Annotated in this window: 37 protein-coding genes and 1 pseudogene; 15 read left to right on the plus strand and 23 right to left on the minus strand. The window is 70.1% G+C overall.

Annotated elements, in window-relative coordinates; genetic code table 11:
• Window positions 1-74 precede the first annotated feature (74 nt).
• Entirely contained in the window at window positions 75-1,325 is a 1,251-nt protein-coding gene (locus tag MFF55_RS21325) for a glycoside hydrolase family 5 protein (RefSeq protein WP_238246125.1), read from the minus strand.
• On the minus strand, window positions 1,322-2,494 hold the full coding sequence (locus MFF55_RS21330) for a DUF1972 domain-containing protein (RefSeq protein WP_238246126.1): 1,173 nt from the start codon (window positions 2,492-2,494) through the stop codon (window positions 1,322-1,324). The genes MFF55_RS21325 and MFF55_RS21330 overlap by 4 nt, the downstream gene beginning before the upstream one ends.
• A 196-nt stretch (window positions 2,495-2,690) precedes the next feature.
• On the opposite strand from MFF55_RS21330, the gene MFF55_RS21335 reads away from it, so the two are divergent.
• The 3 genes from MFF55_RS21335 to MFF55_RS21345 all read left to right on the plus strand — a co-directional run bounded on the left by MFF55_RS21335 (window position 2,691) and on the right by MFF55_RS21345 (window position 6,393).
• Entirely contained in the window at window positions 2,691-3,851 is a 1,161-nt protein-coding gene (locus MFF55_RS21335) for a glycosyltransferase (RefSeq protein ID WP_238246157.1), read from the plus strand.
• Window positions 3,848-5,185: a lipopolysaccharide biosynthesis protein gene (locus tag MFF55_RS21340; protein WP_238246127.1), complete on the plus strand. Its 1,338-nt coding sequence runs from the start codon at window positions 3,848-3,850 to the stop codon at window positions 5,183-5,185. Before MFF55_RS21335 ends, MFF55_RS21340 begins: the two co-directional genes overlap by 4 nt.
• A gap of 224 nt (window positions 5,186-5,409) precedes the next feature.
• The gene (locus MFF55_RS21345) at window positions 5,410-6,393 is read left to right on the plus strand and encodes a GNAT family N-acetyltransferase (protein ID WP_238246128.1); all 984 of its coding nucleotides are present in this window, start codon (window positions 5,410-5,412) and stop codon (window positions 6,391-6,393) included.
• A 161-nt stretch (window positions 6,394-6,554) separates the two neighbouring features.
• Here the strand turns inward: MFF55_RS21345 and MFF55_RS21350 are convergent, their stop codons facing one another.
• The 7 genes from MFF55_RS21350 to MFF55_RS21380 form a co-directional block, all read right to left on the minus strand.
• Window positions 6,555-7,676: a branched-chain amino acid ABC transporter substrate-binding protein gene (locus tag MFF55_RS21350; protein ID WP_238246129.1), complete on the minus strand. Its 1,122-nt coding sequence runs from the start codon at window positions 7,674-7,676 to the stop codon at window positions 6,555-6,557.
• A 43-nt stretch (window positions 7,677-7,719) separates the two neighbouring features.
• A complete protein-coding gene (locus MFF55_RS21355; RefSeq protein ID WP_238246130.1) occupies window positions 7,720-8,082 on the minus strand; it encodes a DUF6867 family protein in 363 nt (120 codons plus the stop codon).
• A gap of 10 nt (window positions 8,083-8,092) precedes the next feature.
• Window positions 8,093-8,875, minus strand: coding sequence for an ABC transporter ATP-binding protein (locus MFF55_RS21360; protein WP_238246131.1), 783 nt, complete (start codon window positions 8,873-8,875; stop codon window positions 8,093-8,095).
• 214 nt (window positions 8,876-9,089) lie between these two features.
• A complete protein-coding gene (locus tag MFF55_RS21365) occupies window positions 9,090-9,902 on the minus strand; it encodes an ABC transporter ATP-binding protein (RefSeq protein WP_238246158.1) in 813 nt (270 codons plus the stop codon).
• A 104-nt stretch (window positions 9,903-10,006) separates the two neighbouring features.
• Window positions 10,007-11,347 (minus strand): high-affinity branched-chain amino acid ABC transporter permease LivM, encoded by a 1,341-nt coding sequence (gene livM, locus MFF55_RS21370; RefSeq protein ID WP_238246132.1) that lies wholly within the window; start codon window positions 11,345-11,347, stop codon window positions 10,007-10,009.
• Window positions 11,348-11,364: 17 nt separating this feature from the next.
• A complete protein-coding gene (locus tag MFF55_RS21375; RefSeq protein WP_238246133.1) occupies window positions 11,365-12,282 on the minus strand; it encodes a branched-chain amino acid ABC transporter permease in 918 nt (305 codons plus the stop codon).
• A gap of 154 nt (window positions 12,283-12,436) precedes the next feature.
• Window positions 12,437-13,000: a TetR/AcrR family transcriptional regulator gene (locus tag MFF55_RS21380; protein ID WP_238246134.1), complete on the minus strand. Its 564-nt coding sequence runs from the start codon at window positions 12,998-13,000 to the stop codon at window positions 12,437-12,439.
• Window positions 13,001-13,086: 86 nt separating this feature from the next.
• Here MFF55_RS21380 and MFF55_RS21385 point away from each other — a divergent pair, with 86 nt between their 5' ends.
• The 3 genes from MFF55_RS21385 to MFF55_RS21395 all read left to right on the plus strand — a co-directional run bounded on the left by MFF55_RS21385 (window position 13,087) and on the right by MFF55_RS21395 (window position 18,469).
• Entirely contained in the window at window positions 13,087-14,199 is a 1,113-nt protein-coding gene (locus tag MFF55_RS21385) for an efflux RND transporter periplasmic adaptor subunit (RefSeq protein ID WP_238246135.1), read from the plus strand.
• The gene (locus MFF55_RS21390; protein ID WP_238246136.1) at window positions 14,196-15,272 is read left to right on the plus strand and encodes an efflux RND transporter periplasmic adaptor subunit; all 1,077 of its coding nucleotides are present in this window, start codon (window positions 14,196-14,198) and stop codon (window positions 15,270-15,272) included. Before MFF55_RS21385 ends, MFF55_RS21390 begins: the two co-directional genes overlap by 4 nt.
• Window positions 15,273-15,367: 95 nt before the next feature.
• Window positions 15,368-18,469, plus strand: coding sequence for an efflux RND transporter permease subunit (locus tag MFF55_RS21395; RefSeq protein ID WP_283206781.1), 3,102 nt, complete (start codon window positions 15,368-15,370; stop codon window positions 18,467-18,469).
• 21 nt (window positions 18,470-18,490) lie between these two features.
• Here MFF55_RS21395 and MFF55_RS21400 read toward each other — a convergent pair whose 3' ends face one another.
• From MFF55_RS21400 to tsaA, 3 genes are all read right to left on the minus strand, one after another.
• The gene (locus tag MFF55_RS21400; RefSeq protein ID WP_238246137.1) at window positions 18,491-18,670 is read right to left on the minus strand and encodes a hypothetical protein; all 180 of its coding nucleotides are present in this window, start codon (window positions 18,668-18,670) and stop codon (window positions 18,491-18,493) included.
• 84 nt (window positions 18,671-18,754) lie between these two features.
• Window positions 18,755-19,477, minus strand: coding sequence for an SGNH/GDSL hydrolase family protein (locus MFF55_RS21405; RefSeq protein ID WP_238246138.1), 723 nt, complete (start codon window positions 19,475-19,477; stop codon window positions 18,755-18,757).
• Complete coding sequence (tsaA, locus tag MFF55_RS21410) at window positions 19,474-19,965, minus strand: tRNA (N6-threonylcarbamoyladenosine(37)-N6)-methyltransferase TrmO (RefSeq protein ID WP_238246160.1); 492 nt, start codon at window positions 19,963-19,965, stop codon at window positions 19,474-19,476. Before tsaA ends, MFF55_RS21405 begins: the two co-directional genes overlap by 4 nt.
• A gap of 504 nt (window positions 19,966-20,469) precedes the next feature.
• On the opposite strand from tsaA, the gene MFF55_RS21415 reads away from it, so the two are divergent.
• A complete protein-coding gene (locus MFF55_RS21415; protein WP_238246139.1) occupies window positions 20,470-21,513 on the plus strand; it encodes a sensor histidine kinase in 1,044 nt (347 codons plus the stop codon).
• Window positions 21,514-21,601: 88 nt separating this feature from the next.
• The gene (locus MFF55_RS21420) at window positions 21,602-22,024 is read left to right on the plus strand and encodes a SufE family protein (RefSeq protein WP_238246140.1); all 423 of its coding nucleotides are present in this window, start codon (window positions 21,602-21,604) and stop codon (window positions 22,022-22,024) included.
• Between the two features lie 14 nt (window positions 22,025-22,038).
• On the opposite strand, the gene MFF55_RS21425 is transcribed toward MFF55_RS21420, so the two are convergent.
• Complete coding sequence (locus tag MFF55_RS21425; protein WP_238246141.1) at window positions 22,039-22,887, minus strand: DUF6456 domain-containing protein; 849 nt, start codon at window positions 22,885-22,887, stop codon at window positions 22,039-22,041.
• Between the two features lie 190 nt (window positions 22,888-23,077).
• Window positions 23,078-23,512: a Ros/MucR family transcriptional regulator gene (locus MFF55_RS21430; protein WP_238246142.1), complete on the minus strand. Its 435-nt coding sequence runs from the start codon at window positions 23,510-23,512 to the stop codon at window positions 23,078-23,080.
• A gap of 468 nt (window positions 23,513-23,980) precedes the next feature.
• Between MFF55_RS21430 and MFF55_RS21435 the strand changes: the two genes are divergently transcribed.
• On the plus strand, window positions 23,981-26,134 hold the full coding sequence (locus tag MFF55_RS21435) for a S9 family peptidase (RefSeq protein WP_238246143.1): 2,154 nt from the start codon (window positions 23,981-23,983) through the stop codon (window positions 26,132-26,134).
• Window positions 26,135-26,543: 409 nt separating this feature from the next.
• Here the strand turns inward: MFF55_RS21435 and MFF55_RS21440 are convergent, their stop codons facing one another.
• Window positions 26,544-30,164 (minus strand): AsmA family protein, encoded by a 3,621-nt coding sequence (locus MFF55_RS21440; protein WP_238246144.1) that lies wholly within the window; start codon window positions 30,162-30,164, stop codon window positions 26,544-26,546.
• A 130-nt stretch (window positions 30,165-30,294) separates the two neighbouring features.
• Window positions 30,295-30,525: a hypothetical protein gene (locus MFF55_RS21445; protein ID WP_238246145.1), complete on the minus strand. Its 231-nt coding sequence runs from the start codon at window positions 30,523-30,525 to the stop codon at window positions 30,295-30,297.
• A 138-nt stretch (window positions 30,526-30,663) separates the two neighbouring features.
• Here MFF55_RS21445 and MFF55_RS21450 point away from each other — a divergent pair, with 138 nt between their 5' ends.
• The 3 genes from MFF55_RS21450 (at window position 30,664) to MFF55_RS21460 (ending at window position 34,518) form a co-directional block, all read left to right on the plus strand.
• Window positions 30,664-33,033: an ATP-dependent helicase gene (locus tag MFF55_RS21450; protein ID WP_238246146.1), complete on the plus strand. Its 2,370-nt coding sequence runs from the start codon at window positions 30,664-30,666 to the stop codon at window positions 33,031-33,033.
• A 393-nt stretch (window positions 33,034-33,426) separates the two neighbouring features.
• Entirely contained in the window at window positions 33,427-34,143 is a 717-nt protein-coding gene (locus MFF55_RS21455; RefSeq protein WP_238246147.1) for a PhoH family protein, read from the plus strand.
• Between the two features lie 132 nt (window positions 34,144-34,275).
• Window positions 34,276-34,518: a hypothetical protein gene (locus MFF55_RS21460; RefSeq protein ID WP_238246148.1), complete on the plus strand. Its 243-nt coding sequence runs from the start codon at window positions 34,276-34,278 to the stop codon at window positions 34,516-34,518.
• 246 nt (window positions 34,519-34,764) lie between these two features.
• On the opposite strand, the pseudogene MFF55_RS21465 reads toward MFF55_RS21460, so the two are convergent.
• From MFF55_RS21465 to MFF55_RS21480, 4 genes and pseudogenes are all read right to left on the minus strand, one after another.
• Window positions 34,765-35,061 (minus strand): annotated as a pseudogene (locus tag MFF55_RS21465) (endonuclease domain-containing protein); the annotation flags it as partial.
• A 205-nt stretch (window positions 35,062-35,266) separates the two neighbouring features.
• Complete coding sequence (locus tag MFF55_RS21470; RefSeq protein ID WP_238246149.1) at window positions 35,267-36,769, minus strand: L,D-transpeptidase family protein; 1,503 nt, start codon at window positions 36,767-36,769, stop codon at window positions 35,267-35,269.
• 124 nt (window positions 36,770-36,893) lie between these two features.
• A complete protein-coding gene (locus MFF55_RS21475; RefSeq protein ID WP_238246150.1) occupies window positions 36,894-37,613 on the minus strand; it encodes a DUF1796 family putative cysteine peptidase in 720 nt (239 codons plus the stop codon).
• Window positions 37,614-37,618: 5 nt separating this feature from the next.
• Window positions 37,619-38,572 carry an acetyl-CoA carboxylase carboxyltransferase subunit alpha gene (locus tag MFF55_RS21480; protein ID WP_238246161.1) on the minus strand — a complete coding sequence of 318 codons (954 nt, stop codon included), beginning with the start codon at window positions 38,570-38,572 and terminating at the stop codon, window positions 37,619-37,621.
• Window positions 38,573-38,818: 246 nt separating this feature from the next.
• Here MFF55_RS21480 and MFF55_RS21485 point away from each other — a divergent pair, with 246 nt between their 5' ends.
• Window positions 38,819-39,604: a 3-hydroxybutyrate dehydrogenase gene (locus MFF55_RS21485; protein WP_238246151.1), complete on the plus strand. Its 786-nt coding sequence runs from the start codon at window positions 38,819-38,821 to the stop codon at window positions 39,602-39,604.
• Between the two features lie 56 nt (window positions 39,605-39,660).
• On the opposite strand, the gene MFF55_RS21490 is transcribed toward MFF55_RS21485, so the two are convergent.
• On the minus strand, window positions 39,661-40,017 hold the full coding sequence (locus MFF55_RS21490; RefSeq protein ID WP_238246152.1) for a CsbD family protein: 357 nt from the start codon (window positions 40,015-40,017) through the stop codon (window positions 39,661-39,663).
• A 158-nt stretch (window positions 40,018-40,175) separates the two neighbouring features.
• On the minus strand, window positions 40,176-41,366 hold the full coding sequence (locus tag MFF55_RS21495; RefSeq protein WP_238246153.1) for an SMP-30/gluconolactonase/LRE family protein: 1,191 nt from the start codon (window positions 41,364-41,366) through the stop codon (window positions 40,176-40,178).
• Between the two features lie 586 nt (window positions 41,367-41,952).
• Between MFF55_RS21495 and MFF55_RS21500 the strand changes: the two genes are divergently transcribed.
• Window positions 41,953-43,038, plus strand: coding sequence for an HD-GYP domain-containing protein (locus MFF55_RS21500; RefSeq protein ID WP_238246154.1), 1,086 nt, complete (start codon window positions 41,953-41,955; stop codon window positions 43,036-43,038).
• A 47-nt stretch (window positions 43,039-43,085) separates the two neighbouring features.
• Here the strand turns inward: MFF55_RS21500 and MFF55_RS21505 are convergent, their stop codons facing one another.
• Window positions 43,086-43,490, minus strand: a complete 405-nt coding sequence (locus MFF55_RS21505; RefSeq protein WP_238246155.1) for a hypothetical protein — start codon at window positions 43,488-43,490, stop codon at window positions 43,086-43,088.
• A gap of 183 nt (window positions 43,491-43,673) precedes the next feature.
• Between MFF55_RS21505 and ahcY the strand changes: the two genes are divergently transcribed.
• Entirely contained in the window at window positions 43,674-45,089 is a 1,416-nt protein-coding gene (gene ahcY, locus MFF55_RS21510; protein ID WP_238246156.1) for an adenosylhomocysteinase, read from the plus strand.
• Window positions 45,090-45,385 lie beyond the last annotated feature (296 nt).

A 45,385-nucleotide genomic window follows, 5' to 3' on the forward strand; every position in this document is an offset into this window, starting at 1 on the left:
CCCGGAATGACAGTGGTTGGTCTTCGTTCCCTTGTCGAACTCGACGTCGACCTGGATTTAGAGCCCTTCAGGGATCATGGCATTGGCGTCAGGCCGAGCGCCGCCAGGATCGCCGGGTCGAAGGCGCGGGTGTCGTCGTTCATCAGCCCCATGCCGTCGAAGAGGTTCCAGAAGGCCCAGGGGAGGCCGTGGGCCTCGGCGCTGAGGCGGACGTCGCGGATGTAGCGGGCGCGGTCGGGGGCGGGTGCGGCGACGTAGCGGGCGTCGCTGCGCAGCGCCCCGAACTCCCCGAGCAGGATCTGGCCCTGCGCGATGGCGTGGCGCTCGGCATAGGCCTTCACCCGCGAAAAGGCCTGGTCGACGAAGGGCCGGTCCGGCTGCGCATCGAAATAGACCTTCAGGACCTCCTCGGTCTCACGATAGGCGGCGGCCTTCGCCCCCGCGGTTCGTTCGGTATCGGTCGCCATGCGGCGACGGACGGCGGCGAGCGTCGCCTCGAGTGAGCCCGCCGAGGCCGGCCAGGGCACCGCGTTGAGGGCGCGGTAGACCGGCTCGCTCATCCAGGGTGCGCCCTGGTGGCTGAACAGGTAGGGCTCGTAATAGTGGACGGTGAGCAGGACCGGCGCCAGGGAGAGGACGGGTGCCGGGTCCAGCGCCTCCAGGCCGGCGATAATGCTGCCGCAGGAACCCGTTGCGACGAGGGTGAGTGCCGGGGCGGCCGCCCGCGCGGCCCTCAGCAACTCCATCTGCACCGCGTTCCACACCTCCGAGCCGCAGGCCTGGGACGGCTCGTTGATGGGCTCCAGGGCGACGCGGCCGGCCCCGAGCTTGCCGAGGCCGGCGGCCACGTCCGCGACCAGGGCGCGATAGGCGGGGAAGTCCGGTGCGCGGGTGCTCGCGACCATCCGGCGGGAATTCCAATAGTGGGTGGCCTCGTTGATCTGCAGGTTCACGACGACCGCGAGGTCCGCCTCCAGGGCCTGCGAGACGGCATCGAACAGGATCGTCAGCAGGGCGACGCGCTGCGGCCCGGCGAAGGCGAGGTACGGGCCCGGATCGACCGGAAGGCGGATGAAGTCGAACCCGACCCGTCGCAGGCGGCGCAGGTCCTCGCCCCGCGGCACCGGACGCTGGTCCTGGAACGGCGGGAAGGCATAATCCGTTCGTGGGGCGGGATATTCCTTGGTCAGCGAGAACCAGGGCCAGGCGTTGACGCCGCGGCGCAGGCGGATCGGGGCTGCCGCCGCGATGGCGCCGCCCGGCAGGGCGAGGCTGGCGGCACCGGCCAGCGCGGCCCGCCGCGTCAGGGCCGGAACCGGCCTCATGCCGCCTCCGTCACCGTGCCCGCCCTCGCGACCTCGGAGGAGCGGGTCTCGTAGCCGCCCAGCGCCACCAATTCGCTCTCGTAGGCGAGGAGGACGTCGGTCCATTCGAAGCGCTCCGCCGCCTGCCGCCGGGCCGCCGCGCGGGCTCGGGTCACCGCGATCTCGTCGGTCAGCACCGCCGTGAGTGCCGTCTCGAGGCTGGTGCGATCCGAGAAGAAGAACTGCTCCGGTCCCGCCGTCCAGGCGTTGTAGACGTTCCGATGCGCGATCACCGCGTTGCCGGCCCAGAGCGCCTCGACGAGAGAGGGATTGGTGCCGCCGACTGTATGCCCGTGCAGATAGGCGCGGGCGTGGAAGCGCAGGGCCCGGAGGGTGGCGGCGTCGTAGATCGCGCCGGGGAACAGGACCTCCTCACTCGCCGCCGCACGGATCGCCCGGTGGTAGGTGTTGCCCTCGTCGAGGCGCCCCAGCACCACGAGCCGGACGCCGCGGTGGCGGCGCGAGAAGGTCCTGACGATGTCGAGGATGCTGTTGTCGGGCTCGATCCGCGCGATCGAGACGAGGTAGCGGTCGGGCTCCAGCCCCATCGCCGTGACCGGCTCGGTCGGCGCCTCGTAGACGGGATCGCCGCCGTAGGGGATCGTCACGATGGCGGGCCGCGGCCGGCGCGTCGCGACGTGATCCGCGATGGCGGGATGGTCCGCGACGAGGCGCTGCGAGGACCAGGCCGCGATCCATTCGTTCATCCAGAACCAGGCGCGCACGGCCCAGCCCCACTTCGCCCGGCGCCACTCGATGCCGTCCATGTTGGTGATCAGCTTGGCACCTCGCAGGCGCAGGTAGGGCAGCACGATCGCCCCGTTGTACCCCAGCACCAGGCAAACGCCGTCCCGCTTCGCCGCGTGGCGGGCGCAATAGGCGTCGAACTCGAGCGTGCCGGCGGGACCGGTCGAGGTGACCTCGACGTCGATGAGCTCGATGCCCCGCCACATCCGGCTCGCGAAGCGGTTGCGGACCTCCCAGACCTCGGATTGGCAGTAGACGCCGACGTTCCAGCCGCGCTCGACCAGGAAAAGGGCCAGGCGCTCGGCGAAGGTCTCGAAGCCGCCGTGGGACGCCGGGATGCCCCGAGTCCCGAGAATGAGCAGCGAGGGGCGTCGTGAAGTCATCGGAGGTCCCATCCAGGTACGCAACCGTCCTGGGACGGTACGAGGACTATGTTTCCTCTGCACATCCGGCAACCGCCGAGCCACTATGACGTCGGACCATTCGGAAGGTCCGCCTCTTGCTGTGGTAGGAGAGACGCAAGGACCTCTGTGCCTGCGCGGGACAGGTCGGGCGGGAAAGGTCGGGGTCGTGCGGGGAATGCGGATCGCCTGCGTCCATCAGGGCTACGAGCTCTACGGCTCGGACCGCTGCTTCGTTGAGACGGTGCGGGCGATCCGGGCCGCGCAGCCGGCCGCCGAGATCACGGTGGTGCTGCCGCGCCGCGGCCCCATTGTCGCTCTCCTCGAGGGCGTCGCGACGCGGATCGTCTTCGAGCCGCTCTGGATCCTGCGCCGGCGCGGCTTCGCGCGCCTGATGACGCTGGGCCTGCTGCGCCTGCCCGGCGCGCTCCTGCGCGCGGCGCGGCGCTTCGCGACCCACGACCTCGTCTACATCAACACCACGGTCGTGGCCGACCACCTCGTCGTCGCGCGGTTCTTCCCGGGCCGCGCCATCCTGCATGCCCACGAGATCCCGGAAGGGCTCGTGCGCGCCGTGCTGCGGACGCTCCTGCGCTTCAGCCGCGCGGAGATCGTCTTCAACTCGCGCGCGACCCGCGCCGCCTTCGCCCTGCCGCCCGCGCAGCAGACCCACGTGATCTACAACGGCATCGCCGGTCCGGCCGAGGCCGCGCCCACCACCTATGACGGGAGCCGCCCGCTGCGCCTGCTGATGCTCGGCCGGGTCAGCCGGATCAAGGGCCAGGACGTGCTCCTCGACGCGATCGACGCGCTGCCGGAGCCCGTCCGGTCGCGCCTCGAACTTCGGATCGTCGGCAGCGCCTTCGAGGACGAGGCGCGGGAGCGGGCGCTCGCCGAGCGGATCGCCGGACCCTCCCTCCGTGGCCGGGTCGCCTGGATGCCCTTCGATCCCGACCCGGGGCATCACTACCGCTGGGCCGACATCGTCGTGGTGCCCTCCCGCCTGCCGGAATCCCTCGGCCGGGTCGCGATCGAGGCGATGGCCCACGGTCGCCCCGCCCTGGTCTCGGCGATCGGCGGGCTCGTCGAGGTCATCGAGGACGGGCGCAGCGGCTGGGCCGTTCCGCCGGACCGCCCGGAGGCGCTGGCCGACACTCTGAGCCGCATCCTGGCCGACCCGGCCGCCTGGCGCGGGTTCGGCGCCGCCGGCCGCGCCCGCTACGAGGCCGTGTTCAGCGAGGCGGCCGCCGCCGAGGCCATCGCCGCGCTGGTCGCGCCGCGAGCCGGCACCGTGCTGGACGCCGCCGGATCGAGCGCCCGCAGCCCGGTCTATCCGTGACGCGATCGGACCTGACCCGGCTCGCGCGCCGCTTCGTCCTCATGCTCGGGGGCGAGGTGACGCAGAGCGTCTTCCATCTCGCCCTGAACCTCGTCCTGGTCCGCCACCTCTCCGCCCACGAATACGGCGTCTTCGCCATTGTCTTCCTGGTGGGCGGGATTGCGCTCACCTTCGTGCGGGCGGTCGCGGGCGTGCCGGCAAGCATCTTCATCCCCCAGGCCCGCAACAAGCGGGCGGTAGGCGCCTACGGGGTCACCTTCGGCTCGGGCGCGCTCGCCCTCTCCCTCCTGCTCGGAGGCGGGACTGGCGCCGTGCTCGCGCTTGCGATCGGGCCGGCGACGGCGCTCGCGGGAGGCGCCTTCGTCGGGCTCTGGTCCTTGCGCAGCTACCTTCGCAACATGTTGTTCGCCCGGCGCCTGGCAGGGATATCGGGAGCGGGCGACCTCGCCTTCACCCTGTCCGGCGTGGGTCTTCTCGCGGCGCTCCTCGCCCAGGGTGCCGACCGTGCGATCCTTCCGGGCAGCCTCGCGGTCCTGGCGGTCGCCCACGGCATCGGCATCGCCGTGGTCCTCGCCGCCTTGCGCGAACCCGTGCGGATTGATCTGCGGACCCACACCGTGCGGCGCTACCGCTCGCTCCGGCGCTCGCTCGCCTGGTCGGTCGCCGGCGTGGCCACCGCCAACATCCAGGCCCAGGGGCAGACGCTCCTCGTCGCGCTGCTGGCCGGGCCGGCCGCCTATGCGCCGATCGCGGCGGTCTTCGTGCTGTTCTCGCCGCTGCGGCTCTCGGGCTCGGTCGTGGTCAACCTGACCCAGCCGGAGATGGCCTCCGCGCTGGCGGCGGGCGACAGCAGGCGCCTCCGGCAGCTCATGGCGATGGCGACGATCCTGCTCGTCCTCGGGTGCCTGGCCTATGGCGGCATCCTCGCGGCCACCCTCCCGCTCATCGAGAGCCACCTCTTCGCCGGCCGCTTCGCCGGCGAGCCCATCGGACTGATCACCGCCGTGATCTGGGCCATCGTCACGACGACGATGCTCTACGTCGGGCCCAAGACCCTGCTCGAGACGCGCCGCGCCTTCCGGGCGCTCGCCTTCGTAGCCTTGGCCAGCGCCGTCGTCGGCCTCACCCTCGTCGCGCTCCTGCTCCGCTACGCCTCGCCGGCCTGGTCTCTGCTCGGCGTGGTCGCGTCCGAGGCCGTGATCCTTGTTTACTGTTGGCGTGCGATACTCGACTCCACGTCTGCGATGCCTGAAGCTAGGCCGTTACGTGCGCCGCTCCCGCCTGATCCGCCATCCGCGCGGTCGAGCGATCTCTGCGGGGGGCGCAGCCGATAAGGAGCCTTGCCATCGACGTCCCGATCGCCCGGCGTGACCTCGCCGCTGAGGGACTCGCCGCATCCGCCCTCGCCGTTCCATCCGATCCGACGCTCCGGGCCCTGATCGGGATCGACGCGGACCAGGGATTCTCGGCGCGGCGCCTCACGCTGACGGAGGCCGCGGAGACGTGGCGCGCGCTGCAGCGCGAGGGCGCCTGCACGGCCTATCAGCGCCTGGATTGGGTGGAGAGCCTGGAGGCCTCCCTGCTCGGGCCCTCCGATGCGATCCCGCTCGTCGTCGAACTGGCGCAGGCGGGGCGTCCCCTGATGCTGCTGCCGCTGGCGCTTCGGCAGCGCCGCGGCCACCGCATCGTGGAATGGCTCGACCTCGGCGTCTGCGACTACGCCGCGCCGGTCCTGAGCGCCGGCGTCGCGCTCTCCGTCGTCGAAATGGAGCGCGCCTGGGCCGCGATCCTCGCCGCGCTCCCGACCGCCGACCTCGTGCGAATCACCCGCATCCCCGGCGAGGTCTTCGGCCGGCTCAATCCCCTGGCGCTCCTGCCGGGCGCCAAGCCGATCGCGCTGCACAGCTCCGGCTTCGCCCTGGAGGGGGATCCCGCGACGCTGCTCAAGCGCATCTGCCAGGGCTCCACCTACAGCGAGGTCGCGCGGCGCTCGCGGCGCCTGCAGAAGGCCGGTGCGGTCCGCTTCGTCGTGGCCGAGACGGTGGCGGAGGTGGACGCGATCTTCGACGCCCTCGTGCGGCAGCGTCGCGCGCGCTTCCGCGAGATGGGCCGCTTCGACCTGCTCGGTCGGCCGGAGGTCGCCGCGTTCTATCGCGATGCCGCCAAGCGCAACCTCGCGAACGGCTTCGTGCGCGTGTTCGGCCTCTCGGTCGACGGGGAATGGATCGCGACCGCCTACGGGCTCGTCCATGGCGGCGCCTTCCACGGCATCCTGATCGCCATGGCGGGAGAGCAGTGGCGCTCGCACGCGCCCGGGATCCTGGTGGCCACCGAGATCATGGTCTGGGCCCGGAGCGAGGGCCTCGACTATTTCGACTTCACGATCGGCGACCTGCCCTACAAGCACGGCTTCCGTCCGGTCCAGCGCACGCTCTACGAGATCGTGACCCCGCGCACCCTGCGCGGCCGCGTCGTCATGATCGCTGCGCGGGTCGAGGAGCGGCACCAAGGCCTGGCTGCAGCGGTATCCGGCGGCATTTGAACGGCTGCGCGCGCTGCGCCGCCGATGGCGGCGCTTGAGCAAGGTCCTTCAAGCCCGATGGAGCCCGGGCCGGTAGAGCGCTGTTCGGCCCACCGCCCCGCTGTCAGCCCCGGATGGATCGAGGCGGGGGCGGCTGGGAGAGCCGCCCCCGCCGTCGAGCCTTACTGCACCTCGTTGCCGGCGTAGTTGATCGACCCGTCGGCGCCCTTCTTCCAGACATACATCACGTAGTCCGGCCGGGTGATGTCGCCCTTCTTGTCGTAGGAAATCTCGCCGATCACGGTGTCGAAGGGTTTGCCGCCGCGGATGTGGTCGGCGATCTTCTTGCCGTCGGAGGATTTCACCGCCTCGGCCGCCTGCTTCAGGATCTGGACGGCGGCGTAGGAATAGAGGGTGTAGGCCTCCGGATCGATGTTCTTGGCCTTGAACGCGTCGACGATGGCCTTCGCCTTCGGGTTCTTGCGCGCGTCGGGCGAGAAGGTCATGTAGGTGCCCTCCGAGCCGGGACCTGCGATCTGCACGAACTCCTTGTCGGTGATGCCGTCGCCGCCCATGAGCGGGGCCTTGAGGCCCTGGTCGCGCATCTGGCGGATGAGCAGGCCGGCTTCCGTGTAGAGGCCGCCGAAATAGATCACGTCGACATTGGCCTGTTTCAGCTTCGAGACGAGGGCCGACATGTCCTTCTCGCCCGGGTTGATGCCCTCGTAGATCACGCTGTTGCCGCCCTTGGCCTTGAGCGCCTTCAGGGTCTCGTCGGCCAGTCCCTTGCCGTAGGGGCTCTTGTCGTGGACGAAGCCGACGCGCTTGCCCTTGAACTTGTCGGCGAGGAAGTCGCCGGCGACGGCGCCCTGCTGGTCGTCGCGGCCGCAGGTGCGGAAGGTGTTCCAGTTGCCGCGCTCGGTGAACTTGATTGCCGTGGACGCCGGGCTGATCTGGACGATGCCCGCCTCCTGCAGCGCGTCGGAGGTCGGGATCGAGACGCCCGAGTTGAAGGCGCCGACCACCATCTTCACGCCCTCGGAGGCGAACTTGTTGGCGACCGAGACGCCCTGCTTCGGGTCCGAGGCGTCGTCGCCCACCGAAATGACGACCTTCTCGCCGTTGATGCCGCCGGCCTTGTTGATGTCCTCCACGGCCTGGGCCGCGCCGTTCCGGATCTGCGCACCGAAGGCCGCGTTCGGGCCGGTGATCGGCGCGACGATCCCGAGCTTGATGTCGGCGCGCGCGCCGCCCGTTCCGAGCAGAAGTCCGAGCGCTACGCCGGCCGAAAGTACTCTCATCATCGTGGTCTTCCCTCTCGAAGCGTTGCGGCGTCGCCGCGGGACATCATGGTTGCGATGTGATCTCACGCGAGCGCCAGGTCAGCGGACCGGTGCGCTCGTAGAGCCAGCGATATTGCGTGGTCATCTGCCGGACCCGCGTGACACGGTAGCCGAGCCCGCCGATCAGGAGGATGACGGCCGCGTCGAGCAGGTAGGCGGGAAGCGACAGGAGCGGCTGCTCGAACAGCGCGTAGTGGAGGAAGCGCGCGGCTGCCGCGATGAGCAGCAGTGCCAGGGCGCAGTGCCAGAACGGGCGCCACCCCCGGGCCATGCCGCTGCCGGCCATCCAGCCCGCGCCGCCGCCGAGGAGCACGGTGATCAGGAGGAAGATCCCGAGGGTGCGCAGATCGTGGGGCAGGTCGGTCATCGCGGCGGCCTCAATGGTTTCCCCCTTCGAGATACGCCGCCTTCACCTGCGGATCGTCGAGGAGGGCCTGGCCGGTACCGCTCATGGTGATGCTTCCCGTGACCATGACGTAGCCGCGATGGGCGAGCTTGAGGGCATGGTAGGCGTTCTGCTCGACGATGAACACGGTCAGGCCGTCGCGCTGGTTGAGCTCCTTCACGGTCGAGAAGATCTGCTTCACGATGAGGGGCGCCAGGCCGAGCGAGGGCTCGTCGAGGAGGAGGAGGCGCGGGCGGCTCATCAGGGCGCGGGCGATGGCGAGCATCTGCTGCTCGCCCCCCGACATGGTGCCGCCGCGCTGGTCGAGGCGCTCCTTGAGGCGGGGGAAAAGGGTGCAGACCCGCTCCAGGTCCTCCGCGAAGTGGCGCCCGCCGTTGACGGCCGCGCCCATCTGCAGGTTCTCGCGCACGCTCATCCGCGAGAAGATGCGCCGCCCCTCGGGCGATTGGGCGAGGTTCAGCCGAGCGATCTCGTGGGTGGGGAGCCGGGTGATGTCGCGGCCCGCATAGTTGATGGTGCCCTCCCGCGCCCGCGGATCGCCGAAGATCGTCATCATCAGGGTCGACTTGCCGGCCCCGTTGGCGCCGATCAGCGCGACGATCTCGCCCTCGTTCACGTCGAGGTCGACGCCCTTGAGCGCGCGGATGTTGCCGTAATAGGTCGAGACGCCGCGGATGCTCAGGAGCGGCGTCGCGGCCCGCGCCTGGGCCGCCCGCGTCTCCTCCACGAGGACGTTGATGCCGGCGACGCTCACGCGGGTCTCCTTTCCCGGACGCCTGGAGCGAAGCGGAAGGCGATCCGGGATCCAGCACGAGGACTGGCCGCGTCAGCGGCACGACCCCGGCGGCACAAGGGGTTTGGACGCTGCGCGACTCCTCGTGCTGGGCCCCGGATCGGGTTCCGCTGACGCTCCACCCGTCCGGGGAAGGGCGGGCGAGGGCAATCGAGATTGTCCGTCGGTATCGGTCTCATGCCTGCGTCCCCGTCAGCCCGACTTCCGCCTCCACCGCCTCGACCTCGGAATCGTCGACGCCGAGATAGGCGGCGATCACCCGCGTGTCGGTGCGGATGGCGTCGGGCGTGCCGTCGGCGATCTTGAGGCCGTAATCGAGGACGACGATCCGATCGGAGATCTGCATGACCACGGACATGTCGTGCTCGATCAGGAGCACCGTGGTGCCGTGCTCGTCCCGGATTTGGCGCAGCAGCCGGTTGAGCTCGGAGGATTCCTTCGGGTTGAGGCCGGCCGCGGGCTCGTCGAGGCAGAGGAGGACCGGGTCGGTGCACATGGCCCGGGCGATCTCCAGCCGACGCTGGTCGCCGTAGGGCAGGTCGCCCGCGTCGTCGTCGGCACGCGCGGTCAGGTCGATCCGGTCGAGCCAGGCGCGGGCCTTCTCGATGGCGGCGGCTTGCGCGTTCCGGTACCCCGCGAGGCCCAGGATGCCGGCGAGGCTGAAGCCCGAGGCCTGCATCAGCGGCTTGTGCATGGCGACCAGCAGGTTCTCGAGCACGGTCATGCGCGGGAACAGGCGGATGTTCTGGAAGGTGCGCGCCACCCGCGCGATCCGGTTGACGTCGTGGCCGGGCAGCCGCTCCAGGAGGTAGGTCTCGCCGCCGGCTTGGCAGAGACGGATCATGCCCTCGCTCGGCTTGTAGAAGCCGGTGATGCAGTTGAAGACCGTGGTCTTGCCGGCCCCGTTCGGGCCGATCAGCGCGGTGATATCGCCGCGCCCGACCTTGAAGGAGAGGTCGTTGACGGCGGTGAGCCCGCCGAAGCGCATGGTCAGGTGGTCGACGATGAGGATCGGGTCGTCCGGCGGCCCGGAGGCGGCGGGGGGCGGTCCGCCCTCCACGATTGCGAGGCGGCCGGCGGCGGTGGCGAGGCTCATCGGGCCGCCCCGAGACGCACGGAGGGCTCCCGCTCGGCGATGAGGCCGCGGGGGCGAAACACCATCATGGCGACCATGGCGAGGCCGAAGAGCAGCAGGCGGTACTCGTTGGGATCGAAATGCTCGCCGAAGACCGCCTTGAGGAAGCCGAGGTTGCGCAGGAGCTCGGGGCCGCCGACCATCGCGATGGCCGCGATGGCGACGCCGATCTGGCTGCCCATGCCGCCGAGCACCACGATCGCCAGGATGATCGCGCTCTCCAGGAAGTTGAAGCTCTCCGGGCTCACGAAGCCCTGGCGCACGGCGAAGAAGGAGCCCGCGAAGCCCGCGAACATCGCGCCGAGCGCGAAGGCGGTGAGCTTGGTCATGGTGGTGTTGATGCCGAGCGACCGGCAGGCGATCTCGTCCTCTCGCAACGCCTCCCAGGCGCGGCCCAGCGGCAGGCGGCGCATGCGCAGGGTCACGAGGTTGGTGATCAGCGCCAGCGCCAGGATCAGGTAGTAGAGGAAGACGACCCGGTGCATCGGGTTGAAATCGAGCCCGAAGGTCGCCGCGAAGCCGCCTTCTCCGGCCGTGAAGGGGATGCCGAAGAAGCTTGCCCGCGGGATCGAGGACAGGCCCGCCGCGCCGCCCGAGAAATCGACCCAGTTGATCAGGACGAGGCGGATGATCTCGCCGAAGGCCAGGGTCACGATGGCGAGGTAGTCGCCGCGCAGGCGCAGCACGGGGAAGCCGAGGAGCACGCCGAAGGCGGCGGCGAACAGGCCGGCGAGCGGCAGGCAGATCCAGAAGGACAGGCCGAACACGGTGGAGAGCAGGGCGTAGGAATAGGCCCCGACGGCGTAGAAGGCGACGTAGCCGAGGTCGAGCAGCCCCGCGAGGCCGACCACGATGTTCAGCCCCCAGCCCAGCATCACGTAGGTCAGGATCAGGATGCCGAGGTCGATCCAGTAGCGGGATTCCGAGAGGCCGCCGGTGGCGAGCGCGGCCAGTGCGGGCAGCGTGAGAGCGATGCCGAGGGTGAACGGCGCGATGAGCGCCGAGGCCCGCGAGACCGCGGCGGGGGCCGAGGGATCGGCCTTCGCTCGATGGCGCGACCGCCCGGCGAGGAAGAGCTGCTGCGCCAGCCGAAGCCCGAAGACCGCCGCGCAGAGGATCGCCACCTCGCCCCAGCGGCTCGTCAGCACGAGCCCGGTGCCCTGGCCGGCATCCGTGCGGTAGCTGACGATCGGGATGCTGAGGCCCAGCGTCACCAGGGCGTGGAGCAGGGCGTCCTTCACGATCGCCGCGGCCTCGCCGCCCGCGCCGGTCCGCGCCATGGTTGCGGTCCCGGCCATGTCAGACCTTCTCCATTTCAGACTTTCTCGACGTCGGGCCGGCCGAGGATGCCCGAGGGCTTGAAGATGAGAACCACGATCAGGATCAGGAAGGCGGCCACGTCCTTGTACTCGATGGAGAAATAGGCCGACCAGAAGGTCTCGATGAGCCCGATGATCAGCCCGCCGATGACGGCGCCCGGCAGCGAGCCGATGCCGCCGAGCACGGCCGCCGTGAAGGCCTTCACGCCCGGCACGAAGCCGTCGGAGAACGAGACCACGCCGTAATAGAGGAGGTAGAGGGTGCCGGCGACGGCCGCGAGCGCCGCGCCGAGCACGAAGGTTAGCGAGATCGTGCGGTCGACGTTGATGCCCAGCAGCGCGGCCATGCGCCGGTCCTGCTCGCAGGCGCGCTGGGCGCGGCCGAAGGACGTCTTCTGGACAAGGTACCAGAAGCCGGCGAGCAGCAGGGCCGTCGTCGCCATGATGATCGCCTGCTTGTAGGACAGGGTCACGACGTAATCCTCGTGCCGGTAGAGCACGAAGGCGTCGTTCACGAGCGGCGGCACCGGCTTGTTGCGGGCGCCCTGCACGACCTGCACGAAGTTCGACAGGAAGATCGAGACGCCGATCGCCGAGATCAGCGGCGCGAGCCGGAAGGAGCCTCGCAGGGGGCGGTAGGCGACGCGCTCGACCGCCCAGCCCCAGAGGGAGGTGAGCACCATCGCCAGGACGAGGACGATCAGGAAGACGAGGGCGACGGAGGTCATCCCGAGCCAGGTCGTCAGGATGAGGAAGAAGATCAGCGCGATGAAGGCCGAGAGCATGAAGACGTCGCCGTGGGCAAAGTTCACCATGCCGATGATGCCGAAGACCATGGTGTAGCCGATGGCGATCAACCCGTAGATCGATCCGAGCGTCAGGCCGTTGATGAACTGCTGGGCGAAAAATTCCATCCGACGGCCTTCGCACTCCTCGTGGAGCCTGGAATGTCCCGAACGGCCGCCCGAGGTCAATTCGCAAACGGCCACGCTCGCCCGGATGCATGTCGGATGCCGCGCAGGGCGACCGGCCGACGGCGTGCGCGAGAAAGATCGCCCGCGGGCGCCCTCACTCCTCCGGCAGAGCCCGCGCCGCCGCCTCCAGCGCCGCGAAGGTCCGGGCGAGCGGCTCGCCTTCGAGCTGATGGAAGCCGAGCATGCGCGACAGCAGCAGCCCGAGCGTCGCGAAGGACAGGACCGCGCCGGCACCCGGGCGGCGGGCGATCCGCTCCATCGTGTCCAGCTCCTCCATCAGGAGGTCGCGGAAACCCGCCGAGGCCTCCGGATTGTCCGCCGAGGCGAGGCAGAGCGCGCGCGGGAAGCCGTCCTCGTCGGCATAGACCGCGCGGACATGGTCGATGAGGGCGAGCGGGATCGCGGCCGGGCCGGGCGGCTGCGCCGCCTCCCGCGCGACGATGTCGGCCCGGATCTCCTTGAGCTTGCGCGCGGCGAGCGCCGAGATCAGCGCATCCTTCGAGGCGTAGTGATGGAGAACGCCGCCCTTGCTGAGCGCGGCCTCCGCGGCGACGGCATCAATGGTCAGCGTGGGCAGGCCGGAGCGGCGGATCAGGCGCTCCGCGGCATCCAGGATGATCTCCGGCCGGTCTTCCCGCCGGGTGCGCGCCTTGGTCATCACCCCTCCATTAAAAACCGTCTGGACGGTAGGTAAGATAGCGGATATGGATGCGCCCCGATAGAACCTATGGAGGCGAGGGCACCATGCTCGGTTCCATTTCAATCCCTTCGCGGCCGCTTGCCGGCGCCGTCGCGCTGCTCGCCGTCCTGGCCGCGCCGGCCCTCGCCGCCGATGCCGCGAAGCCCGAGGCCAAGCCGGCCACGGCCCAGGTCCGCACCATGGTCGTCGAGCGCGGCGCGATCGCCAACGACCTCGTGTTCACGGGGGACATCCAGGCGCAGTCCCAGGTCAATGTCGCGTTCCGGACGAACGGAAAGATCGCGAGCCGCCTCGTCGAGGTCGGCGACCACGTCCGGGCCGACCAGGTGCTCGCCCGCCTCGATCCCCAGGAGCAGCGGGCGAACCTGAACAACGCCGAGGCCGCGCTTACCTCGGCGGAGGCGCTTCTCACTCAGGCCAAGGTCACCTTCAAGCGCCAGGAGAGCCTGCTGTCGAGCGGGTTCACCACGCGCCCGACCTACGACGACGCCGAGCAGCAGCTCCGCACCACGCAGGCCTCGGTGGATTCGGCCAGGGCTGCCCTCGGCACGGCCCGCGAGCAGTTCTCCTACACCGAGCTCAGGGCCGGGGTCGACGGCATCGTTCTCAGCCGCAGCTTCGAGGTGGGCCAGGTCGTGCAGTCCGGTCAGGCGGTGCTGGTCCTGGCTCAGGACGGGCCGCGCGACGCGGTCTTCAACGTGTTCGAGGCGCTGCTCGCGGCACCGCCGGACAGCCGGGACGTGGACGTCGTCCTGCAGGCCGACCCGAAGGTCCGGACCGTCGGCAGCGTGCGCGAGATCTCGCCGAGCGTGGACCCCGCCTCCGGCACGGTCCGGGTCAAGGTCGGGCTCGCGCGGACACCGCCCGCCATGGGCCTGGGCGCCGTGGTGATCGGCACCGGGAAGTTCCGGCTTCGCACGGCGGTCACCCTGCCCTGGTCCGCGCTCTATCGCTGGGAGAACGGTCCGGCCGTGTGGGTCCGCGACCCCGCGACGGGCACCGTCGCGCCCCGGAGCGTCACCATCGATCATTACGGCACCAACACGATCGCCGTCGCGAAGGGGCTGGAGGCTGGCGAGGAGGTCGTCGTGGCGGGCATCCAGCTGCTTCGGCCCGGCCAGGGCGTCGCCGTCGCCAAGCGGGAGGCGGCGCAATGATCAACCTGCCCGGTCGCCTCGGCCTCGCGCTGGCGCTCGCCGCGCTCGCGGCCTGCCAGGAGAAGGAGGCCGAAGCGCCGCCCGTGCGCCCCGTCCTCTACACGGTCGCCAAGCCAATCGATTCCGTGGTGTTCGGCCCCTTCGCCGGGGTGGTCGCGCCGCGCTACCAGTCGGAGATCGGCTTCCAGATCCCCGGCCGGGTCAACACCCGCGAGGTGACGGTCGGCGACGTGGTCGCCAAGGGCCAGCGCCTCGCCAGCCTCGACCCCGTGGTGACCCGCTTCGCCCTGACGCGGGCGGAGGCCGACCTCGCCGACGCGCAGGGGCAGGCCGAGAACGCCACGGCCACGGAGGCGCGGCGGCGGCGATTGATGGCCGGCGGCAACGTCACCCAGGCCCAGCTCGACAGCGCCGTGGCGAGCCGCGACACGGCGCTCGCCCGGGTCGCCCAGGCCCAGGCGAACCTGCAGAAGGCCCGCGACCAGATGGGCTACACCGAGCTGCGCGCCGATTTCGACGGTGTCGTCACGGTCCGCAGCGCCGAGGTCGGCCAGGTCCTCAGCGCAGGGCAGGCCGTGTTTACGATCGCCCGGCCCGAGGAACGCGAGGCCGTCGTCGACATCCCCGAGGACCTCGTCGGCGCGATGCCGAAGGACGGGCTCTTCACCGTGGCGCTCCAGAGCGCGCCGGAGGTCACCGCCACGGGCAAGGTCCGCGAGGTCGCGCCCTTCGCCGACCAGACGACCCGCACACGCCGCATCCGCATGACCCTGCTCGCACCGTCCGAGGCCTTCCGGCTCGGCTCGACCATCACAGTCGCGCTCTCGCGCAAGACCGCGCCCCGGGTCCTGCTGCCCGCCACCGCCCTCCTCAGGGCGGGCGAGCGCGACGCGGTCTGGGTGGTGTCCGAGGGCGGTGACCGGGTCTCGAGGCGCGACGTGGCGGTCGCCGAGCGCAGCGACGACCGCGTCGCCATCGGCGACGGGCTCGCGGCCGGCGAGCGCGTGGTCGTGGCGGGCGTCAACAGCCTGAGCGACGGCCAGGCCGTGCGCCTGGCGGACAAGCCGCTCTAGGTCGCGCAGAGCGGCCGAACCCCTTGTCTTCGCACGATCTGGAGGGCCGAACCCAGGCCCTCCGCATCGTGCCCCGAGCCTGACGGAACCGCCGCGTGAAGAACTTCAACCTCTCGGACTGGGCGCTCGAGCATCGCTCCTTCGTCTGGTTCCTGATGCTCATCTCGGTGATCGCCGGCGCCCTGTCCTACCAGCGGCTCGGGCGTGAGGAGGACCCGCCCTTCGCGATCAAGACCATGATCGTGCAGGCGCGCTGGCCCGGCGCCACCATCGCCGACACGCTGGATCAGGTCACCGAGCGGATCGAGAAGGAGCTACAGCAGATCGACGCCGTCGACTACTCGCGCAGCTACACGACGCCGGGCCAGACCACCGTCTTCGTGCAGCTGCGCGAGACGACGCCGCCCAAGACCATCCCGGCGATCTTCTACCAGGTCCGCAAGCGCATCGGCGACATCCAGGGCACCTTCCCCCAGGGCATCCAGGGGCCGGTCTTCAACGACGAGTTCGGGGACGTCTTCGGCAACGTCTACGCCTTCACCGCCGACGGCGTCTCGATGCGCCAGCTGCGCGATTCCGTCGAACGGGTGCGCGAGCAGCTGAAGAAGGTGCCGAGCGCGGGCAAGATGCAGCTGCTGGGCGCGCAGGACGAGGTGATCTACCTCGATTTCTCCACCCGCAAGCTCGCGGGCCTCGGCCTCGACACGCAATCGGTGATCCGGACCCTGCAGTCGCAAAACGCGATCACGCCGTCCGGCGTGATCCAGGCGGGGCCGGAGCGGATCTCGGTCCGCGTCGGCGGCCAGTTCGTCTCGGAGGAGAGCCTGCGGGCGATCAACCTGCGGGTGAACGACCGCTTCTTCCGCCTCTCCGACGTCGCCGAGATCTCCCGCGGCGTCCTCGATCCGCCGACCTCCCTGTTCCGCTTTAACGGCCAGCCCGCCATCGGCCTCGCCATCGCCATGCAGCCCTCGGGCAACATCGTGGTCTTCGGCGAGGCCCTCAAGGCGCGGATGCGCAAACTGCAGGGCGAACTGCCCCACGGCATCGGCATCCACCTCGTCTCCGACCAGCCCAAGATCGTCGAGGAGGCGGTCGGCGGCTTCACCAAGGCGCTGGTCGAGGCGGTGGTGATCGTGCTCGGCGTCAGCTTCATCAGCCTCGGCTGGCGGGCGGGGCTCGTCGTCTCGTTCTCGATTCCCCTGGTGCTCGCCATCGTCTTCGTGATCATGGAGGTCATGGGCGTGACGCTCCAGCGCATCTCGCTGGGCGCGCTCATCATCGCGCTCGGCCTCCTCGTCGACGACGCCATGATCACCGTCGAGATGATGGTGGCCCGCCTCGAGCTCGGCGACAGCCTCAAGAAGGCGGCGACCTTCGCCTACACCTCCACCGCCTTCCCGATGCTGACGGGCACCCTCGTCACCGTGGCGGGCTTCCTTCCGATCGGCTTCAACGGCTCCTCGGCCGGCGAGTACACCTACTCCCTGTTCGTGGTCATCGCCGCCTCGCTGATCGTCTCCTGGGTCGTGGCCGTTCTGTTCGCGCCGCTCATCGGCGTGAAGCTCCTGCCGGCCTCCATGAAGCGGCACGACGACAAGCCGAGCCGCCTGATGTGCGCCTTCCGGGGAATGCTGCTGCCGGCGATGCGCTGGCGCTGGATCACGGTTGTCGCCACGCTGGCGCTGCTCGCCCTCTCCCTGTTCGGGATGGGCTACGTCCAGCAGCAGTTCTTCCCGTCCTCCGACCGGCCCGAGCTCCTCGTCGACATGACGCTGCCGCAGAACGCGAGCATCGCCGAGACCAGGGGCCAGATGGACCGCTTCGAGGAGGCCCTGAAGGGCGACCCCGACATCGTGCGCTGGACCTCCTATGTCGGCCAGGGTGCGGTGCGCTTCTACCTGCCCCTGGACCAGCAGCTCGGCAACGCCTTCTTCGGGCAGATCGTGATCGAGACCAAGTCGCTCGAAGCGCGGGGCCGCGTGCTGGCGCGGCTCGACAAGCTCGGGCGCCAGGATTTCGTCGGGACCGACGTCTTCGTCCACACCCTCGACCTCGGACCGCCGGTCGGGCGCCCGATCCAGTACCGCCTGGGCGGCCCCGACCTCCAAGTCGTGCGGGCGCTGGCGCTGGACCTCGCCAACATCGTCGGCGCCAACCCGCATCTCGACGTGCCGAGCTTCGACTGGAACGAGCCCGGCAAGGTGCTTAAGGTCGACATCATCCAGGACAAGGCCCGCCAGCTCGGCATCACCTCGGAGGATATCGCGGGCCTGCTCAACGGGGTCGTGGGCGGGCGCAGCATCACGCAGGTGCGCGACTCGATCTACCTCGTCGACGTGGTCGGCCGAGCGCAGGCGGCCGAGCGGCGCTCGCTGGACACGCTGCAGACCCTGCAGGTGCCGCTCGCCAACGGCAGCGTGGTGCCGCTGCTCGCCTTCGCCAGCATCGGCTACGAGCTCGAACAGCCGATCGTGTGGCGTCGCGACCGGGTGCCGACCATCACGATCCGCGCGGCGATCACCGACGCCACCCAGCCCGCGACCGTCGTCGCGCAGCTCGAACCCGCGATCAACGCCTTCGCCGCCAAGCTGCCCGACGGCTACACCCTCGCCACGGGCGGCGCGGTGGAGGAGAGCGCCAAGGGCCAGGGTCCGATCGCGGCGGTGGCGCCCGTGATGCTGCTCGCCATGGCCTTCCTGCTCATGGTGCAGCTCCAGAGCTTCCAGAAGCTCTTCCTGGTGGCGAGCGTGGCGCCCCTCGGGCTGATCGGCGTCGTGGCGGCGCTGCTGCCATCAGGCAAGCCGCTCGGCTTCGTCGCCATCCTCGGCGTGCTAGCGCTCATCGGCATCATCATCCGCAACTCGGTGATCCTGGTGACCCAGATCGACGAGTACGAGCGCGAGGGCATGGCCCCCTGGGACGCGGTGGTGGAGGCGACCTGCCACCGGATGCGGCCGATCCTGCTCACCGCGGCGGCCGCGAGCCTCGGGCTCATCCCGATCGCCCGCGAGGTCTTCTGGGGGCCGATGGCCTACGCCATGATCGGCGGCATCCTGGCCGCGACGCTGCTGACGCTGCTGTTCCTGCCCGCGCTCTATGTCGGCTGGTACCGGATCAAGGTGCCGCCGCGCGCGCAGGAGGACGGTCCCCGGAGCCACGGGGCGGCCGACCGGCCCGGCGTCGGGGCCGCCTGAAGCGGCGCCGCGCCGGGTCGCTCAGCTTCCGGCCGGCGGAGCGACCGCTGCTGCGGGTGCAGGCTGTCCGCCCTCGGGTCCCAGCGTCTCAAACAGGGCGCGCCGGGAAGCGGCGAGACCGCCCGTCTCGTGCCAGACCCAGGCCGCCAACGCGAACCACGGACCAACGAAGAAGAGGAAGCAGAGCAGACCCACAGCCATCCCCCGAGCCATGACGAACCGGCTTCAACGCTCGAATGCGGGGAACGATCCCTCGCGCGGGCGCCATCGTCGCGCCCGCAAGCCTCAGCGCGAGCCGGCCCCCCCTTCGGCCGCCGCAACCGGGCACAGGGCGGGTTCGAGGGCGCGCAGCGCCGGGCGGTAGGCCGCGAGGTGCAGCCCGTCCCGCATCGCGCCCTCCCGGGCGAAACCGGTCTCGCCGTCGCGCAGATCCGCGAAGGGGTCGGCATAGTGGCAGCCGAGGCGCTCGCAGAGCACGCGGATCCGGGCCGAGTAATCGGTGACGGCGAGCGGATCGAGCCGGCCGGCGAGCACGCGCCCGATCGGCGGCACCGCCGTGACGACGACGCGGTCGCTGACCGCCCGCAAGCGGGTGACGATGCGCGTGAGCGAGGCTTCGAACCGGGTGGCGGCCGCCGCCCCGCGGGGGTCGTTCTTCACCAGGAGGTCGTTGGTGCCGATCGTCAGCGCGACGGCGCGCGGCCGGGTCCGGAGGGCGAGGCGCTCCAGGAGCTCGGCATAGACGGCGCTGCTCGAACCGCTGACGCCGCCGTTGACGATCTCGAGGCCGCAGGCGCGCTGGGCCGGGCTGTGCAGCTCGGCCTGGGAATCGCCCGCGAGCAGGATGTACTCGGCGGGCGCCTCGTCGAGGTGGACCTGGACGGCGATGAGCCGGTTCTGCGCGTAGAGCCGCGCGTCGAGACGCGACGGGGTTCGCCAGGCGCCGAGCGCGAAACCCGCCGCGGCCAGCGCCATGCCGACGAGGCCGAGCAGGAGCCTGTGCCTCATGCGTCCCGCGCGGTGCCCGCCCGGTCGACGGTCGCCTCGGGCCAGCTGTCCGTGGAGGCGTAGTACGGCTTGATGTCGAGGAGCGGCGTGCCGTCGAGGCAATCGAGCCCGCGCACGCTCAAGGACGCGCCGTCGCGGGCGACCAGCTCGACGACGGAGAGCGCGATGGGATTGGGTCTGGCCGGCGAGCGCAGGGAGAAGGTGCCACGGCTGCCGTCGGCGTGGCGGGGCTGCTGCAGGACGAGGTCGCGCGCCGCCCGGTCCATCCAGTAGAGCACGATCAGGTGGCTCGCTCCTTCGATGTTCTGAAGGGCCGGCGCGTAGAGCGTGGCGACCTCGAGGCGGCACACGGCGTCGGTCCCCCGCCCGTTCTTCGGGCATTCCTCTCGGCGGTTCCAGGGCGTGCGGACTCGGCCGATGAAGTGCAAGCCGGCGTCGAAGTCCGGCGGAAGCGTGATCGCCGTCTCGCCCGGCCGGCGCTCCGGGATGTCGGCGGGTCCCGGGACGCGTCCTGCCGGCGCGGTGCCGTCGGCCTCCCCTGCCAAATCTCTCACACGCTTCGCTCCGGAGTCGAGGTGTCCCCTGCGGACGTTACGATCACTCGCGCAGGTTTGCGAGAACATCTCGCACGGCGCGATGTTCTTCGTCGGCGTATTGCCCCGCGCCTGTGTGCAGATGCCGGCTGGTTCGGATCGAAGGGATGGTTGATCCTCGTGCTCGAGCTTAATGAAGGTGAGGGTATCGTTCCCTTCAGGACGAACAGGTCGGGCAATATTTGAACTGGGGACTGCATCTTCGACAGAAAGGATCCCGATTTACTGGAGATCGCGCGCGAAGTTGACTGATCTGGCTCTCATCTGAATTCGTAATCATGCGCCCTGTACGTTTGCGTCGCACATGGCGCTCGGCCTGGAACGGGGTTCATGCCAGGTACGTTGACCGGCACCAGCAAATCGTAGAGCAAGCGCCAGCCAGGACGGATCGAGAGTTTCATGACCGGGGACACAGGATCGACCGGGACGGCGTCGGCGAGCGTGCTCGGGTCAGCGTTTCGGCAGTTCGCCGATGTCGTGCCTCTCATGATGTGGCGCTCCGATGCGCAAGGGTTAGCCGTCCACCACAACGAGTGCTGGCTCGCCTTCACCGGGCGTTCGCCCGAGGACGAGCGGGGCCATGGCTGGCGGCGCGGCCTGCATCCGGACGATTTCGAGCGGCACGCGGCCCTGGTCGAGGCGGCCTTCGCGGCGCGCGAGCCGTTCTCGGCCGAGTTCCGCCTGCGCCGCCACGACGGCGCCTATCGCTGGCTGCTCGACACCGCCCGGCCCGTCGACGAGAACGGCGAGTTCCAGGGCTATCTCGGCACCTGCTTCGACATCACCGACCGCAAGCTCGCGGAGGATCAGACGGAGGCCGCCCTCGTCGAGAAGGAGGCGCTGCTCGCCGAGGTCTATCACCGGGTGCGCAACAACCTTCAGGTCATGGTCAGCCTGATCGGGCTCTATGGCCGGGCGGCGCCGTCCCCGTGCCGCGGCAGCTTCGAGGCGTTGGGCCAGCGGGTGAGGGCGATCGCGCTGGTGCAGCAGCACCTGCACGAGGCGCCCCACATCGCCTCGATCGACCTGCGCGACTACCTCCACCGCCTCGCCTCGGGCTTAGGCCAGCTTCGCCGCGCCGGACGCATCGGCGTCACCGTCGACGGAACTGGAACGAGCCTGGTCGAGCCCCGCATCGCCAACGCGCTCGGCATGATCGTCGCCGAGATCGTCGCCGAATGCCTCGACACCACGGCCGAGAGCGTCGCCTGCTCGATCGCCATCCGGATTGACGCGGAGGCTGGGGCGCCCGTGCGCCTGTCGATCGTCTCGGGCAGCGCCGACGCGGCCGTGCCCTCGGGCAAGACCAACATCCCCAATCTCGGGCCGCGCCTGATCGCGGCCTATGCCGCTCAGGCCGAGATCGCCGTCACGGGGACGGCCACACCGGACGATCCCTTGCGTCTTCAGCTGCCGGAGGTGCTCGGCCGCATCGCGGGCTGAGGGCCGCGACTCGTCCCCGGCCCTCGGCGCACCTATATGCCGTCCGCCCGACACGCATCGGCCGTCACCGAGAAGTCCGCCCCCGCCCATGCTCCCGCCGATCGAGACCATCATCGAGAATTTCTCCATCCTCGATGAAGGGATGGACCGTTACGAGTACCTGATCGAACTGGGTCGGGCGCTGCCGCCGTTTCCGCAGGATCTCGTCACGGAGGAAAACCGCGTTCACGGCTGCGAAAGCCAGGTCTGGGTCGATATCCGCTTTGCCGATAATGGGCCCGAGCGCCGCGCAGCGCTCAGGGGAACCAGCGACTCGGTCATCACGAAGGGGTTGATTGCCCTCGTGATGGCCATCTACGGCGGCAAGACGCCTCGAGAGATCGCCGACATCGACGTCCTCACTGTCTTCAAGGAGGTGGGGCTGGGCAATCACCTGACCTCGAAACGCGCCAACGGGGTGCGCGCGATGGCGGATCGCATTCGCCACAGCGCCACCCGCCTCGCCGCCTGAGAGAAGCCCCAGGGTCACTCGCGCCATAGCCGGATGCGGCTTCGGTCCGGCCCCCTCGCCTGCCGGTCGAGGCCGTAATGCTCGGCGAGCCGTCCCAGGGCGATGCGGGCCACGACCTTGGCCGAGCGCGCCGGCCAGCGCCGCTCCGCCTCGATCCGCTCCAATCCCTTCAGGAAGCCGCAGAGGTCGACGAGCAGGCCGGAGAGATCGTTGCCGACCGCTTCGAGGGCGGAGCGGACCCGCTGGCGGGCGGCGAGCATCGTGTCCGATCCCGCGGCGGGATCGCGCGGGCCCGAGCCGTCGACCCGGATGCCGCTCCAATCGCTACCCATCCGCGGCATCAGCGCGGCGATCGTCAGGTCGCGCCGGAGCCGCTCTCCGGCCTCGTAGCAGGCCGCGTCGATCAGCGGGACGCCGTCGCGGTCGCGCCGCCGCGCCATCCAGGCGAGCGGACTCTCCCCGGCGTCCCGGGTGCGGCGCCCCTCGCCAGTCCCTTCCTCCTCCACCAAGTCGAGATGCTGGGCGAGGTAGGGCGGCGCCTCGCCAGCCCCCTCGCGGCGCAGCCGCGCCCGCCCGGCGGCGCTGATCGTCATGCGGCCGCTTCGGCCGCCCGCGTCGGCGAGGTCGGCCCTGACCAGGGCGGCGCCGGCACTCGCCGGGAATTGCCCGCACCCGACCGAGATGCCGTCGCCGCCGCTGCGCACGATCAGGCCGTCCTCGCTGGTCGGGTCCGGCAGGGCATAGGCGCCCTCGCGGCCGAGCGCCGCCAGCAGTCGCGACGCCTCGCGGCCGATCTCCGGGCCCGCCGGCGCCGACTGCGCCCGGGGCCGTCGGCCGGAGAGACTATCCCGCACGATGTTCATGATATGTTCCCGTAACAACAAGGATCGCAAAGGCCAGGCGCAACCCACAGTACGGGAAAGATATCCTATAACAAGCCTTGACGGCCCCTCCGCACCGCGGGCCGCCGCAGCGTCACGCTGCTGTGGACAAAGCGGCCTCGGCGGGGAAGCCGCGTCCGGACGGCGCGAGGACCGGACGCGGGGGAGCGGATCAGGCCGCTTCGTCGTAATTGCCGTTGCGGGTCTGGCCGAGGCCGATCGCCTTGGCGAGGTCCGAACGGGCCTTGGCGTAGTTCGGGGCGACCATCGGGTAGTCGGGGGGCAGGCCCCACTTGGCCCGGTACTGCTCGGGGCTCATGTCGTACTTGGCGCGCAGGTGTCGCTTCAGCGACTTGAAGGTGCGCCCGTCCTCGAGGCAGACGATGTGGTCGGCCGTGACCGACTTCTTCACGGGCACCGCCGGCTGCTGCGGCGCGGCGGCGACCTTCGCCTCGCCCTGGCCGTTGGCGACCTGGATCAGCGCGGCATGGGTGCGGGCGATGAGCTGGGCCAACTCGCCCGGGGGCACGGGGTTATTGCTCACGTAGGCGGAGACGATGTCGACCGTCAGTTCCACGTAGTCGGCCGAATTCTCGGTATCACTCATGATTGGAACAGTTCCCTTGAGGCGACGCGGGCGAGGGGGTCCCCAAGCAGAACGGCATGTGCCGCAGCGACCTGGCTCACTCTCATGCGGCTCATATCCACGGCGACGCTTCGTAGCCGCTCAATCACTACGAAGCGGACTTAACCTTGCCCGCAACGCATTCTACGTATGATATTCGCGTTGCGCTCGCAAGACAGGAACCGTCGACCGCGATACGTGGAATCAACTTTCCCAAGATAGAATTGCTCCTTCGCGATAGTGCAATCCGTCGATCTGTGGGAATCCGCAAACACGCCCGGCCGTGGCTCCGGTCGGAGCTTTTCCCCGCCGCGGCGGCGCTTTCGCCGATCCCGCCCGCAGGCCTGCGGCGAGAGCGCGCACCTTGCTCCCGCGCCGGCCGCGCGGCACATGGCAGGCGGCATTCGGCGCGGGCGCCGGCCCCTGCCTCCTCGCTTCACGGATCCCGCGATGGTCACCGACACGACGCCGTTCCCCGTCCCGCGCGCCGCGCCGCAGGCCGAGCGGCGGCCCCACGCCTATACGGTCCAGGGACAGACCCTCGAGGACCCCTATGCCTGGCTGAAGGCCGAGAATTGGCGCGACGTCCTCAAGGACCCCGCCGCGCTGCCCGCCGACATCCGTGGCCATCTCGAGGCGGAGAACGCCTACACCGAGGCCGCCCTCGCGCCGATCGGCGCCTTGCGCAAGGGGCTCGTCGCCGAGATGCGCGGCCGCATCCGCGAGGACGACAGCGGCGTGCCCGAGCCGGACGGCCCCTTCGCCTACTACACCCGCCACCGCGAGGGCGGGCAGCACCCGCTGGTCTGCCGCCGGCCGCGCACCGTCGTGGTGCTCCCGGGCCAGGGTGCCGAGACGGCGGCCGACGGAGGCCCGGAGGAGGGCGAGGTCATCCTTCTCGACGGCGACCGGGAGGGCGAGGGCAAGCCCTTCTTCGAGCTCGCGGCGGCCGTCCATTCCGACGACCATGCCCGGCTCGCCTGGAGCGCCGACACCAAGGGCTCGGAACTCTACGTGATCCGGGTGCGCGATCTGGCCACGGGGCAGGACCTCGAGGACCGCGTCGAGGCGACCTCGGGCGAGGCGGTCTGGTCGGGGGACGGCTCCGCCTTCTACTACATCGCGGTGGACGAGAACCACCGGCCCGCCCGGGTCATGCGCCACCGCATCGGCACCTCGCAGAACGACGACGAGACGATCTACGAGGAGCGGGATTCCGGCTTCTTCGTCCATATCGGCGAGACCCAGTCCGGGGCCTACCTCGCGGTGACGGCGAGCGACCACGAGACCTCCGAGGTCCACCTCCTCGACCGCCACGACGCAGCCGCCCGTCTCAAGGTGGTGCTGCCGCGCGAGCCGCTCCTCATCTACTCCGTCGAGCATTGGGGCTCGCACCTCGTCATCCTCACGAATGCCGACGGCGCCGAGGATTTCAAGATCGTCACCTGCGGGCTCGACGACACGGCCAAGGCGAACTGGCGCGACGTGGTCCCGCACCGGCCGGGCGTGATGATCCGCCATCAGCACGTCATCGCCGGCCACCTCGTGCGGCTGGAGATCGAGAACGCCCGGCCGCGCATCGTGGTGCGGGGCCTCGACGGCACAGAACATGACGTCGCCTTCGCGGAGGAGGCCTATTCCCTGGGCCTGCAGCCCGGCCACGAGTTCGAGACGGCGGTGATCCGCTTCACCTACTCGTCCATGACGACGCCGGCGGAGACCTACGATTACGATTGCGTCACCCGCGCCCGCCAGCTCCGCAAGCGCCAGGTCGTGCCGAGCGGTCACAGGCCCGAGGGTTACGTCACCCGCCGCCTTTTCGCCACGGCGCCGGACGGCGAGACCGTGCCGATCTCCCTCCTGCACCGGCGCGACCTCGCGCTCGACGGCTCCGCGCCCCTGCTGCTCTACGGCTACGGCTCCTACGGCACGCTGATGCCGGCCGCCTTCCGCACCAACCTGCTCAGCCTCGTCGATCGCGGCTTCGTCTACGCCATCGCCCATGTCCGCGGCGGCACCGAGAAGGGCTGGCGCTGGTACATGGACGGCAAGCGCGAGAAGAAGCCCAACACCTTCTCCGATTTCGTCGCCTGCGGCCGCGCGCTGATCGAGGCCGGCTATACCGCGCGAGGACGCATCGTCGCCCATGGCGGCTCGGCCGGCGGCATGCTGATGGGGGCGGTGGCCAACCTCGCGCCCGAGCTCTTCGCCGGCATCGTCGCCGACGTGCCCTTCGTCGACGTGCTGAACACCATGCTCGACGGCGACCTGCCGCTGACCCCGCCGGAATGGCCTGAATGGGGAAACCCGGCTGAGAGCGAGGCCGCGTTCCGGACGATCTTCTCCTACTCGCCCTACGAGAACGTGGCGGCCAAGACCTATCCGGCGATCCTGGCGCTGGGCGGCCTCACCGATCCGCGCGTGACCTATTGGGAGCCCGCGAAATGGGTCGCGCGCTTACGCGCGACGATGACGGGCGGCGGCCCCGTGCTGCTGCGCATCAACATGGAGGCGGGCCACGGCGGCGCCGCCGGCCGCTTCGACCGCCTGGAGGAGGTCGGCCTGATCTACGCCTTCGCCCTGCAGGCGGTGGGACGGGCCTGAAGCGACGACGGCCTTCACCCATCCCGGACGTTGATGGCTTGAACCGCGGGTCTCCTCTCCTGAAAGGAGAGGGACAGGGTGAGGTGTGGGACCTTGTCGGAGTGGCCGCATCGATCCCTGCCGCCCTTCCCCGGACGGGTGGAGCGCAGCGGAACCCGATCCGGGGCCCAGCACAGGAAGCCGCGAAGCGGCCGAACCTCAACGCCACGGGTATGAGCCGCTGGTGCGGCCGTCTGCGCGCTGGGTCCCGGATCGCCTTCCGCTGGCGCTGCAGGCGTCCGGGAAAGGACAGAGGCAGGGCGATCAGCCCGGAGAGTTCCCACACCTCACCCGAGCCCTCTCCTTCTCGGAGAGGGAGTTCCCGCGGCTCAATCCGAAGCGACGACGCATCCTGTGAACTGAGCCGCGGTCACGGCTGCGCCTGCGGCCGGATGTCGAGGGGCTCGCCCACGGGCGCGGATGCGGGGCGCTCGGCCTGCGCCCGCCGCGCCGCCTCCTCGGCCTCGCGGATGCGAGCCTGCCGCGCGAGTTCCTCGGCCACGGCCTGCTGCGCCCTGATGCGAGCCTGGCGCGCCGCTTCCTCCGCGGCGGCCTTCTCGGCCGCGGCTTTCTCGACGGCCGCCTTGTCCGCGGCGGCCTTGAGGGCGGCGGCCCGGACGGCGTCCATCTCGATGCGGGCGCGCCGGCGCTGGCGCTCGGCCTGGTCCGCGTCGAAGAGCTCGATCTTCTCGAGCTCGCGCTGCAGCACCAGGGCGGCGAGCCCGTTGGTGAGGGCACCCGCATCCACGCTGCGCTCCGGCCGGGCGAGGGCGCCGCTGTAGCCGAGCTGGATCGCGGGAAGGCCGCCGGTCCATCCCTTCGGCGCAGTCGCGCCCGAGAGCGTGCCGCGGGCGTCGAGGCGCAGGCTGCGCAGGTCGAGGCCGAGCGTCCCTGCCCAGCGCGCCGCGCCGAGGTCGAGGTTCAGCGGCCCGGCGCGCAGCGAGCCGCCGACCAGGGTGGCCGGCGCGGTGACGGGACCCGCCGCGGTGAGCGGCGCGGTCGCGAGCTCCTCCGCGATCAGCGACTGAAGGCGCCCCTCGCGCAAGGGATCATCCTCGGCGAGCGCCCGGGTCAGCGCCCGGTCGAGCCCGGCCGGATCGCCGCCGGGCAGGCTCAGGTCGGCCAGCGCGATCTCGCCGCTGCCGCCCAGATTGTTGATCAGCCCCGCGAGGCTCTCGCCCGAGGCGCCGAACCGCAGCGTTCCGGCGAGGCGGCCCGCGATCGGCGTCGGGCCGAACAGGGCCGGGATCGAGGCGTCGGTCAGGCTCGCCTCGCCCGAAACGGAGCCCGCGCCGCCCTGGCGCGCGACCGAGAGCGAGCCGGCGAGGCGGCCCTCGGCCACGTCGCCGACGAAGTCGCGAAGCGTCAGGGTGCCGTCGTCCAGGCGCAGGCCGAAGGCCGCGCGGCCCACAAGGATGCCGCGTCCGAGTTCCAGGACATCGGCGCGCAGATCGAGGTCGACGGTCGGACGCGGCGCGGGCGGGGGGCCGAACCGGGCGCTGGACCAGGTCGACGCCGAGGGACGCCCCGCCGCGCGAGGATCGGGCGGAAGCGCCAGCGCCGAGACGATCCAGGGCAGGGACAGCCGGCTCAGGGCGGCGCTGCCGGCGATCTCGCCGCCCGGCGCACGGTCGAGCTTGGCCGCGACCTTCGTGCCGCCGACGGTGCCGGAGATCTCCGCATGCGCGTCCGCCCCGGCGCTGGAGAGCCCGACGACGAGGGCGGTGGGGAGCGGTCCCGGGACGGCGAAGGTGTCGCCGGCCAGCGACAGGAAGGGGGAGAGGTCGCCCGCCTCGATCTTGACCTCCCCGGCCCGGGGCGGCGACTGGTCCGGTCCGAGCACCAGCGGCTTGAGGGTCGAGAGGGTGAGCCCCGCCCCGCTGCCCTCGAGCGTGAGGCCGAGGTCGCGCCGCTCGCCGTCCGGGGCCAGGCGCGTCCCCGTGATCCGCAGGTCGGCGGGCCAGCGCAGGCCGGCGAGATCGCTGCGCCCGAACCATTGCCCCAGCTGCGGCGTGGCCAGCGACAGGTCGAGCGAGTCGATCCGACCCTCCCGGGTCACCGCGGCCAGCGCTAGGCGGCCGCCCGCCGCCCCGCCCTTCGCGGTGCTGCGCAGGGTGTCGGCCGCCGCGGCCTCCCGCTCCACGGTGACGTCGAGATCGAGGGCGCCGGCCCGCAGGAAGGCGGGCAGCAGGCGCGCCTCCGCGATCCAGACCCGGTCGAGCAGGGCGAGCAGCGGCGCCGCCACCGGCGACGTGACCCGGCCGGCGATCCGGCCCGACCCATCCGGCGCGATCCTGCCGGAGAGCTTGGCATTGGCGCCGGCCAGGTCGGTGACGTCGAGGCTGTCGACGACGAGGGCCGGACCGTCGGACTGGATGCTCGCCGCGATGGTGCCGTTGCCCGAACTCGCCCCGGCCGGCCCGTAGCGGACGTCGCGCGCCTGCACCGTGAGGCCGATGTCGTGCCCGTGCAGGCCGGCGAGCGCCCCGCTCAAGGTCGGCAGCCGCGCGACGTCGATCCCCTGCGCCGCGATCTGGGCATCGAACCGGCCCCGCGTCTTGCCCTCGCCCTTCGTGTAGCGGGCGTTGCCGGTGATCCGCGCCGCGCCGAGGCTGAGCCGCAGGTTGCGCAGGGACAGGGTCGGCGCGGCGACCGAGACGTCGGCGGCGGCCTGGATCGGCTGGCCGTCCAGCACCGCCACCGCCGGCCCTTCGAGGCCGAGCTTGCGCAGGTAGCGGCCGATCCCCTCCGAATCGGGGGCCTCGACCGAGAGCTGTCCGTTGAAGCGCGGCGCGCCGGCGGTGTCGATCTCGCCCGACGCGGTGAGGGCCGCCGCGCCCGGCGCCGTCGCCGCGAAGCGCCGCAGGCTGAGGCCGCCGCTGCGGTTCAGGGTTCCGGCCGCCCGAAGCCCGGTCCATTCGTCGAGGCCGAGGCCCAGGCTGTCCACGGCCAGGTCGAGATCGACCATCAGGGGCAGGCCGCGGCCGAGGCTCGGACTGCCCCGGGCGAGCAGGGCTTGGCCCTGCGCCGACATCAGGAAGCCGTCGAGGTCGATCCGCCGGCTTCCAAGCGTCAGGGCGGCTCGCCAGGCGCGCAGGTCGAGGCGGCCCGCGCCCGCGAGGCGCAGGGCCTGCCCGCCCGGGTCGATCTCCGCCGAGACCTCCTCGAAGCGGGCGACCGGCCCGCGCGCCCGGAACTTGCCGGCGAGCGAGAAGGGCACGTAGGCGCCCGCGGCCTGGGCCGGCGGCCCGACCACGAGGCGGGCCGTGCCCTCGCCCTCGGGGATCACGGCCCTCAGGCCCTCTCTCGCGCCGCTCCCGACAGGGGTCAGGCCGATCCGCGCGTCGGCCTCGAAGCGGGGATGCGTGTCCCCGCCGCCGGTGATCTTGATCGCGACCGTGCCGTCCTCGCCCGGCTCCCCGCTCGCCACCCGGAAGGGCACGCCGCCGGCATTTCCCTCCAGCCGCCACGGGCCGGTGAGCCGGGGCGCCGAGAGGCTGACGTCGTCGGCGCGGATCTGGTCGGTCCGGCCGGTCGCGGAGGCGACCGTCGTGAGCAGCAATTGCTGGACCTGCACGTCGTCGATCGCGAGGTCGGGCGCGCCCGCCGCGCCCATGTCGGCGGGCAGCAGCACGGTGTCGCCCTCGTCGACGGGCAGCTTGACCTCGGCGCGCCCGATCCGGGTCTCGGTGAAGCGGACGTTTCCGGTGAGAAGGGGCGTTAGGCCGATCTCGGCCTTGACGAAGCGCAGGTCGAGGCCGGGCCTGCCCGGGTCCTCGCCGAGCCTCAGGCGATCCAGGCGCAGGCGCGGCGAGGGCAGGAGCCGGACGCCGATGCGGCCCTCGCTGCGGGCGGGCATCCCGATCGCGCGGCTGATCGTCCGGTCGATCAGCCCACGTTGCGCTTCCCAATCGACGAAGGGTGGGACCGCGAGCGCCGCGACGAGGATCACGATGACGGCGCCCGCGACCGCGGTCAGGATGTCACGCACCTGGCTCTCTTCCCGTGTCGCCCGCTCGCGGGGGCCGCCTCACGGGGCGCGCGGCTGCGAGCCCGACCATCCTCGGCCGATCCTGCCGCTCCCCGTCCGGCGCGCATAGCACATGGGACGGGGCGGCGCCTCAGCGCTGAGGCGGGCCGGGCGGCGGGCGGAAGTCCTGGCTGCGCTGCAGCTGCATCCGGGTCTGGTTGTTCTCGAATTGCTGCCGGTTCTCGATGTTGCGGATCTGGTTCTGGGTCGCCATCCGCTCGTTGCTCCTGTTGAGGCTGTCGACGGAGTTGGAGAGTTGGGCAGAGGCGGGCGCCGCGGCCGCGAGGCCGAGGAGGGTGCAGAGGATCAGGCGGAGACGCATGAGCTGATGTCCCAAGGGGAAGGGCCTTCGCGGCCCGGATCGTATCCTGTGACGACGCCGAAGGCGGGTTCGGGTTCCCGAGCCGCTCCGCGCGTTCCGCCCTCGACGGCGTTCGCGTTTTGGTCCAGTGAAGCGATCATGAAGCAAACACCCGGCGCGACCCCCGCGCCTGCTCCGCAGCCCGCGCCCGGATCATCCATTGCCGCCCGCGCGATGGCCTCCCTGCGGCCTGGCAGCGCATCCTATCTCGAAGGGCTCAACCCCGAGCAGCGCCGTGCGGTGGAGGCGACCGAAGGCCCCGTCCTCGTGCTCGCCGGCGCCGGCACCGGCAAGACGCGGGTGCTCACGACCCGCATCGCGCACCTGATCGCGACGGGGCGTGCGCGGCCCTACGACATCCTCTCGGTGACCTTCACGAACAAGGCCGCCCGCGAGATGAAGCACCGGATCGGCGCCCTGATCGGCCCGGCCGGCGAGGGCATGCCCTGGCTCGGCACCTTCCACGCCATCGGCACCAAGATCCTGCGCCGCCACGCCGAGCTCGTGGGCCTGAAGTCCGACTTCACCATCCTCGGCATGGACGACCAGCTCCGCCTCATGAAGCAGGTCATCGCCGACCAGGGCATCGACGAGAAGCGCTGGCCCGCCCGTGCGCTGAGCCACGCCATCGACGGCTGGAAGAACCGGGGTCTCTCGCCCGAGCAAGTGCCGCCCGGAGAGGCGGGCGCCTTCGCCTTCGGCAAGGGCGGCGCCCTCTACACCGCCTACCAGGCCCGGCTCGCCACCCTGAACGCGGTGGATTTCGGCGACCTTCTGCTCCTCTGCCTCAAGCTCTGGCGCGAGAACCCGGACATCCTGCAGAACTACCAGAGCCGCTTCCGCTACATCCTCGTCGACGAGTACCAGGACACCAACGTCGCGCAGTATCTCTGGCTCAGGCTCCTGGCCCAGGGCCACCGCAACGTCGCCTGCGTCGGCGACGACGACCAGTCGATCTACGGTTGGCGCGGCGCGGAGGTCGACAACATCCTGCGCTTCGAGCACGATTTTCCGGGCGCGACCGTGGTGCGGCTCGAGCGCAACTACCGCTCCACGGGGCACATCCTCGCCGCCGCCTCCGGCCTGATCGCCAAGAACGAGGGCCGGCTCGGCAAGACCCTGCGCACCGAGGACGTCGAGGGCGAGCGCGTCACCGTGACGGGCGCCTGGGATTCCGAGGAGGAGGCGCGACTGCTCGGCGAAGCCATCGAGCGCCTGCAATCGGATAAGCACCCCCTCTCCGAGATCGCGGTGCTCGTGCGGATCTCCGCGCAGATGCGCGAGATCGAGGACCGCTTCGTCCAGCTCGGCCTGCCCTACCGCGTCATCGGCGGTCCGCGCTTCTACGAGCGGGCCGAGATCCGCGACGCGCTGGCCTATCTGCGCGTCACCGCCAACCCGGCCGACGACCTCGCCTTCGAGCGCATCTTCAACACGCCGAAGCGGGGTCTCGGCGACGCCACCCTGCAAGCGCTTCACGCCCATGCCCGGGCGCGCAAGGTGCCGCTCGTCGTCGCCGCCCGCGGCCTCGTCGAGACCGACGAGCTGAAGCCCCGCGCCCGCTCCAGCGTCCGGGCGCTGGTCGAGAGCTTTTCGCGGTGGGCGCGCCTCGTGGAGACGCAACCTCACCCGGAGGTCGCCCAGACCATCCTGGAGGAATCCGGCTATACCGAGATGTGGCAGAAGGACCGCTCGGCCGACGCCGCGGGACGGCTCGAGAACCTCAAGGAATTCGTCCGCTCGATGGAGGAGTTCCCCGATCTCGCGGCCTTCCTGGAGCACGTCTCCCTGGTCATGGAGGCGAGCGAGGCCGAGGGCGCCGACCGCGTCTCCCTGATGACGCTCCACGCGGCCAAGGGGCTCGAATTCGACACCGTGTTCCTCCCCGGATGGGAGGACGGCCTGTTCCCGAACCAGCGGGCGCTCGACGAGAGCGGCCGGGCGGGGCTCGAGGAGGAGCGACGCCTCGCCCATGTCGGGCTGACGCGGGCGCGCAAGCGCGCCAAGCTCTCCTTCGCCGTCAACCGACGCATCCACGGCCTGTGGTCCTCGACGATCCCGAGCCGCTTCATCGACGAGCTGCCGGAGGCCTGCGTCGACGTCATCGACGCGCCGGCTCATTATTCCGCCGGCGCCTCGCGCTTCGACCGCAACCCCGCGCCCTTCGGCTCGTCCTACGGCACGCCGGGCTGGCAGCGGGCGCAGGCCAACAGCGCGAACGGGTCCGGCTTCGGCAAGGACGCCTACAACCGCTCGCCCGGCGGCCGCGCGGGCGGCCCCCGCCAAATCGAGGGCGAGCTTCTCGCCAAGTCGACGGGCTCGCCCTCCGCGTTTCACGGCGGGATGCGGGTCTTCCACACCAAGTTTGGCCCTGGAACGGTCGCGGGAGTCGACGGCAACAAGCTCACCGTTGACTTCGACAAGGCCGGTCGCAAGATGGTTCTCGACAGCTTCATCCAGCCTGGATGAGACGTCCCGCCGGACCTGCCGCCAGGCGCGGTGAAGGGCCCGGCGGCATCGCCGCAACGGCGAGCGAGGGCACGATCGCTGATGGATGCGTCGTCATCCCGATCCTCCCCTGATGTTGCAGCGCTGCGACCCTTATCGCTTTGTTTATCAAATCACTTTCGTCATGCCCCTGTCGCGCCGGGCGCGGCATGGTGTGTGCAGGACAGGACTGCTTCGCCGCATCACGAGTCCGGTGCGACGAACGGTATCCACAGCTGCCTGGTGCCCGGTCGGAACCTGCAGGCCGAGTTAGGATTGGTCTGAAAAGCAAAGAGGAACGAGCGGCCGGAGAAGTGTAGACGTATCGAAGCGTTCACAAGTCCAGATTGGCAAGTCCAGTTGGGGTGTTGATCGATGAAAAGACGGCGCGCACGACTTGAACTGGTTGAAGATCATTCGACCCGATTGCACCGGACCCGCTTCGACGAGGAGCGAAACTTAAGTCCGATCCAGCCTCTCACCGACCGACAAGCGCAGTACCTCGACGCCCTCGCCGTCCACAAACAGGTCATCGTGCTCGGCCCCGCCGGCACCGGCAAGACCTACATCGCCGGCACCCGCGCCGCCGACCAGCTCCGCCAGCGCCGGATCGCCAAGGTGATCATCACCCGGCCCAACGTCCCCTCGGGCCGCTCGCTCGGCTTCTTCCCCGGCTCCCTCGAGGAGAAGATCGCGCCCTGGGTCGCCCCCCTCACCGAGACCATGAAGGAGCGGATGGGCACGGCCGCCTTCGAGATCGCGCTCAAGACCGGCGACATCGAGGTGGTGCCCTTCGAGGTGATGCGCGGGCGCACCTTCAAGAACTGCCTCGTGATCCTGGACGAAGCCCAGAACACCACGGTGGCCGAGATCAAGATGTTCCTGACCCGCATCGGCGACGATTGCCAGGTCATCATCAACGGCGACGTCTCGCAGACGGACCTGCGCGAGACCTCGGGCCTGCGCACCATCATCCACCTCGTGAAGAGCCGGATGATGCCGATCCCGATCGTCGAGTTCACGCTCGACGACATCGTCCGCTCGGGCGTCTGCGCGGAGTGGGTGCGGGCCTTCGAGGAAACGAAACTCTGACCTGAGCGTTATCGGCGGCGGACCGGTACGGAGGTCCGCCGCGCGCTCCGCGCGATGATGCTTCTCCAAGCGCGTGGCGCCGGGAGCATAACCCGGGTGCCGCGCTCGGAAACAAGAGAACAGGAATCCCCGATGAGGAAACTGACCTTCGCCGTCGCCGTGCTCGCCACCTTCGCCGGCGCGAGCCTCGCCTCGGCTGCCCCCGGCGCCCCGATGGGCGTCGCCGCGCCCGAGACCGTCACCACCGTGCAGCTCACCCGCATGGAGCGCCGGATGATGATGGAGCGGCGGATGGAGCGTCGCATGATGCGGCGGCAGATGGAGCGCCGGATGATGCGCCGCGAGATGCGTCGGGACATGATGCGCCGCATGTGATTCTGAAGGCGGGCCGCCGCAGCCCGCCCTCACATGCCGAGCTTTCGGAAGGGCCGCCTCGACCGTCTGGGTTGGGGCGGTTTTCTTGTGTTTGCGCATCAATGGGTGTTCGACCCCGCGCAACTCGGGAAAGCCGGCCGCGGGTCCCCTCTCCCAAGGGGAGAGGGAAAGGGTGAGAGGTGTGAACTCTCCGCGCAAAGCGGACCATCACCGTTCTGCTAGAAGAGACGACATTGTGGAGAGCTTCTAAATGTGATCCCGCCGCTCGATGGCGGCCAGGATTGTTTCAAGCACGCCGCCGAGATTGTCGAACACATCGGCGTTCGTGGGCCTTAGGACGAAAAATCCGCACGTTTCGAGTGTCTGCGTACGGACGGCGTCCCGCTCAAGTTCCGCATCGGTCCAATGGGTCGCCCCATCAACTTCGATGATTAGCTTGGCATCAAGGCAAACGAAATCGACGATTTATCGGTCGATCGGATGTTGCCGCCGGAATTTCCAGCCGTTCAGCCGCTCGCCTCGCAGGGCTGACCACAGCTTCGCCTCGGCGCTGGTCTACATGCGGCCCAACTGCGCCGGTTTGAGGCGCGTCTCCGTCATCGATCCGATCACCCGATGAAAAGAGCCCGTTGCCGCTTGGCGCGTGGTTCCTTCTGCGGCGGCACGCCCCTCACCCTGTCCCTGTCCCTAGGAGAGGGGACCCGCGGGTTGAAAACCTATCCTCGGGATGCGCGAGGTCGTCGCGACCTCAGTTCCTGACGGCGCCCGTCTGTGCGACGGCCGCGCTCCGGCCCGTCGGTTTGCTCACCTCGCTGCCGCTCGAGCCCTTGCGGGGCTCGATCTTGGCCGCCTCGGGAGCCGGCTTCACTGCCGGCTTGGCGGTGGGTGCGCCGACGGCCTTGGCGGGAGGCACCGCGCGCTGGGCTTTTGCCGGCTCGGCGGAGGCCACCACCGGAACGGTCGCCGCGTCGGCAGCCGGCGTCGCCGGTGCTGGGCTGCCTCCGAACAGGTTGCCGAGCAGCTTCTTGTAGGCGGCCGGGTCGCCCTCGGCGTCCGCGACCATGATCCGGGCGGGAGCCGCGGGCTTGGCCGGCTCGGGCACGGGCTCCTGCTTGGCGAAGCCGTTGATGCGGGGCTCCACCTTCTTCGGCTGCGCGGCCGCGGCGGCCTTCGTCGGGATCGGCGGCTCGGCGGACGCCATCATCACGGGCTGGCCCTTCACGACCGGCTGGCCCTTGGCATCGACCTCGATCTCGCGCCCGCCCGCGGCCAGGGTCTCAGGTCGGCTGACCTCGCCGAGATGGTGGCGCGAGAACTCCTTGGGGTCGTAGGGCAGCGCCTCGGTGGTTCCGAGGCTCGCGAAGGCCGTCGCGCCCTGCTGCCGGAAGACCGGGTTCTGGCTGCCGTCCTCGTAGACCACCCGCGTCGCCGGCGTGCCCTTGGCGACGAGCTCGGCGATCTCGCGGTTGTCGCGCTCGCGCTTCTCGGCGACCAGGGTCTCGACCTTCGGGTTGCAGGAGCCGGCCGCCGCATCGGCGCCGCCGAACACGTAGCGGGTGCCGCAGACGCCGACGCGGGGCTCCTCGCGCAGGGCCTCGAAATGGTCCGAGCCCTCCTTCAGGTTCCGCCAGAACGCGACGTTGGGGTCGTTGCGGTACTTGGCGAAGTTCGTCGAATTCATCCGGAAGGGATAGGACTGGAACTGGAAGGCGCGCTGGCCGCCCGCGAAGGAGTCGCGGGCCAGCGCATAGATCTCCGCCATCGAGGCGTCGGTCATGGCGAAGCACCCGGCCGACGAGCAATTGCCGTGGACCATGATGTAGTTGCCGCTCGCACCCTTGGCGCGGTCGAGCGCGTTCGGATAGCCGGTGTCGAAGGAAAGGTAATAGGACGAGTTCGGGTTCATCTGGCCGGGCGTGACCGTGTAGAAGCCCTCCGGCGCCTGGCGGTCGCCCTGCTTGGTCTTGGGGCCGAGCTGGCCCGACCAGCGGCAGATCGGGAAGGTCTTGAGGAGCGCGTAGCGGCCGTCGCCGCCGCGCTTCCACACTTCCATCTCCGCCTCCTTCTTGTACGCGCGGATCAGGATCGGGTCGCTCTGGGACATGCCCTTCTGCGCCATCAGCGACAGCGTCTGGGGCGGAACCGGGGTGAGATGGCGCGTCGAGGCGCCGCTGAGCGTGCTGTCCTGGCAGGCGGCCAGCGAGATCGCGAGCGCGGCGAGATACGCAGCCGCGAGCGGACGCATCGTCATGGGGAACCCCGTCCTCAGTCCTGCATCCGCGGAATTTTCCGTCGAATGCCACTCCCCAACCCAATACCGTCGTTAGACTTACCCCTCTGTTACCGCAAGAAAACGGCGCCACTGCGGCAGCCCACTACCGCGTGACGCGGCGCGCCTCCTGCTGAAGGAAGCCCAGCAGCACCGCGTCGTCGGCCGGGTCGAGGAAGCGCAGGCCGACGGTGGGAGAGCGTGTCGCGAGGCGGACACAGCGCAGGTCGGCCCTGGAGGAGCCGAGATCGTCCAGGACCGGCTCGGCCGCGCCGGCCTCGATCCGGAAGACCGTTAAATGGTTCCCCTCACCATGCTGCGCCAAAGCGACGCAGATGTCGCTGAAGGTCGCCTCGGGCGTGTCGACGGCATCGAGGAGGTAGAAGCGATTCTGCGTCGTCCGGTCCCGAAGCGCGGCGCGCAGGCGGCGCACGCCCTCGGCCAGGAACTGGTAATCCTCGGGGCTCGAGGCGGGGTCGTGGTGGTTGAACACGAACGGCACGCCGTGATGCGCGGCGTAGTGCTTGTGCCGGCCGCGGCCTTCCTCGGGGTTCCTGCGCTCGGCGAGCGGCGTGGTTTCGAGCTGGGCCGGATCGAGCAGCGTCGCGAAATCGTCGGCGAGGCAGTGCCGGACCATGCTCGGCGAGGAGAAGATCCAGTCGAAGGGGCCGGACCAGGTCCGCAGGCCCGCCCGCTTGAGCGCCTGGGCCATGTGGCAGTGGCTGCCGAGCGAGATGTGGTTGACCCGCCCCGGCTCGCGGGTGTCGCCGCCCCCGAGGGAGCGTCGCAGGCGATGGAGCAGCCGGGCGCCCGCGTGATGGGCCATGCGCTCTACAGCTTGCGCCCGATCTCGAGGAACTTCGCGGCACGCCGGTCCCGAATCTCGTCGGGGCTCAGGCCTTCGAACTCGGCAAGCGCCGCCGCGATGGCCTCGCCCGCCGCCGCGATCGCCTCAGCCCGCCCGCGATGGGCGCCGCCGGGGGCCTCGGGAACGATGCGGTCGATGATGCCCAGCCGCAGGAGATCCTGGGCGGTGATCTTCATGGCGGTGGCCGCGTCGTGCGCCCGGCCCTGGTCGCGCCACAGGATCGAGGCCGCGCCCTCGGGCGAGATCACCCCGTAGATCGCGTGTTCCAGCATGAGGACCCGGTTGGCCGTGGCGATGGCGATGGCGCCGCCAGAGCCGCCCTCGCCGATGACGATCGCCACGTTGGGCACGCCGAGGGCGAGGCAGGCCTCCGTCGAGCGCGCGATCGCTTCCGCCTGGCCGCGCTCCTCCGCCTCGATGCCCGGATAGGCGCCGGCGGTGTCGACGAAGGCGAGGACGGGCAGGCCGAAGCGGTCGGCGAGCTCCATCAGGCGCACCGCCTTGCGGTAGCCCTCCGGCCGGGCCATCCCGAAATTGTGGCGCAGACGCGCCTCGGTCGTCGCGCCCTTCTCCTGTCCGAGCACGCAGACCGGGCGGCCCCCGAACCGCCCGAAACCGGCGACGATGGCCGCGTCCTCGCCGAAGCTGCGGTCGCCGGCCAGCGGCGTGAACTCGGCGATGAGGTCGGCGCAGTAATCGACGAAGTGCGGCCGCTGCGGGTGACGCGCGACCTGGGTCTTCTGCCAGGGCGTCAGGTTGGCGTAGATCTCCGTGAGGGCGGCGGCGGCCTTGGCCTCCAGCCGTCCGACCTCCTCGCTGATCGAGACCGCGCCGTCCCGCGCCGCCACCGCCCGGAGTTCCTCGACCTTCGCCTCCAGTTCGGCGACCGGCTTCTCGAAATCCAGGTAGCTGCGCATCACCGTCATCGATCGTCGGTCCATCCTGTCGTCGCGGGGCGGGGAAGGGCGCGGTGATCGCAGCCGGCCGGCGGAGGGTTCGCCCGGGCGGGAGGTGTTGGCGAAGGACCGACGGGTGTCAACACGTGAGCGGCCGGGCCGCGCCGAGCGTGGGCAGGGGCCTCAGATCGCCGTCGACTTCGCCGCCCGGTTCGGGCAGGTCCTTCCCCAGCAACCCGCCTGAGCACCCCGAGCCGGAGGCTTCCCATGACGCTCACATCCAAGACCGCCATCGTCACGGGCTCGACGAGCGGCATCGGCCTTGCCGTCGCCCGCAGCCTCGCGCGGGAGGGCGCGAACGTCGTGCTGAACGGCTTCGGCAAGCCGGAGGAGATCGAGCGGGAGCGGGCCGGCATCGAGGCCGAGTTCGGCGTGGGAGCGGCCTACTCGCCGGCCGACCTGACCAGGCCTGACGAGATCGCCGGCCTGATCGCGATGGGGCAGGAGCGCTTCGGCTCCGTCGACGTGCTCGTGAACAATGCCGGCGTGCAGTTCGTCTCGCCCATCGAGGAGTTCCCGCCCGAGAAGTGGGAGCAGATCATCGCGCTCAACCTGTCGGCGGCCTTCTACGCGATGCGCGCGGCGATTCCCGGGATGAAGGAGCGGGGCTGGGGCCGGATCATCAACACGGCCTCGGCGCATTCCCTCGTCGCCTCGCCGTTCAAGTCGGCCTACGTGGCGGCCAAGCACGGCATCGCCGGCCTGACCAAGAGTGCGGCCCTCGAGCTCGCGCCCCACGGCATCACCGTGAACTGCATCTCGCCGGGCTACGTCTGGACGCCGCTCGTCGAGAGCCAGATCCCCGATACCATGAAGGCGCGGAGCATGACCAAGGAGCAGGTGATCGAGGAGGTTCTACTGAAGGCGCAGCCGACGAAGGAGTTCGTCACCGTCGATCAGGTCGCCGCGCTCGCCGTGTTCCTGTGCTCGGACGCGGCGAGCCAGATGACGGGCGCCAACCTCTCCATGGACGGGGGCTGGACCGCGCAGTAAGCGCTCCAGGGCACCGCTCCGCCAGGGGAGACCCGGCGGAGCGGAGACGCGGGCGGTCAGCGGCGCGCGTGCAGCAGCAGCGCCAGGCCGTAGCCGACGGCGCCGGCGATGAGGAGCGCGATCAGCGGGTTCTCCTCGACCCGTTCCCCGACGGCGCGGCTGCCGTCGCGCAGGTAGGTGCCACCGTCCCGGCGGGCGCGGTCATAGGCGTCGCCGGCGTAATCCGTGACGTTGTCGGCGACGTCCCGCAGCGTGTCCTTCGCCTGCCCGTAGACCTGCTGCGCCTTGCCCTGCGCCTCGCGCAGGCGGCCCTCGTTCGAGTCCTGGGACGAACCGACGAGGTCGCCGGCGGCGCCCTGCGCCTTGCCGCCGAACTCGCGGACGGTGCCCGCAACGCGATCTGAATCAACCATGGCGTATCTCCTTCTTCGATGCGCATCCGATGCCGTTCCCGGGAACGGCACCCGCATCCGACGTTCACAGAACGCGTGAAGGTGCGATGCGCACCGCGCGCGACGCATTTTTCTGCGAAGCTTTTACTCCCGGCCGCCTCGATCGGTCGGCCCCGGCCTCAGCGCGGGCTCGTGGATCCCGTCGCCTCGGCGGCACCAAGCTTGATGCTCCAGAGCTCCGTCGGCAGTGCTGCCGGCGCGTCCGGCTTGTAGAAGGCCGAATCCTGAATGCGGGAGGTCGTCACGTAGAGCGTGCCGTCCGGCCCCTCGGCGAAGCTGTCCGGCCAGCGCAGGCGCTTGTCCTGGATCAGGGTGGTCAGGGCCGAGCCCTTGGCGGAGAGGTCGCGGACCTTGATCGCGTCGTCCTGCGGCGAGGTCACGTACATCCGGCCATCGCGGCGCGCGATGATGAGCCCGTCGGCCGGCCCGTTCTCGCCGACGACCTCGACCTTGTTCGCGACGCCCTTGTCGGAGAGCGCGCTCGGCAGGAGCGCCGTGGTCACGCCGGCGGCGAGCGCCTCGGTCGGAAGCGCGTAGAGGGTCTTGCCCTTGATCGCCTGCCAGTAGAGCGTCCTGCCGTCCGGCGAGAGGGCGATGCCGTCCGCGGCGAACTCGACGCCGCGGCCGTCGGGACGGCGCAGCGGCTTGCCGTCATAGGCAACGGTCACGCCCTTGTCCGGCTGCGTGGAGGGATCGCCGTCGAGGACGCGCCGGGCCTTTCCGCTCTCGAGATCGACGACCACGAGCGCGCCCCTGGCGCCGGAATCCGTGAGGTAGGCGGTCTTGCCGTCGGGGGAGAAGCGCACGTCGTTGAGGTAGGAGCCCTGCGGCGCGACGGTCTCGTCGAAGGCGATGGTCCGGGCGGGCCGGTTGGCCGCGAGATCGATCTCGACGAGCTTCGGGCCGTCCTGGACGATCGCCGCCATCGCGGGCGCGGCCGGGTCGAGCACCCAGAGATTGCCCTTCGGATCGGCGACGACGCTCTGGACGCAGACCCAGTGGTCGCGGGCCGAGACCTCGTCCTTGCGCGCGTTGCGCCAGGCGTTCCATTCCTCGTTCGGGAAGGGGATCAGCTTGCCGTCCTTCACCTCAGCGACCGAGACGGGAGTATCCTCGGTCCAGCGCGGAAAATTCACGAAGATGCGGCCGTCCTTCGCGACGGTGACGCCGGTGACCTGGTGATCGAACGCGGCGACCTTGGTCAGCTCCGGACCTCCCGCGGCGGGCGCCTGCGCCATCGCCGGGGCGGCGAGCATCGTCCCCGCCGCGAGCAGGACGGCGATACGGAGGTTCGGGCGGGTGCGCGTCATGGACGCCTCGTTCGGATCGAGGAAGGGGATGCGGGACGCGACGCGCGGATCGATCCTCGACCGGGATCGAGGGCCGCTCACGTCGTCAACAGGCTTCGATGAGCGAAACCGCGGAGGTCTCGCGCTGTTCCGAGACCGCGGGGCTCCATGGTTTCGAGCCCGCCGCAGGCTCGGTCCGAAGGAGGCTCCAGCGCATGGACCGCGGCCCGGAAGTCATGCGACCAAGAATTTTTCGCGGCCCGCGGCCGCGGCACGCATTCGCCCCCGCCGCCATCCTCGGCACAACGCGGAACATCCTGCCGAGAGCTTACCGCGGGATCAATCCGGCTTTGAAGGAAGCATCAGGAATCATGCATCCGTGATTCATGAGACGATTGCTCAGTTTGAAACGGCTCAGCTTCGCCTTCGAGGATACTAATTGCCACATCCTCCTGACCGTCACTGGTCCGGATCTCGCCAGAAGCACTTGGGCGAAACCCACATCCTGGAAAACATTTTGCAACCAATGGCTGGCTTAGCTTAGGTTTAGGTAGACATTCTGCCGGATGCAGGCGGGGCCATCCTCCGCCCAGGACGGATCTGCATCGTGACGCCAGAGCATTTCGTCCTGATCGTTTCCGATCGTCCGAAGGAGGCAGGCCTCCTCGTGCGCGGCATCAGGAAGATCATCGCGTGCCGCTCGGTCGGGCCGTCCTCGCCGATGCCCGCGGACCTTCCGGCGGTGGTCGTGATCGACGTGGGGGACGACGCGGCGGCCGGGTCGTGGATGACGCAACTTCACGCGCTGCGGCTCCCCTGCCTCCACCTCGCCCGTGCGCCTGCCAACGAGAAGGAGGGGTCCCACCCGCTCGGGGCGACGCGCTCGCTGCCGGTGGGCTCCTCGCGGGCCGTCGTGCTAGCCGCTCTGTTCGACCTCATCGACGCGCTGCAGCAGGCCCGCATCCATCAGGCCCGGCGCTCGGTCCGTGCGTCCCTGGTGCAGGGCCTCGCCGGCCAGGCGAACGTCCTGATCGGCAGCGCCTTCACGGCGGCGCAATCGGGCCGCCCGATCGATGCCGCCGAGGTCGAGGCCGGGACGGAAGTCATCCTCGAGGCGATCTCGGATTGCGGCATCCGCGCCTGGCTTGAGATCATCAACCGCCACGACGAGCAGCTCTACCAGCACTCGCTCAGCGTCGCCGGCTTCGCGGCGGCCTTCGCCCTGCAACTGCAGCTCGGGCGCGCCGACCAGATGCGGCTGGCGAAGGCCGCCCTCCTCCACGACATCGGCAAGGCGCAGATCCCCAAGGCCATCCTCAACAAGCCCGGCAAGCTGACGCCCGAGGAGATGGCGGTCATGCGCACCCATCCGGGCGCCGGCGCGGACATCCTCGCCCGCCAGGGCGATTTCGACGCGAAGATCCTCGCCGTCGTGCGCCACCACCACGAGATGCTCGACGGCAGCGGCTATCCCGACGGCCTCGCCGGCGAGGCGATCCCGGACCTCGTCCGCCTCGTCACCATCTGCGACATCCACTCCGCCCTGACCGAGCGCCGGGCCTATCGCGAGCCGCTGCCCCACGACGAGGCCCATGCCATCATGCGGCGGATGTCGACCAAGCTCGACGGGGCCCTGCTGCGCGCCTTCTCGCCCATCGTGCTGCGCTCGGCCGGCTACGCGCTGGCGGATTGAGGCGACGGGGAATCCGGCGCGGCACCAAGGGTGACGCGCAGGGAGCGTCAGCGCACCGAGATCGCGTAGCGGATACGCCCGACATTTCCGAGCGGACCTATGAACTCCATCGCGAAGCTGTCCTCGCCCGTGTAGCCGGCAGCGGGTCGATAGGTCACGACGGTCGCCGGCGCCTTCCGCGTGTTGCACCGCGAACGCGTGTTCCAGGTCGGGAAGCTCGGATAGTCTCGGCCCGAGCCCACCTCGACTTGGCCGTTATGCGGCTCTTCCAGCAGGCCGATCCGCATGGGACCGAGCGAGCGGCAGCCCTGATCGACGACGCTTGCCGAGAACACCTGGAGGGTCTGGCCCGGAGCCACGACCTTTTCGACGGTCCTGATGCTCCCAGGCGCTGCCAAAGCCTGTCCCGTGAGCATGATCGCGAGGCTCACGCCGGATAGTACCTGCCGCATGGATCCCTCCTGTTCCTCTCCCGATCGCGGCGGTAGCATGACCCCGCTTCCTGCACGCACAAGTCACTTTTCGGAGACCGGCGACGGATCGCATAAAGACATCTTTATGTCTTGATTGCCTCTTACCGCAGGCCCTGCTATAGGCCGCCGCAGCACGCGACGCGACACGGAGCAGGACGCCACATGGCCCAGAATTCCCCGGCCCAGGATTACATCGTCAAGGACATCGGTCTGGCCGAGTACGGCCGCAAGGAGATCTCGATCGCCGAGACCGAGATGCCCGGCCTGATGGCCACGCGCGAGGAATATGGCCCGTCGCAGCCGCTCAAGGGCGCGAAGATCGCCGGCTCGCTGCACATGACGATCCAGACGGCGGTGCTGATCGAGACCCTGAAGGCGCTCGGCGCCGACATCCGCTGGGTCTCCTGCAACATCTACTCGACCCAGGACCACGCCGCGGCCGCCATCGCCGCTGCCGGCATCCCCGTCTTCGCCATCAAGGGCGAGACGCTGGAGGAATACTGGGACTACACCTCGAAGCTGTTCGACTGGCATGACGGCGGCATGCCGAACATGATCCTCGACGACGGCGGCGATGCCACCATGTTCGTCCACCTGGGCCTTCGCGCCGAGAACGGCGACACCGCCTTCCTCGACAAGCCGGAATCCGAGGAGGAGGAGATCTTCTTCGCGCTCCTGAAGAAGAAGCTCGCCGAGAAGCCGAAGGGCTGGTTCGCGGGGCTTGCCGACTCGATCAAGGGCGTCTCGGAAGAGACCACCACGGGCGTCCACCGCCTCTACAACCTCGCCAAGGAGGGCAAGCTCCTCTTCCCGGCGATCAACGTGAACGACGCGGTGACCAAGTCGAAGTTCGACAACCTCTACGGCTGCCGCGAGTCGCTGGTCGACGGCATCCGCCGCGGCACCGACGTCATGATGGCCGGCAAGGTCGCCATGGTCGCGGGCTTCGGCGACGTCGGCAAGGGCTCGGCCTCCTCGCTGCGCCACGCCGGCTGCCGCGTGCTCGTGTCCGAGGTCGACCCGATCTGCGCCCTTCAGGCGGCGATGGAAGGCTACGAGGTCGTCACGATGGAGGACGCGGCGCCCCGCGCCGACATCTTCGTGACCGCCACCGGCAACAAGGACATCATCACGATCGAGCACATGCGGGCGATGAAGGACCGCGCGATCGTCTGCAACATCGGCCACTTCGACAACGAGATTCAGGTCGCGGGCCTGAAGAACATGAAGTGGTCGAACATCAAGCCGCAGGTCGACGAGATCACCTTCCCCGACGGCCACCGCATCATCCTCCTGTCGGAGGGCCGCCTGGTGAACCTCGGCAACGCGACGGGCCACCCCTCCTTCGTAATGTCGGCCTCGTTCACGAACCAGACGCTGGCCCAGATCGAGCTCTGGACCAATCCGGGCAAGTACGACCGTCAGGTCTACACGCTGCCGAAGGCGTTGGACGAGAAGGTGGCGCTCCTGCACCTGGAGAAGATCGGCGTGAAGCTCTCCAAGCTCCGCCCCGACCAGGCCGCCTATATCGGCGTCTCCGAGAACGGCCCGTTCAAGCCGGACCACTACCGCTACTGAGACTTCCGGAGCCATCGTCTCCGACATGGAAAAGCCCGGCCTCGAGCCGGGCTTTTTCGCGTTCGCGCAGTGCTCGACGCCCATGGGAAGCTGAGGCATGGGTTCCCTCTGCTGAAAGGAGAGGGACCTCGTCGGAGTGGCCGCATCGATCCCTGCCGCCCTTCCCCGGACGGGTGGAGCGTCAGCGGAACCCGATCCGGGGCCCAGCACAGAAAGCCGCGAAGCGTCCGAACCTCAACACCACGGGTATGAGCCGCTGGCGCGGCTGGTCATCGGCTGGGTCCCTGTGTGTGGGG

Source organism: Methylobacterium iners (assembly GCF_022179305.1).
Taxonomy (GTDB): domain Bacteria; phylum Pseudomonadota; class Alphaproteobacteria; order Rhizobiales; family Beijerinckiaceae; genus Methylobacterium; species Methylobacterium iners.

Excerpts from the sequence above, each read along its gene's own strand:
- MFF55_RS21365 (WP_238246158.1), bottom strand. The coding sequence starts at position 9,902 with ATGCGCTTCGGCGGGCTCACCGCCGTCAACGACCTCTCCTTCAAGGTC.
- MFF55_RS21445 (WP_238246145.1), bottom strand. The coding sequence starts at position 30,525 with ATGCGTCTCCGCCTGATCCTCTGCACCCTCCTCGGCCTCGCGGCCGCG.
- MFF55_RS21435 (WP_238246143.1), top strand. The coding sequence starts at position 23,981 with ATGGTCACCGACACGACGCCGTTCCCCGTCCCGCGCGCCGCGCCGCAG.
- MFF55_RS21455 (WP_238246147.1), top strand. The coding sequence starts at position 33,427 with ATGAAAAGACGGCGCGCACGACTTGAACTGGTTGAAGATCATTCGACC.
- MFF55_RS21430 (WP_238246142.1), bottom strand. The coding sequence starts at position 23,512 with ATGAGTGATACCGAGAATTCGGCCGACTACGTGGAACTGACGGTCGAC.
- ahcY (WP_238246156.1), top strand. The coding sequence starts at position 43,674 with ATGGCCCAGAATTCCCCGGCCCAGGATTACATCGTCAAGGACATCGGT.
- MFF55_RS21420 (WP_238246140.1), top strand. The coding sequence starts at position 21,602 with ATGCTCCCGCCGATCGAGACCATCATCGAGAATTTCTCCATCCTCGAT.
- MFF55_RS21485 (WP_238246151.1), top strand. The coding sequence starts at position 38,819 with ATGACGCTCACATCCAAGACCGCCATCGTCACGGGCTCGACGAGCGGC.
- MFF55_RS21505 (WP_238246155.1), bottom strand. The coding sequence starts at position 43,490 with ATGCGGCAGGTACTATCCGGCGTGAGCCTCGCGATCATGCTCACGGGA.
- MFF55_RS21375 (WP_238246133.1), bottom strand. The coding sequence starts at position 12,282 with ATGGAATTTTTCGCCCAGCAGTTCATCAACGGCCTGACGCTCGGATCG.
- MFF55_RS21470 (WP_238246149.1), bottom strand. The coding sequence starts at position 36,769 with ATGACGATGCGTCCGCTCGCGGCTGCGTATCTCGCCGCGCTCGCGATC.
- MFF55_RS21350 (WP_238246129.1), bottom strand. The coding sequence starts at position 7,676 with ATGATGAGAGTACTTTCGGCCGGCGTAGCGCTCGGACTTCTGCTCGGA.
- MFF55_RS21425 (WP_238246141.1), bottom strand. The coding sequence starts at position 22,887 with ATGAACATCGTGCGGGATAGTCTCTCCGGCCGACGGCCCCGGGCGCAG.
- MFF55_RS21355 (WP_238246130.1), bottom strand. The coding sequence starts at position 8,082 with ATGACCGACCTGCCCCACGATCTGCGCACCCTCGGGATCTTCCTCCTG.
- MFF55_RS21480 (WP_238246161.1), bottom strand. The coding sequence starts at position 38,572 with ATGCGCAGCTACCTGGATTTCGAGAAGCCGGTCGCCGAACTGGAGGCG.
- MFF55_RS21400 (WP_238246137.1), bottom strand. The coding sequence starts at position 18,670 with ATGGCTGTGGGTCTGCTCTGCTTCCTCTTCTTCGTTGGTCCGTGGTTC.
- MFF55_RS21390 (WP_238246136.1), top strand. The coding sequence starts at position 14,196 with ATGATCAACCTGCCCGGTCGCCTCGGCCTCGCGCTGGCGCTCGCCGCG.
- MFF55_RS21460 (WP_238246148.1), top strand. The coding sequence starts at position 34,276 with ATGAGGAAACTGACCTTCGCCGTCGCCGTGCTCGCCACCTTCGCCGGC.
- MFF55_RS21325 (WP_238246125.1), bottom strand. The coding sequence starts at position 1,325 with ATGAGGCCGGTTCCGGCCCTGACGCGGCGGGCCGCGCTGGCCGGTGCC.
- MFF55_RS21415 (WP_238246139.1), top strand. The coding sequence starts at position 20,470 with ATGACCGGGGACACAGGATCGACCGGGACGGCGTCGGCGAGCGTGCTC.
- MFF55_RS21380 (WP_238246134.1), bottom strand. The coding sequence starts at position 13,000 with ATGACCAAGGCGCGCACCCGGCGGGAAGACCGGCCGGAGATCATCCTG.
- MFF55_RS21475 (WP_238246150.1), bottom strand. The coding sequence starts at position 37,613 with ATGGCCCATCACGCGGGCGCCCGGCTGCTCCATCGCCTGCGACGCTCC.
- MFF55_RS21405 (WP_238246138.1), bottom strand. The coding sequence starts at position 19,477 with ATGAGGCACAGGCTCCTGCTCGGCCTCGTCGGCATGGCGCTGGCCGCG.
- MFF55_RS21330 (WP_238246126.1), bottom strand. The coding sequence starts at position 2,494 with ATGACTTCACGACGCCCCTCGCTGCTCATTCTCGGGACTCGGGGCATC.
- MFF55_RS21495 (WP_238246153.1), bottom strand. The coding sequence starts at position 41,366 with ATGACGCGCACCCGCCCGAACCTCCGTATCGCCGTCCTGCTCGCGGCG.
- MFF55_RS21385 (WP_238246135.1), top strand. The coding sequence starts at position 13,087 with ATGCTCGGTTCCATTTCAATCCCTTCGCGGCCGCTTGCCGGCGCCGTC.
- MFF55_RS21450 (WP_238246146.1), top strand. The coding sequence starts at position 30,664 with ATGAAGCAAACACCCGGCGCGACCCCCGCGCCTGCTCCGCAGCCCGCG.
- MFF55_RS21490 (WP_238246152.1), bottom strand. The coding sequence starts at position 40,017 with ATGGTTGATTCAGATCGCGTTGCGGGCACCGTCCGCGAGTTCGGCGGC.
- MFF55_RS21335 (WP_238246157.1), top strand. The coding sequence starts at position 2,691 with ATGCGGATCGCCTGCGTCCATCAGGGCTACGAGCTCTACGGCTCGGAC.
- livM (WP_238246132.1), bottom strand. The coding sequence starts at position 11,347 with ATGGCCGGGACCGCAACCATGGCGCGGACCGGCGCGGGCGGCGAGGCC.